Below are 55,757 nucleotides of genomic sequence, written 5' to 3'. Positions count from 1 at the left end.
TGCATAGGTTTGAGTCGCCTCGTTGCTTTGGCGATCGCTCGTGACTTGGGACAAGAAGCTTGCGAAAAGCTCTGCACTTGAATGAAGCGACGGGCCGAAATTCCCGGACGCAGGTGCGGACGCGGTCGTTAACGCTGTGGCGAGTGCGAAAAGGTTATCTGCATTGCTCACGGGGCCAGGGGTAGATGCGCCGAACCCGTCACGCAGCAGCGAGAGCGAGCCGCCTTGTTCAGGGTCCGCGAGCGGGTTGATGACGATCCGACCGGCGAGGCCTGTTTCGTTGAGCGGATCGAGCGGGCCTCCGCCATCCGTAAAGAGACCGGCTGCGCCGCCACTGAGTGTTGGGTCGACCGCCGGGTCGCTGACCCTCTCGATCAGGTTGCGGGAGAGTGCGTCGATCTGAACCTGCAGTTTTGGAGCGAGGGTATCACGGATGGCGAAGAGGGCGCCAAGCGTGCCGCCGCCGAAGAACCCGTCATCGTCACTTGAGACGGCGTTTCCGTTGAGCGTGAGGCCTGAGAGAACCCCTCCGTCATGGGTCATGTCTGGCGTTATGATTCCGCGCGCCGTGAACCCGATCTCCACTGGATTGCCTTCGAGAAGGACGGCACCGCCTGTGGTGAAGAGTGCGATCTGATCGTTTTCGCGCGGGACTTGGCGGGTGGGAACGATGCTGGAGATCCGGTCGACCAGCGTTTGACGTTGGTCCTTGAGGGCATTGGTGTCATGGCCCGCGGCCTTTCCGGCCAGGATCGTTGCGTTGAGTTCATCGACCTGCGCGAGTGCGCTGTTCAGGGCATCGACCTGCGTCGCGATTTTCCGGTCTGCGTCCATCCGGCTGTCCTGCAATTCTGCGGAGAGCGTATTCAGGTGTCCGGTAACCTCGCGGGCGGCGCTCAGCACTGTGGACAGGCGGGCTTCGCTTTCTGGGCGGCTGCCAGCTTCGACGAGCGAGGCTTCGAACTCTGCGAATTTGGAGGATAGGGAGCTCGCATCCTCCGGCGTGCCGATGCGAGCTTCAAAGGTTGAAAGAAAGTCGCCGCGCAGCGATGCGTTTTGGGCCGCAGCATCGGAGAGGCGGAGATCGCTGCGGAGGGTTTCGTTGACGATGCGGTCGATGCTGAGCACGCGAACACCGGCACCTTGCTGGCCGACGACCTGCGCGCCGAGTGAAATCTCGCGCCGGGCGTAGCCGTCGGTGAGCGCGTTGGCGGTATTGGAGGCCACGACCTCGGCCATGCGAGAGGCTGCGGTGAGGCCCGACAAGGCATTGGATAGCGTTTGCGAGATTCCCATTGCGACCTCCCGTCGCCGATCCGATCAGGATCAGCGTTTGATATTGGTGGTTTCCTGCAGCATCTCGTCGACCGTCTGGATCACCTTGGCGTTGGACGAGTAGGCGCGCTGCGTCTGGATGAGATTGGTCAGCTCCTCTGCAACATCGACCGTCGAGCCTTCGCGAGCGTAGCCTTCGATCGACCCGGTCGGACCGTCACCGGCATTCCACAGGAAGAAAGAGCCGGAGTTCGAGGAGACTTCGAAAATCTGCTTGTCGAGCGCGATCAGACCGTTCTGATTGGGTACATCGACGAGGGGGATCTGATAGACGGTGCGGATGAACCCGGTGTCGTAGGTGGCTTTGATATAGCCATCCTCATCGATCTCGACGGCCGTGAGGTTGCCGACGGGTGAGCCATCCTTCGTGATCGAGGTCGGAGAGAAACTGTCGGAGAGCTGCGTCAACCCGTTGGTATCGCCAATCTTGCCGATGGTGACGCTTAGCGGACCGCCTGCGACGGAGAGATCGAGCGTTCCGGTCGAGGAATCATAGGTGCCGCCGGAGATGACACTGACCGAGGCGAGTGTGCCGCCGCTGCTACGGCTGTCGTCGAAGGTCAGGACGTAGCGCCCGATGACGCTTTCATCGGTCGCGGGGGTGCCCGGGTCATCGACCGTGGCACTGTCGCGAATGACCATGGACCACTCGTTCGAGGCGCCGCTGGCCGGAATCGTCGGTTCGAAGGTGATGTCCAGGGTTTCGGATGTTCCGAGATTTCCGAAATACTCGACAGAAAGCGGCAGCGTATCACCAGCCGAGCCGGCTTCGGTATCGGTCGCGGGCAGGTTGACCCCGAGATTGAGAGTCGTCGTGGGGTCGCCGGCTGTTTGGTTGGCGTTGATCACCACCGGTTCCATCCCCGACATCGTGTCGCGCGCGAAGGTCGGGATGGTGCCATCGGCGCTGGCGGGCCAGCCGAGCAGAACAAGCCCGGATTCGGTCATCAGGGTCCCGTCGACATCGGTGCGAAACGCACCCGTCGTAGTCATCTTCAAGGGCTCGTCGCCCGTGGAGTTATCGAGCGCCACGGCCGTCATGACGGGCAGCATGCCACGCCCGGAAACCGCGATGTCGAGCGCGTTCGAGGTGGAGACCAGCGAGCCTCTCTCTTCGATGAGGCGACTCGTGGAGGCACGGACGCCGCCAGCCGAATAGGAGCCGGTCTTCGCCGCCTGATTGATCACCATGCTTTCGAATTCGGTGACGGCGCGCTTGTAGCCGTATGTACCCGAATTCGCGATATTGTCCGAGATCGTGGCAAGACGTGTGGCATTCGCGGCCAAGCCGGCCACGCCCGCATTGAGCGAGGAAGAAATGGACATGGATGCGCCTTTCTGCTGCTGCGTCCGAAGTTCATTCCTACCTTTGCGCCCGGGTGTTTAAGATCGCCCTAACAGGTCCAGCTTTTTCGACCCGTGGTTACCGCTTCGCTAAGACGCGCCTTACCGGCCATTGCGCAGCACGATCACTTCGAGACGGTTGTTGCGCAGGTCCATCGCACGCTCGACCTTCGGTTTGCGATCGGCGAAGCCGCTGACGCGTTGCATCCGATCGGGGGGGAAGCCAGCCTCGTCCAGCAATGTCCGCATCGCTTGGGCGCGTGCGGCGGAGAGCTCCCAAACCGGGTCATGGGCCAGCATTTTCGGGTAGGATCTCGTGTAGCCGTTGATCGCGACGTTGTTCGAAACGATCGAGAAGACCCGCGTCAGGATTTTCGCCAGATCGGGGAGAACCGGCTGCGGCTTCGCGGTGTCGCCCACGAAAAGCGGGGCGTCGGGAAGGTCGGAGACCTCGATGATCAGACCCTCGTCGGTCACGCGGGTCACGATATGACGCGCGAGCTGCTCGCTCACCATCGACTCGCCGCCGACGCCCATCAGCGCTTGCTCGATCGCGCGGGCCATCTCGTTCAAACGGGCGGTATCGTTGTCTTGCTTGTCCTCGGCGGAGTTTTCGCCGCGGGCCTGACGCTCTTCGGTCGGGCGTTGCGAGACGGCACCGGTGCCGCTCTGTGCGATCTGGTCCTCGGAGAAGACGGAATCCCCGCCGAAAGCGCCTTCGCCGCCACCGGAGATGCGGTTGATCGGGATCGTCGGATTGAAGTAATCCGCGATGCCCTTGCGCTGTTTCTCGGTTGTCGCGTTCAGCAACCACATCAGCATGAAGAAGGCCATCATCGCAGTGACGAAATCGGCATAGGCCACTTTCCACGCCCCACCGTGGTGCCCGTCGCCCGCGACGACCTTCTTACGCTTGATGATGATTGGCGCCGCGTTTTCGCGGTTGCTCATTCCACCACCTCTTTTCACCCAGCTCCGGTATAGTGGGCGCGTGTTAACAGGCGATTGACGGATAAAATGCGCGCTACCCGCGTCTTCCCTTGTCGTGGCGCGGCCAATCGCTAGATTTGGCAGATGAATGGGCACCCGAACACAATGATAGCTGACCCGGCCGACCTGATTGCCTGTCCGCAATGCGACGCGCTCTATCGTGCGACGCATCTGCCCGATGGCAAGCGGGCGACCTGTGTTCGCTGTGGAACGGTGCTGATCTCGCCGCGCGAGAGGTCCTTTCTGCATGTCATCGCCTTCTCCTTCACCGGGATGATCCTGATGATCGGAGCGATCTTCTTTCCGTTCCTCGAGATTTCGACCCGCGGGCTGAGCCATGAGAGCTCTATCTTCGGGGTCGCGATGGCGTTTTCCGACGGCTGGATCGCGCCTCTGGCCTTCTTCGTGCTGTCGATGATCGTGGCGCTGCCGATCTTCCGCTTCGCTGCGCTGATCTACACGCTCTGGCCGCTCGCCAATGGCAAACCCGCCTGGAAACATGCCGCGACGATGTTCCGCCTCGCCGAGGAAAGCCAGCCCTGGGCGATGGCGGAGATCTTCATCATCGGCACGGCGGTGGCGCTGGTGAAACTTGGCGGTCTCGCCAAGGTGTCGCTCGGACCCGCCTTCTGGGCTTTCTGCGTTCTCATCATCGTGATCGCGCTCAAGAACTCCTTTGTCAGCAAATGGACGATATGGGACGCGATCGAACGAAAATGAATGTGCTGACCGCCACCGATGCCGGGTTGATCGGCTGCACCCGCTGCGGTCGGGTCTGGACCCCGGATCATGCGCATTGCGAACGCTGCGGCGCGACGCTGCACAAGGTCGACAAGAGCGGGCTGCAGCGCGTCTGGGCGTGGTGGATCGCGGGGCTGATCTTCTACATTCCCGCCAATCTCTACCCGATGCTGGTCACGGCGACGCTGGGCCATGAGCAGAAAAACACCATCGTCGGCGGCGCGATCGAACTGTGGCGGCATCACAATTACGGCGTGGCGCTGATCATCTTCGGCGCCTCGGTGATGATCCCGATCGGGAAATTCATCGCTATCGCCTATCTCGCCCTCGCGGTCGGAAACGAGCGCCGCAAAGGCGGCCATCCGCACCTGCATCTCTACGAGGTGGTGGAATTCATCGGCCGCTGGTCGATGATCGACGTCTTTGTAGTCGCGATCCTCTCCGCACTGGTGCAGCTTGGCTTCGTGGCCTCGATCCATCCCGGCCCTGCCGCCGCGTCTTTCGCCCTCTCGGTTGCATTCACGATGCTATCCGCCCAAAGCTTCGACCCGCGCCTGATCTGGCGCGGCCCTGACAGAGTGAGTTCATGAACGACACCCCCGAGACCGGCCCGGCCGAGCTGGAAACCTCCAACGCTCCGCGCCCGATCTGGACGCGGCTTTCCGTCGTCTGGATCGTGCCGCTGATTGCCTTGCTGATCACGCTCGGCGTCGCATGGAAGACGGTCTCGGATCGCGGGATGCTCATCCACATCAACTTCAAGGATGCGACCGGGGTCGAGATCGGCACGCCGCTCAAGTTCCGCGATGTCGATGTCGGCAAGGTCGAGAGCGTCTCTTTTACCCCCGATCTGGAGCAGGTGCAGCTCGGCGTGCGCATCGACAACGAGGTTGCGCCGTTCGTCGATCAGGATGCGAAATTCTGGCTGGTCCGCCCCGAAGTGTCGGCGCGTGGTATTCAGAACCTCGGGACGGTGCTGTCGGGCACCTATATCGAGGGCTTCTGGAACAATAAGCCCAACGGCGAGCAGAGCATGTTTCAGGGTCTCGACAAGCCGCCGATCTCCCCCGATCCGAGCAAGGGCACCATTATCGAGCTGAGCGCGAAAGATGCGGGCGGGATCGTCGATGGGGCGCCGGTGCTCTATCGCGGGCTGACGGTGGGCCATCTGCAGAACCTGCGGCTCGACGATGACGGGTCCGGCGTGATCGTGGATGCCTTCGTCGAAGCCCCGTATAACAAACAGCTGACGACGCAGACCCGGTTCTGGGACACGTCGGGCTTCTCCGTGAAATTCGACACCTCCGGTCTCAGCCTCGACGTGCGCTCGCTCGCGACGCTGGTGCAGGGCGGGGTGGAATTCGACACGTTCACCAGCGGCGGCGGGATCGTCGAGAATGAACACGCCTTCCGCCTCTACGACGGCAAGGACACGGCGGAAAACTCGGTCTTCCAGTCCGATGTGGTCGACCCGCCGAAATACACGCTGCTGTTCGATGATCCCGTGCAGGGGCTCGAAGTCGGCTCGAAAGTGCAGTTCCGGGGCGTCGAGGCGGGTGAGGTTACCGCGCTTGCGATCAAAATCCGCAAGGACAGCACCGGTCAGAGCTACGCGCAGCAACAGCTGACCATCGCGCTGTCGCCGGATCGGCTCGGCCTGTCCCGCGATGCCGGGGAAGAGGCCGTGACCCAGTTCCTGCAGGGCGAGATTCAAAGTGGGCTGAGAGCGCGGATCGCCAATATCGGGCTTCTGGGCGGAACGACGGTGATCGAACTGACCGATGTGCCCGATCTGCCGGACGCCGAGATGAATCTCGACGCCAAACCCTATCCGACGATTCCGACCGCGCCTGCGGCGGAGAACGATCTCTCGAAATCGGCGCAGGGCGTCTTCAAGCGGATCGAAGGGCTGCCGATCGAGGAGGTGATGAACTCCGCGATCCGCACGCTGGACTCGATCTCCGCCGTGGCCGAGAGCGAGGAGACGCGAAAAGTGCCGGGCGAGTTGTCCGGTCTGCTGGAGCAGCTCAAGACCTTCACGACCGAGCTGAACAACAAGGATGCCGCCGACAAGACGGTGTCTGCGCTCGACCGGGTGACGGAAGCGGCGTCCTCCGTGCTCGAGGAAATCTCGGGTCTCGACGAGACGCTCTCTTCCGCAGATCGCGCCGCGACGGCCATCGCAGATATGCCGCTCAAGGATGTGGGCGATAAACTCGACACGATCCTCGCCAGTATCGACCAGCTTCTGAACAAGCCCGGCACGCAGGACCTGCCGCAATCGCTCAACGACACGCTCGAGCAGACCGCGGCGATCCTGACCCAGCTGAAGGAGGCGAATGCTGCCGACAAGCTGAACCAGACGCTCGATGCGGCGCAGAGCGCGGCGGATTCGGTGTCGAAAGCCTCCGACCAGCTGCCGGAACTGACGCAGAAGCTGCAATCGCTCGTCGATCAGGCGCAGGCACTGGTGGCGACCTATGGGCGCGGTTCCAACTTCTCGAACGAAACCCTCAATACGCTACGCGAACTGCGTCGGGCGATCTCGAATATCGGCTCGCTCGCGCGTATGATCGAACGCAATCCGCAGTCCTTTATTCTGGGCCGCTGACAGGAGATGACGATGAAAGCTCTGAGCCTGATCCCGCTATGCCTCCTGGGCCTCGCCGCCTGTTCCGATCCCGAGAGTATCGCGCGCTACCCGATCGACCCGCCCACCGCCGAGAAGGCGCTGCCGAACCGGCTGGGCCGGGCGGAACTGCGCGAGGTGTCGCTGCCGCAATATGCGGGCGGGCAGGAGATCGCGTTCCAGACAGAGGACGGGGCGCTGCGGTCGAACCCGGACAATCTCTGGGCGGATGATCCGGCGCGGTCGGTGACGCTGGCGCTGGCGCGGCAAATCTCGTCCCTTTCCGGCGCGACGGTGATCTCCGAGCCGTGGCCGCTCGCCGATCCGCCCACGCGCAAGATCGAGGTGCGGATCGAGCAGATGCTGCCCGGCGCCGATGGGCAGCTGCATGTCGCGGGGGTCTATTTCGTGACGGCGAGTGGCTTTGAGAGCAGCGGCGACACAGTGCGGCGGTTCGATTTCACGGTGCCGATGGGCTCTCAGGATCCTCAAGCGCAAGCGATCGCCAAGGCGAATAGCACTGCGGTGACGATGCTCGCGCGGCAGATCGCTCAGCTGCGCTGATACGTCGAGAGTTCGATCAGCTGCGCTGATCGGGAACGAAGCGCCCGAACTGGCCGCCCGCGAAAAGCAGCGGATCGGTCCCGGCGCCTTTCACGAAGCGGGTGACGCGACCAATGATGATCGTGTGATCACCGCCGTCATGGCGCGCCTCGGTCGTGCATTCGAACCGGGCGAGCGTGTCGTCGATCAGCGGAACGCCCGCCGCGTTCAGCCGGTAGGATAGGCCGTCGAACCCATCGCCGCGCTTCGTGAACCGCTTTGCCAGCGCCTCCTGATCGTAGCGCAGCACATGCACCGCGAAGGCGGGCGTTGCCGTGAAATGCGCATGTCGGAACGAGGAGCGCGCCGCCGACCACAGGATCAGGGCCGGATCGAGCGAGACCGAGGCGAAGCTGTTCACCGTCATCCCGACAGACTCTGCCGCGTCTTCATGCGCGCAGGCGGTCACCACGGTCACGCCGGTCGCGAATTGCGCGAGCGCATCGCGCAAAAGCCGCGTATTCGCCGGGTCGGGCTGGTGGCCGTGGCCGTCGCTCTCGGCGCGGCCCATTGCGGCTTCGATATCGTCGCTTTCGCGCATCGGCTCTCCTTTGCGCTCACACATAATCGTGCAGGCGGGGAGAGCAAGGCTCAGCGTTCCAATCCGATGAGCTTATCGAGAGAAAGCCGCCCGGGGCCCTTCATCAGAACCGTCAGAAGCGCGATTGCCCAAAGCCCATGCGTGACCCATGCGCCGGGATAGACGAAGATCTGGATCACCAGTGTCATCGCCAGAAGCGCCAGTGCAGCAAAGCGGCTGCCAAGGCCGAAGATCAGCAGCAATGGGAAGAAATGCTCCGCGAAGGTTGCGAGCACCGCCGCCCACTCATGCGGAATGACGGGCAGGTCGTATTCGTATTGAAAGAGGGTGAAGGTGGAATCCTTGATCATGAACCCCTCCACCTTGGTCCGCCCGGACATCCAGAACACCATCGCCGGAAAGAGCCGCGCTCCGATCAGAACAATCTCCTCCGGGAAGCGCTGGGCTATATCGGAAAACCGATGATACAGCCGGAATAGACCCTGTTTTGGCGTTTTCACCTCGATCGTATCGGTCATGACTCGTCTCCTGTTTCGATGCCCGCGCCGACGATCAGCGCGTTTTCCACCAGCAGCAGAAGCGCTGCGTTGAGGTCAAAATCCGCTCCCGCCCGATCCTGTGCGCGGGCGACGGTTTCGCCTGCACAGAGGGCCGAGACGAAGCGGCCGGTCGAACTGCGAACGACGGACGTGATCACATGAGAAATCCCGCGCCGTGCAATCAGCAGCGTCTCCGGTCTCCACTCCTTCGCCCGCGGTGGAGCGGGGCCACCCGGTTGTTGCGAGGCCCAGATCGAACCGGCGGGCGTCAGCAGCTGAAGAACCTGCACCGACGGATGAAGATCGAGGCACAGGTGAGTACCCGCGCGCGTGGCGGTCTCTTGCAGGCATTCCGGCGCAATAGGCTCTGAATCCGCTGCGTGATACGCCCGGCTGCGCGCCCATTCGATGCGGGCGACATCTGGCAAATAGCTCAGCGATTGCAGTGAAGGTTCATCCGCCAGATTGGCCGGGAACGCGCCGCCCCATTCGGTCAGGACGGGCGTGCGCGGCGGGTGCTCGGCGATATAGGCCCGGGCGAGCCCCCGGAAGCAATCCGCGCCAAGAAGCCGTTCGATTGCCGGAAAATGCCGCGCGAGGGCCTGTGTCAGCCCATGCGCCACGTTGTTGCGGTAAACGTCGAAGCGGCGCTCAATCTCGGTCGGATCTTGGGCGGTAGCGTTCTGCGGCGCGGGCCCTCCGGCCAGGCCCTCGCGGAAACCGCGGGCGAAGTCACGATGCGAGGGCATGGTGGTCACCCGACAGGATCATCGACGCACGCTCGGCCTCGGCCATCAAGGTGGCGAAGTCCGGCACGTCGTTATCCCATTCGATAAGGCTCGGTAGCGGGCCGGTTTTAGAGACTGTTTCAGCGTAAAGCGCCCAAACCGGCTCCGCGACTTCGCGCCCGTGGCTGTCGATCAGCAGGGGCCCGGAGGGCAGCTCTTCCTCTTCATGGCCCGCCAGATGAATCTCGCCGACACGGTTCAGCGGGAACGCCTCCAGATAGGTGCGCGGATCCTGTCGGTGGTTCACGCAGGACACGAAGACATTGTTCACATCGAGCAGCAATCCGCAGCCGGTCCGCTGGCTGATCTCCGTCAGAAATTCGGTCTCGGGGATATCGGAATTGTCGAAGAGCACATAGGTCGCCGGATTCTCCAGCAGCATCCGGCGGCCGAGATGCTCCTGCACCTCATCGACGTGATCGCAGATCAGCGACAGTGTTTCCGCCGTGTAGGGCAGGGGCAGCAGATCGTGCATCCAGACGCCGCCATGGCTTGCCCAGGCGAGGTGTTCCGAGAAGCTCTCGGGGTCGTATCGGTCGCACAAGAGCTTGAGCCGCGCGAGGTGGTCGCGATCCAGCGGATCGGGCCCGCCGATCGAGAGGCCCACGCCATGCACCGAAAGCGCATAATCCGCGCGCAACCGTTCCAGCATCGCATGCGGCATCCCGCCCGCACCCATATAGTTTTCCGCGTGGATTTCGAAGAAACCGAGATCCGGTTTCGTCTCTGTTATGGCGGGAAAATGCTCTGGCTTGAAGCCGAGGCCCGCTTTGCGTGGCAGTGTCATGGCAGCCTCCATCGGTGAGGAAACGGGGCGCGCGCAGTCCGCACGCCCCGCTTGGGATCACATCTCCTTGGGTTCGAGCGAGCCCATGCCGTGCGGCGTCTCGATCTCGGTGCAGGTGCCCGCCGGGACGAGTTTCCAGGCGTTGCCCTGATAATCCATCGTCGCGGTGCCGGCGCAGGTGGTGCCGGGCCCGGCGGCGCAATCGTTCTGCCCGGCCATCGCGACGCCGTAGCATTTCTCCATCGCCTGATCTTCGGCATGGGCGGCGCTGGCCAGCCCCATCGCGCAGGTCAGAGCGGTTGCAAAGCCAAGGGTGGTTTCGGTCTTCATGGTAGTCTCCCTGATTGGTTGGGACCGTTGCGGTCCTGATCACCCTTCGCGTCAGGTCACGGCCGCGTTACGCCGATCACGCCAGCGTGAACGAAAAAAGTTTTTCGCTCCGGCTGTAACGAAGGCATATTCGCGAACGAAAGGATGGCGATGATGCATGATCGGCGGGCAGATTGGTCGCAGCTCCTGCGGGCTGCGAATGCGGGCGACAAGCGCGCCTACGGTCTGTTCCTGCAGGCCGTTACCCCGGTGTTGCGGTCTGTCGTGCGGGCACGCGGTGCAGGGCTGTCCGAAGCCGATTGCGAGGATGTCGTGCAGGAGGTGTTGCTCGCCATCCATCTGAAGCGTCACACGTGGCGCGAGGATGAGCCGGCGGCGCCGTGGTGCTACGCGATCGCCCGGCACAAGGTGGTCGATGCGTTTCGCAAGCGCGGGCGACGTATCCATCTTCCGGTGGAGGATTTCGCCGAAATGCTGCCCGCCGCTCCAGAGGCCGATCCCACGGAAAAGGCCGATATAGAGACGTTTTTGACCCATCTCGAGCCCCGCGCCGCGCAGCTGGTGCGCGCTATCGGGCTCGAAGGGAAAAGCATCGCGGAAACCGGCGATGCGTTAGATATGAGTGAGGGAGCGGTGCGCGTGATGCTGCATCGTTCGTTGAAAAAACTGGCCGCGCTTCGCGAGAGGCTGATCGAGATATGAAAACCGAAGACCTGATATCCGTACTGCAACAAGACACGTTGCCCGATCCGCGCCCGAAGCAGGTGCTTGGCCGCTGGCTTGTGCCGGCGCTTCTGCTGTCGGCACTGTTCGTGATTTCGGTCTATGGCCTGCGTTTTCCGCTGCAACAGACCCTTATGACGCCGGAAATCGCCCCGAAATTCTACCTGCCGCTAGTTTTGGCCGTGCTTGTGACCCCGATGGCGGTGCGTTTGGGGCGGCCCACGGTGAAGGTATCGACCGGGTGGCTCTGGATTTTCCCCGCGATCGGGGCAGCGCTTTTGGCCTATGCCTTCCTGACCACGCCCGACGGTCAGCGCATGGCGGATTTCGAGGGCGAGACGATCCTGCCCTGCCTGATCTCCGTGCCGATGCTGTCCCTCCCGGCGCTGGGCGCGCTCCTTATCAGCTTGCGCAAAGGGGCGGTGACGCGCCCGGCCCGGGCCGGGGCGCTGGCGGGGCTTGCCGCCGGAGGCATGGGCACCGCGATCTATGCCCTGCACTGCACCGAGGACAGCCCGCTTTTCTACGTCACGTGGTACGGGGCCGGGATCGTCGTGGTGATGCTTGCGGGCGCTTTGATCGGGACGCGCGTGCTGCGCTGGTAGACCCTAATCCGGCCAAAACGCCAGATTTTCGATGAATTTCTCATGCAGGGTCGGGTTGGCGACGACCAGTCCGCTCGATTGCGGCGGCGACCGGTTGAACCGCAGCGCGCGGCCGTTGCGGTCGGTGGCGAGCAGCCCGGCGCGTTGCGCGATCAGGCTCGCCGCGGCGATATCCCACTCCCATGCCGGACGCAGCGAAATCGTCGCATCGAACCGCCCCTCCGCCACCAGACAGAGCCGCCACGCCAGCGACGAGCGGAAATGGCGTTGGTAATCCGGCGGACCGTGACGCCAGAAGCTTGGATTGTCGGAGAGTTTCGAGGTCAGCACCGTCGCACCGGACAGCGCCTCTTGCGCGCCGGGGCGCAGGGGCTCGCCGTTCAGGCAGGCCGGACCGTCGATCGTCGCGGAATAGGTGAGATCGTGCACCGGCAGATGCACCACGCCCGCAATGACCGCGCCATCGCGCACCACGGCGAGCGCATGGGCGAAACCGCCGTCATGGGCGAGGAAGGCGCGCGTGCCGTCGATCGGATCGACGATGAAGGTCGAGCGCGCCTCGAGACGCGCCGGATCGTCGGTGCTTTCCTCCGACAGCCAGCCGTAATCGGGCCGGGCGCCGCGCAGGCGCTCTTCCAGCAGCGCGTTCACCGCCAGATCGGCCTCCGAGACCGGACCGGCCCCGTCGCCTTTGTCCCAGGCTTCGGGCGCCTTCTTCCAGTAAGTCAGGGCGAGCGCACCGGCCTCTTTCGCGGTCTCGATGAGCAGGGGAAGATCAGTCTCCGGCAAGCGTCATTCCTTCGAGAAGGAGCGAGGGCACGATATGGCTCAGATGCATCCGCGCGTCATTCGCGGGCCGGATGCTGCGGAGCATATCGCGCAGGTTGCCCGCGATTGTGCATTCATTGACCGGATAGACCGGCTGGCCGTTTTCCACCCAATAGCCCGAGGCCCCGCGCGAATAATCGCCCGTATTGGGGTTGATCGTGGCCCCGATGAAGGAGGTCACGAGAAGCCCAGTGCCCATCTCGGCCATCAGCTCTTCGCGCGTCTGGTCGCCTTGGGTCAGGGTCACGTTGCCGATGCCGGGCGAGGGCGGCGAAGAGGTGCCGCGGCTGGCATTCGCGGTCGACTGCAGCCCCAGCTTGCGCGCGCAGGCGAGGTCCAGCGTCCAGCTTTTCAGCACACCATTCTCGACGATGGCGCGGCGCGCGGTGGCCAGACCCTCGGCGTCGAAGGGGCGCGAGCCGGAGACGCGCTTGCGATGCGGCTCCTCGATCAGCGACAGGCCTTCGGGCAGGACCTGTTCGTCCAACGCGTCGCGCAGCCACGAGGCGCCGCGGCAGATCGCCTGCCCGTTCACCGCCGACAGAAGATGCCCGATCAGGCTGCCCGAGACGCGCTCGTCGATCAGCACCGGATAGGCGCCGGTTTTCGGGCGGCGCGGATTGGCGCGGGCGGCGGCGCGTTCGCCTGCCAGACGCCCGATTTCCTGCGCGCTGGGCAGATCTGACTGGAAGATGCGGCTCTCGGCGGCCCAGTCCCGCTCCATCCCCAGCCCCTCGCCGGAAATTGCGACGGCGGAGACGACGCGCGAGCTGCGATCGTAACCGCCCGCGAAACCGTTGGAGGCCGCGACATGGACGCGCCGATAGGAATAGGCGGCGGAGGCGGATTGCACCTTGGTGACGCCGTCGACGCCAAGCGCTGCGGCCTCGGCCTCGAGCGCATCGGTTTGCAGCGCCTCGGCGGAGGGCTCGGCGCTCGGATCGGCCAACTCCATGCCGTCCGCATCGCGGCGGTCGGTCAGCTGCGACGGATCGGCGAGCCCGATGAACGGATCTTCCGGCGCTTCGCGGGCCATCGCGATCGCGCGCTGCGCCATTTCCTCGAAGGTGCGGGCGGAAATATCGGAGGCGGACACGCAGGCCTGTTTGCCGCCGAGAAGGACACGCAGCCCGATCTCGACGCCCTCCGACCGCTCGGCCTGTTCGAGACGGCCTTCGCGGACATCGATCGCAACCGAGCGCCCATCGACCGCAATGGCATCGGCGGCAGGCGCACCTGCGCGCTTCGCAGCCTCGAGCAGCGACTGGGTCAGATCGGAGAGAGAGGGCTTGGTCATTTCCACCTCGTGAGAAAAACGAAAGCCGCCCGGAGACCCGGACGGCTTCTCGCCGTGGGTTTCAGTCTTTACTGGACGCGTTGGCCGTTGACGAGGATTTCCCCGCCATCCTTGAACTCGACCTGCGACTCGTAGGCATCGTCGCCCGTGGGCTTGGCGTAGAGGCCGAGCATCATCCGCCCGAACATGATCTGATCCTGCGGCACGAGCCCCATCGCGACCAGCTTGTCCATCAGCGCATTCGCCCCGGTCAGCGTCAGGTCGATCTTGCCCGTGGGCATCGGCATCGGCCCGCCATTTTTCAGCTCGAGCGCGCCGTTGCCGTTCAGATCGGCGCCGACCATCGACAGCTTGATGTTGTTGATATCGACGGTGTCGACCTGCATCGGCGGCGAGTCCATCGCGGCGGCGGCCGGGCTGAACAGGTCCTCGGAGAGCTTCATCTTGCCCGAGAGATCGACCTGCAGCGTCGCCGGGTCATGCGGCAGATCGCCATTCGGGTCGAACATGGCCCAGATATTGTCCGAGACCGTGACGCCGTTGAAGCCAAGCTTCGCCTTGTAATCCTGCGCCTCATCCGATTTCGCGACCGGCATCGCGAAGGTCATGTCCGCCGACTGGATATCCGCGGTGATCGGGAAGGGAAGTTCGGGCGTCGTCATCTCGATATGGCCGGTATTGCTCTGGCCACCGAAGGACAGGCCGTCCTTCGACATCGCGATATCGAGCTTGCCGCCCTCATCGCTGGATTTCTGATCGACCTTGCCGTCGGGACTGTCAGCGGTCGTCGTCCAGTTCGAGCTGGCATAGGTCATGCTCAGATCGAGGTTCGCCCCGGCATTGAGCGCCTCGTCGAGTTTCTCGGAGTCGATGCCTTTGGGCATCGCGAAACTTCCTTCATAGGCGAGGTCGTTCATCTGGCCGTTCATGTTGAACGTGCCGCTGCCCTCGGGATCGGCGCCCGACGCGGTCAGGTCGAGCGTGCCGATGGACATCTTGGAGTCGACCGAATGCATGTCGCCATCGACGACGTGGTAATTGCCCTTGGTGTTCTCCAGCGAGACGTACATTTTGACCGGTACATCCTGCCCCTCGGCGGTGACGGTCTGGTCGAGATCCATCGTCAGTTTCGGCGCGTCGATATCGTAGGTCAGGTCGCCCGGCGACCCGGAGACGATGACCTTGCTGTCCGTCTGGGTCATCGTCATCTTCATGGCGATGTCCGAGGCGTCGGTGCCCGGCTTGCCGGTCATGTCGCCGGTCATCGTCTCGGGGAAGGTCGTCTCCACCGTGCCGTCGCCGCGATCGCGCAGCTTGAGTTCCGGCACGTCGAGGGTGAGGCTCATATTGTCGACATTGCGCACCATCTTCACGTCGGAGACGGTGAGCGTGTCGCCCTCTCGGTTCTGACCGCCGACCATCACCTCGTAGCCGTAGGTCTGGTATTCGGATTGCCACGCCTGCCAGACCTGCTCTGCGGTGACATCCGCGAAAGAGGCCGTGGTGGACAGCAGCGAAACCACAACGGCGCCGGAACCGACGGTTTTGAGCCATGCCATGAGAGGGGTACCTTTCCACTGAGAACCAAGTCGCGGCCATCCTCCTTTGGGTCAGGCCGATGGTCAAGCCTTCCCGGGGCTGCTAGACGGGTTTCACGGGAGTTGTGAGGAGGTTGGGAATGATCCGCCACGAGATCGAAAACGGGCTGTGGCGCGTGACCATAGACCGGCCTGAAAAAGCCAATTCGCTGACCGGCGCGATGCTGGGTGAGATCGCCGATCTGGCCGAGCGCGCGGGGCGCGAAGAGGCGCGGGCTTTCGTGCTGAGCGGGAATGGCAAGGTCTTCTCCGCCGGCGCCGATCTGGACGAGGCGAAATCCGGCACGCTGGCGACCGATCCGGTCTGGGAGCGGCTTTCGGGCGCGATCGCGGCGCTGCCCTGCCTGACGATCGCGGCGCTCAACGGCACGCTGGCCGGGGGCGCGATGGGCATGGCGCTGGCCTGCGATCTGCGCATCGCCGTGCCGGGCGCGAAGTTCTTCTATCCGGTGATGAAGCTCGGTTTCCTGCCGCAGCCTTCGGACCCGGCGCGCATGGTCGCGCTGGTGGGGCCTGCGCGGGCGAAGATGATCCTGATGGCGGGACAGAAGATCGAGGCCGAAGAGGCGCTGAGCTGGGGGCTGATCGACCGGATCGTGCCGCACGAGGCGCTGGAAGAGACGGTCGAGATGCTGGCCGCCGATGCGCTGGGCGCGCGGGCCGCGCATGTCGCCGGGATCAAGGCGCTGATCCGCTAAAGCGAACGGCCCGGACAGGCCGGGCCGTGGGTCGTCGTCAGATGCGCGAGGTGCTCGCGATCAGGCGTAGACGCTTTCTTTGCCGAAATGCTTGGTAAGCATGTAATAAATCACGGCGCGATATTTGTTGCGCTCGGAATGGCCGTAGGTCTCGATGACGCTGTCGATCGCATCCATCAGCGCCGGGCTGTCCGAGAGGCCGAGTTTCTTGATGAGGAAATTGTTTTTCACGGTTTCAAGTTCGGCCTTGTCCGTCGCCGCCACGGTCGAGGCATCCGCATCGTAAATCGAGGGGCCGCAGCCGATCGTTACCTTGGTCAGAAGATCCATGTCCGGGGTCATGCCGCATTTGGATTTCAGATCCTCGGCGTATTTCTCAATCAGCTCGTCTCTTTTACCCATGTGTCCCACCTATCAGGTTGCTCTGCCCAGAAATGAAGGCAGCCGCAGGGTAAGCCGAGATGGTGAAATTACAAAGCGCAAATCCCGGAGCCTCTCGCGCCTCAACCGCCGCCGCGACAGGAGACGCATTGCGTGAAGGTCGGGTCGAGTTCGAGACGCTTCTCGGGGATCGGCTCCCCGCAGCTGTCACAATAGCCGAATTCGTCCTCCGCTATGCGCTGGAGCGCGGCCTCGATCGCCGTGATCCGGTGCTGACGGCGGCCATCGACCGCATTGGCCATCGCCTGGTTCTGCAGCGCATCCATGCGCGACAGCCGCCCGACGCTTTGCTGGTCCAGCTCGACGGGTTTGCGGGTCTGCGCGGTGTCCTGCGACGCGCTGCGCAGCTCGGCCAGCTCCGCCTCCAATTGCGGTTTGAACCGCGCGGCAAGGTCTTCGGGTGTCATCGCTCTCCTCCTGTCCCGAGGAAAACCGATCATGGCCTGCGTTGCACGTAAAAAGGCCGCACCCGAAGGCGCGGCCTTTGAAATCGCGATGCGATCCGGTCAGTAGCGGTAATGCTCGGGCTTGAAGGGCCCTTCGACCGTGACACCGATATACTCCGCCTGATCGGGCTTGAGCTGGGTCAGCTTCACGCCAATCCGCTCCAGATGCAGACGGGCGACCTTTTCGTCGAGATGTTTGGGCAGGATGTAGACGCCCGGCGCATAGTCTTCGCCCTTGGTCCACAGCTCGATCTGCGCCAGTACCTGATTGGTGAACGACGCCGACATCACGAAGCTCGGGTGGCCGGTCGCGTTGCCGAGGTTCAGCAGGCGGCCTTCCGACAGCAGGATGATGCGCGAGCCCGAGGGCATCTCGATCATGTCCACCTGGTCCTTGATGTTGGTCCATTTGTGGTTCTTCAGGTTCGCGACCTGAATTTCATTGTCGAAATGGCCGATATTGCCGACGATCGCCATGTCCTTCATCTCGCGCATATGCTCGATCCGGATGACGTCCTTGTTGCCGGTGGTGGTGATGAAGATGTCGGCGCTGTCGACGACGTCTTCCAGCACGACGACTTCGAACCCGTCCATCGCGGCTTGCAGCGCGCAGATCGGATCGACTTCGGTGACCTTCACGCGAGCGCCCGCGCCACGCAGCGACGCGGCGGAGCCTTTGCCCACATCGCCATAACCGCAGACCACAGCGACCTTGCCGGCCATCATCGTGTCGGTGGCGCGGCGGATGCCGTCCACGAGGCTCTCTTTACAGCCGTATTTATTGTCGAATTTCGACTTGGTGACGGAGTCGTTCACGTTGATCGCCGGGAAGGGCAGCAGGCCCTTCTTGTGCAGATCGTAAAGGCGATGCACGCCGGTGGTGGTCTCTTCGGAGACGCCCTTGATCGCGTCGCGCTGCTTGGTGAACCAGCCGGGGCTTTCCTTCATGCGCTTCTTGATCTGGGCGAACAGCGCCTCTTCCTCTTCCGAGGTGGGCACTTCGATCAGGTCGGGCTCGCCATTTTCGACGCGCGCGCCGAGCAGGATGTAGAGCGTCGCATCCCCGCCATCGTCGAGGATCATGTTGCAGGTGCCTTCCTCGAACTGGAAGATCTGGTCGGTATAGGACCAGTATTCCGTGAGCGTCTCGCCCTTGATCGCGAAGACGGGCGTGCCGCCAGCGGCGATCGCCGCGGCCGCGTGATCCTGCGTCGAGAAGATGTTGCACGAGGCCCAACGCACATCGGCGCCAAGCGCCTTGAGCGTTTCAATCAACACGGCGGTCTGCACGGTCATGTGCAGCGACCCCGCGATGCGCGCGCCTTTCAGCGGCTTGCTTTCACCGAATTCCGTGCGGCAGGCCATCAGGCCCGGCATTTCGGTTTCGGCGATGTCGAGCTCTTTGCGGCCATAGTCGGCCAGAGCGATATCCTTGATGACGTAATCGGCCATGCGCGGCTCCCAATCTGAATTTGGAAGCTATGTAGCACCGGGACCGTAAAGCGGCAATGAACGCCGATCACGATCAGGTTGCGGGAAGAATCCCTTCACGATGCAGGAGCGCAACCGGGTTGTTGCCACGCTTCCAATCGGTACCCGAGGACACGATGCAGGAGACGTTGTCGGCACGGGTATAGACCGCGGTCCAGGTGCCCATGATGCTCGAGGCGTACAGCTCGACCTTCCGGTGATCGCCAAGCTGCTTCGTCATCGCGGGCTTCTCCGCGAAGTCGTGATTGAGCGAGTCCACGAGTTTCGCGCGGTTGTCGCAATAGGGCTGATCGGGGCTTTGCGCCTCGCCGATCGCGGTGACGTCGTCGAAGGCCGACAGATCGCCATAGGGAATCTCGGACGGAATATTCTCCATCGGGCGGCCATCGCCCTCGTAGCCATCCAGCATGACCTGCCGCGCCGATTCAGCTTGCGGGGCCGGCTGCACAGCCTCGTCGCTGCGTACGGCGGCGATGGCGATGGTAGCGGGGATCGAGATAATCGCGATCCCGGCGGCAAAGAACGTAGTTTTCGAGGTCTGCATTTCGGCGTCCCCTTTTTCTCTCCGTGTCAACCCAAGAACACACTCCGCGCGAAAATGTTCCTCAATCTGTGGCGTTTACAGCTGCAATGGCTTTGGCTAGTCACAGTTACGCGCTGCATGAGAGGGGCGAATGGAGATCAATCTGGCCTGTTCGAAACCTGCGCAGCACCGCTCTGCGATCGCGTTTTGCTGCGATGACGCTTACCTGCCTTATGCCGCGCATGCGGCGGGACAGATCGCGCAGCTCCACCCGGATCGGGAGTTCGATATCTGCATCGTCAGCGCCGAACCCGTGACGCTTCCGGCGTCGCTCGACGAGTTGAACCTGCGGCTGTGCAGTTTCGATCCCGACCTGATATTTTCGGGGTTCTCGACCGATCGGGGACGCAGTTCGGCCATGTATATGCGGCTGATGCTACCGCAGATTTTCGCGGATGATTATGATCGCATTCTTTATCTGGATGCCGATGTTCATGTCGAAAGCGGCGATCTCTCGCGGCTGCATGAGGCGATGGTCAGCGCGCATATCGTGCATTTCATCGGCCCGTCGAAACCGTGGAGAGCGCGACCGGAAACCCTGCCGCCGCGCTTTGGGCGGGGTTTGCGCCATTTCTGCGCCGCGCATTTCCCGGAGCGTCGCTTCGATATTCCCGACGGCCCCGGACCGGGCAGCAAGCTGATGACGAAAATGCTCGTCCGGCATCTCATCAACAGAAACAAAATGGCACGCTATCTCGCGCGCTTTCCCGACGACTATACGGTGATCACATGAAACGCGCTTGGCAAAGGATGCTTTCGGGACGCAGGCTCGACCTGCTGGACCCGACGCCCGTCGATATCGAGATCGAGGATATCGCGCATGGTCTGGCTTTCGTGGCGCGTTGGAACGGGCAGACTTTCGGCGACTGGCCCTATTCTGTGGCCGAGCATTCGCTGCTGGTGGAACAGATTTTCTGCCATCAGAATCCGAAAATCGCCGCGAAATGGAAATTGGCGGCGCTTTTGCACGATGCGCCGGAATATGTGCTGGGCGATATGATCAGCCCGGTGAAGGCGGCGATTGGCGAAGGCTATGGCACGCTTGATGATCGGCTGATCGCGGCGGTGCATATACGCTTCGGTCTACCCGCAGCGCTCCCGGTACGAATCAAGCGCGCGATCAAAAAGGCGGATATCGTCTCGGCGCGGTTGGAAGCCGAACAGATCGCCGGGTTTTCCAAGGTGGAGGCTGACAAGGTTTTCGGAAAGCTCGCGCCTGAATATGCCGAAACCTTTAAAATCCATCTGCGGCCGCCCTCGGAAGTGCGCGCGGATTATACCGCACGCCACGAAGCGCTTTTGGCAGAACTGTAATACGAGTGTCTGCCATTTCGGCAGGCACTCGTATTCAAAAATACTTATCTGTTTCTCAGATCTTCAGATCTTCAGATCGTCGAGCGATTTGCCATTATCAAGTGCGGCTTGAACCCAGCGCGGTTTGCGGCCACGACCGGTCCAGGTTTCGCTGGCATTGTCGGGATTGGCATATTTCGGCGGCACGGTGCGGCGCGGCTTGGCCGAGCCCGACCCGGTCAATTCCGCCAGCGAATAGCCCATATCACGGGCCGCGCGCTCAAGCTGATCGATCGCTTCTTTCTTCTTGCGATCCTCGTAGCCGGAAATCGCCTTGTCGACTTGCTTGCGAAGAGCCTTGAGCTCGTCGAGGGACATATCATCGAGATTCATTTTAATGCTCCGAATTGGATATCCGGAGCATTAAATAGAATGGTTAATTAATTAACAACCTAACCAAAGCGTCACCTTGGGCTTCTCTTAGCCAAAATCCGCTGAAGGGTCCGGCGATGCATATTTAGGCGGCGCGCGGTTTCCGAAACATTCCGGTCGCAAAGTTCGTACACCCGTTGAATATGTTCCCAACGCACGCGATCCGCGCTCATCGGGTTTTCCGGCGGCGGGGGGGCGACTTCGCCTTTCGCCAATAGCGCATTTGTGACGTCGGTGGCATCGGCGGGTTTCGCGATATAATCGGTCGCGCCCATTTTCACGGCGGCCACTGCGGTCGCGATGGCCCCATATCCGGTCAGCACCACGATCCGCGCATCGGCGCGCTTTTCGCGCAGCGCTTCGACCACGTCGAGCCCATTGCCATCCTCGAGCCGCAGGTCGATCACCGCATAGGCGGGCGGGTTCGATTGCACGATGGCGCGCCCTGCGGCGACGGTTTCGGCGGTCTGGGTCTCGAAGCCGCGTTTCTCCATCGCGCGGGCCAGCCGCGTGAGAAACGGCAGATCATCATCGACGATCAGAAGCGATTTGTCCGACCCGATATCGGCGCTGATGTCTTCAGCCATTATCGTAACTCCCTCTCGCCGAGTTTGACGCTTGGATTTGTTTTAAGCTGTTGCGCCTGCTCGGTCAATTTCCGGCTGCACCGTCGGGATTGGCCTTTTTCCACGCATCGACGAAACAGGAGACGCTGTCGGCCATCTGCTCGGGCGTCGTGTCGCGGTTGTAGTATTCCGCGAAGCCGGTGTCCGGGAAGACCAGATAGCTTTGGGTCGAGTGATCGATCAGCGTGTAGGGATCGCCCGGGTCCTGCACTTTGAAATAGGTGCGGTATTCCTGCGAGACCTTCTTGATCTGCTCCGGCGTGCCGGTCAGCCCGATCATCTTGGGATGCATGAGATCGGTGAATTCCTTCAGCAGCTCGGGGGTGTCGCGTGCGGAATCGACCGAAATGAAGACCGGCGTCACCGAATAGCCGCGCTTTTCGAGAAGGCTTACGGCTTCGGCATTGCGCGCACTGTCGAGCGGGCAGACATCCGGGCAATAGGTATAGCCGAAATAGAGAATGCTCGGCTCGGTGATGACATCCGTATTCGTCACTTCCTTGCCGTTCTCATCGGTCAGGGTGAAAGGACCGCCGATTTCGCCTGCGCCGCCTGCGACGACGCTTTGCCGGCACTGCGCGAAAATATCGTCGTCATTGCTGCGGGTCGCGGCGAACCAGGTGACGCCCAGGCCGATGACCACGATCGCCGTCGCGGCGGCGGCGGAAATTTTCGCAATACGGTTCATATTGTCACTCCTCTCACGGCTGCATTGATCGCGCGGCGGGCGCCGATTATCAATGCTTTCATGCCGCCAATTCCGGCGATGTGCGCTTTGGACGCGGGAGACGACATGGCTCAACGCCTCGAGGCCCAACCCGGCCCGGCCGAGATTCACCACGACTGGGTGCGCCTCCGGACGCTGATCTTCCTGCGCTGGACCGCGATTGTCGGTCAGCTCGGCGCGATCTTCGTTGCCTATTTCGTCTATGATATCGCGCTGGATCTGGCGCTGTGCCTTGCCACCGTCGCGGCGGCGATTGCTGCCAATCTCGTGGCGATTTTCCTGTTTCCCGACACCAAGCGCCTGACCCAGCCCGAGGCGGCGGCGACGCTGATGTTCGACATGGCGCAGCTTGCGCTACTGCTGTCGATCACGGGTGGGATGAACAATCCCTTCGCGCTGCTCATTCTCGTGCCGGTGACCATAGCGGCCACCGCGCTGGAGCGGTCTGCGACGATCCTGCTGGGCCTTGCGACGATGGTGATGATCTCGATCGTCGCCGTGGTCTATTTGCCGCTGGTCAGCAAGACCGGCGAGGTGATCGCCGTGCCCGACGTCTTCGAATTCGGCTATTGGCTGTCGATCATCATCGGCGTCGCTTTCTTGGGTGCCTATGCGCATAAGGTGGCGAGCGAAGTGCGCTCCATGGGCGATGCGTTGCGCGCGACCCAACTGGCCCTGACGCGCGAGCAGAAGCTGACCGATCTGGGCGGGGTCGTCGCCGCGGCGGCGCATGAGCTGGGCACTCCGCTTGCGACGATCAAGCTGGTGAGTTCGGAACTGGCCGACGAGCTCGAAGACAGTCCCGACCTGCGCGACGACGCGCTCTTGATCCGCGAGCAGGCCAATCGGTGCCGCGACATTCTCCATTCGATGGGCCGTGTCGGGAAAGACGATCTGCATATGCGGACCGCGCCCATCGTCGCCGTTCTGCGCGAAGCGGCGGACCCGCATCTGGAGCGCGGGATCGAAATTCACTTCGATGCCCATCCCATCGTCGAGGGGCTGGAGCGGCAGCCGACGATCTACCGCTATCCCGAACTGATCCACGCGCTGCGCAATTTCATCCAGAACGCCGTCGATTTCGCGCAATCCACGGTCTGGGTCGAGGCGGAATGGGACGACGAAGAGATCACCGTGCGGATCAGCGATGACGGCAAAGGCTATCCGACGAGCGTGCTCAACCGGATCGGCGATCCCTTCCTGCAGCCGCGTGCGAATGCGGCGGAGCGCAAAGGCTATGAGGGGATGGGGCTGGGCGTTTTCATCGCGAAGACCCTGATCGAGCGGACGGGCGGGCGGCTCACCTTCTCGAATGGCGACGCGCCCTATTTCCCCGGCGCGACCTCGCCCTCGCGCTCCGGTGCGGTGGTGGAAGTCGTCTGGCCCGCCGCGCGTCTCGTGGCGCGTGACGACGCAGGTCTCGGGCTGAACCAGCCGATCGCGGTCTGATCGCCGTCACCCCTCTTGCCGCTCCTCTCACCGCTCGCCGAGTGAAGTTAACGCTGAGTTAACGAATCTTTCGCACCCTCAACCTGGGGACAGGTTTGAGAGGCCGAAAGACATGACGACTGCATGGCTTGAGGCGACGATGATCGCGCTTACCTCGGTGGGCGCGGCCTTGGTCGCGTTGCTGCTGACATGGCTCGCCGTGGGCCGCGCGCCGGGGCGCAGGCTGACCCCCGCTGCGCAGGAAGACCTCGAAGAGGTGGCCTTCCTGTTCGACGATGAGGCCCTTGTGGATGCAACGCCCCCCGCGCGGCGCTTGCTGGAATCGATGCCCATCGGGGCGAGCGACTGGACGCGCTTCACAGCGTTCGCCGCGCCGCGCTTTCCCGAATTTCAGTCCCGCATCGGCCAGCTCGCCGATCTCGGGCGGCTCGAGATGACCGAGATTGCGAGCGCCACCGACAAGCCCCGGCTCCGCCTCACCGTCGAGAATTTCAACGGTCTGGCGCGGATCACCCTCGTCGACCCCGAAGGCGAGGGGCAGGGCCAGCGCGTCGACAGTCTCTCTTTCCGCGCGATGGAAGACGAATTGGAGATGATGCGCACGACGCTCGACCGGTCGCCGGTTCTGATCTGGCGGACCGAGAAGGGCGGTGAGCTGAGTTGGGCAAACAGAGCCTATCTCGCCCGCGCAGGGGCCTTCGATGCGGGGGAAGAAGGGTTTGGATGGCCGCTGCCGAGCCTGTTCACGCTGCCGCTCGACGCATTCGACGGCGGCGGGCCGCATCGTCTGGAAATCGGCCGAGCCTCACAAGGTGCCTCGGACACGGCGACATGGTTCGACTGTCACTCCGTCGTTCTCGAACGCGGCACGCTGCATTTCGCCCTCCCCGCCGACGCCGCCGTGCGGGCCGAGAAGGCGTTGCGCGATTTCGTCCAGACCCTGACCAAGACCTTCGCCGACCTGCCGATCGGGCTCGCGATTTTCGACCGGGACCGGCAGCTGCGGCTGTTCAATCCTGCGCTGAGCGACCTTCTGCAGCTCGGGCCGGAACTCCTCGCGACGCGCCCGACGCTCTACGCCTTTCTCGACAGGCTACGCGAAACCAAGATGATGCCCGAGCCGAAGGATTACCGAAGCTGGCGGCAGGAAATGACAGAGCTGGAGCAGGCCGCTGCCTCCGGGTTTCACGCCGAAACCTGGAACCTGCCCGGCGGGCAGACCTATCGCGTCACCGGACGCCCGCATCCCGATGGCGCGGTGGCGTTCCTGTTCGAGGATATTTCGTCGGAAACGTCTCTAACCCGGCAGTTTCGTGGTGAAATCGAGATGTCTCAGGAGGTGCTCGACCGGGTCGGCGACGCGATCGCGGTGTTCCGCCCCTCGGGCGAATTGGCGACGGCGAATGCCGCCTATGGCGCGCTCTGGGGGGTCGAGCCGGAGGCGACGCTGGGCCGGGTGACCCTGCTCGACGCGGTGAAGCAATGGCAGGCGCGCGCCGAACCCAGCGCCTTCTGGTCGTGGCTGCAAAATCTCGCCCGGGAAATCGGCGCGCGCGAGAACCTGACCGAAGAGATCATCCTGCTCGACGGGCGGCATGTGACCTGCCGGCTCGAGACGCTTTCGGGCGGGGCGTTCCTCCTGCGATTCAGCGTCGATACGGCGTCCGACACGTCGCCGCCACGTCAGACGGGCACCGCCGTCGCGCAGCAAGGCTAGCCGCTTGGCAAAGGGGCGATCGGCGCGCTAGAACCGAGCCATGCACGCGCCGACGCACGCCCCCGTTTCCAGCGAAATGCCCTGCCTCGATCTCCCCGATCCCGAGGCGACGGAGCGGCTTGGCGCGCTCTTTGCCGAATTCGCCGGACCGGGCGATGTGCTGCTGCTCGACGGTCAGATCGGCGCCGGGAAGACCCATTTCGCGCGCGCCCTGATCCAGGCGCGGCTCGGCGTGGCCGAGCATGTGCCCTCGCCGACCTTCACGCTTGTCCAGACCTACGAGGCCGATTGCGAAATCTGGCATGCCGATCTCTATCGGCTCACCGACCCCGATGAGGTTCTCGAGCTCGGGCTGGATGCGGCCTTCGACAACGCGATCTGCCTGATCGAATGGCCCGACCGGCTCGGGTCCGCCGCGCCGAAAGGGGCGCTTCGGCTGCGTTTCGAGCAAACCGAAGAAGGCGCGGCGCGAAGGGTCTGTTTCGAGACGAATACACCTCTTTCGCGGCAGGTTCTGGAGGCGTGGAATGGCTGACGAAGCCGAGATTCAAAGCTTCCTCACCGCCGCCGGGTGGCACGACGCCAGCCGCCGCCCGCTCGCCGGAGATGCCTCGGCCCGCAGTTACGAACGCCTGACCCGCGGCGCAGATCGCGCCGTGCTGATGAAAGCGCCCGACGGGGCCGAGATCGCCCGGTTCACCCGCATCGGCGATTGGCTCGCCGAAGCCGGTTTTTCCACCCCGAAGGTACTCGCGCGCGACGATGCGGCGGGGCTGCTGTTGCTCGAAGATTTCGGCGATGCCCTCGCGGCTCGCCACCTCGACGCGAGGCCCGAAAACGAGCCTGCGCTTTATGCTCTGATCACCGAATTCCTTGCCGATCTTCCCCGCCATGCGCCGCCCGAGGATCTGCCGCTGCTGGATGGTCCCGCGCTCGCCGATCTTCTGGATTTGGTGCCGGAGTTCTACCCCTGCACGGATCGCGCCGCCGCGGATGCGCTCCAACAGGCGATTTCCGATAAATTCGACACTCTTCCCGCGTGGAAGCCGGTCCTATGCCTGCGCGATTTCCATGCGGAGAACATCATTCTGCTGGATCGTCCGGGCCTGCGCCGCCTGGGGCTTCTCGACTATCAGGACGCGCTGCGCGCCCACCCCGCCTATGATTTGGTCTCCGCGCTGCAAGACGCGCGGCGCGACGTGAGCCCGCAGGTCGAGAAAGCCGAGATCGCCCATTACTGCGCGCTGACCAAGACCGATCCGGGCGCGTTCCAGCTCGCCTACCGGCTGCTCGGCCTGCAACGCGCGCTGCGGATTCTCGGGATCTTCGCGCGGCTGACCATTCGAGACGGGAAGCCCCAATATCTTGAGTATATGCCCCGCGTTTACGCCTATATCTCGCGCAACCTCGCCGATCCCGCGCTTGCCGATCTGGCGGAGCTGTTCCACTCTGCCTATCCTGCGCCCGACCCGAATTTGATTGCTGATTTGAGACAAAAATGCCCGACCAGCCCGACGCCTTGATGCTCTTCGCCGCCGGTTTCGGCACGCGCATGGGCGCGCTGACGCAAACGCGGCCCAAGCCGATGATCGAGGTCGCCGGGCGTCCTCTGATCGATCACGCGCTCGATCTTGCACGGGCGGGCGGGGCGCGGCGGCTGGTGGCCAATGTGCATTACCTCGCCGATCAGGTGGTCGCGCATCTGGCCGGGCAGGACGTCGCGATCTCTGATGAGCGCGACGAAATTCTGGAAACCGGCGGCGGGCTGCGCAAGGCGCTGCCGCTGCTGGGTGAGGGGCCGGTGATGACGCTCAACACCGATGCCGTCTGGCGCGGCGCGAACCCCGTGGCCCGGCTGCGTGAAGCGTGGCGGCCCGAGGATATGTCGGCGCTTCTGATGCTGGTGCGGCCCGAAAATGCGCGCGGACATACGGGCGCGGGCGATTTCACGATGGACGAGACCGGCCGCCTGACGCGCGGGCCGGGCTATATCTATACCGGTGCACAAATGCTGAATCCCGCTGGAATAGGGTCTATTTCTGAGCGGAGCTTCTCGCTGAACATCCTTTGGGACGAGATGATCGCGGCGGGGCGCGTCTTCGGTCTCGTGCATGACGGGGGGTGGTGCGATGTCGGGCGACCCGAGTCCATTCCTTTGGCCGAGGCGATGCTCGATGAGTGAGGCCATCGCCTCCGTCTATGGGCTCCCGCCGGGCGTCGATTTTCCCCGCGCCCTGGTTGCTGGCCTGCGCGCGCGCTTTGCCGATCAGCCGCCCGAGGCGCTGGCCCGGGTCACCCTCTATCTGAACTCCGGGCGGATGCGTCGCCGGGTGCGGGAGGTCTTCCTCGAAAGCGGCGCGCTCTATCTGCCGCGGCTCCTGCTGGTCAGCGATCTCGGGGCCGATCCGCTCGCGGGTCTGCCGCTGCCGGTGCCCCCGCTGCGCCGCAAGCTCGAACTGGCCCAGTTCGTCGAGCAACTCACCCGCGCCATGCCCGAATTCGAGGCGGGCGCGAGCCAATTCGCGCTGGCCGAGAGCCTGTATTCCCTTCTTGCCGAGATGCAGAGCGAGGGCGTCCATATCGACGATCTCGACCAGCTGGAGCTGACCGAGACCCACGCCCGCCACTGGCAGGAGAGCCTGCGCTTCATCCGCATCATCGCCCGCTATTTCGAAAGCGACGCCGAGTTGGACCGCGAGAGCCGACAGCGGATGGTCGTGGAGGCGGTGATCGAGCGTTGGCGCGAAAGCCCACCCGCGGATCCGGTGATCGTCGCAGGCTCGACCGGTTCGCATGGGGCGACCTCGCTCTTCATGCAGGCGGTTGCGCGGTTGGAAAACGGGTCGATCGTTCTTCCCGGCTTCGACCGCAACATGACGCAGGCGGCGTGGGATAGTCTCTATTCTGGCCCATTTCCGCTCGAAGACCACCCGCAGTTCCGCTATCGCAGCTTGCTCGACAAGCTCGGACTTTCGGCGGACAACGTCGTCGATTGGGACCAGATCACCGCGCCGGACCCGGGCCGCAACCGTCTCGTTTCGCTCGCGCTGCGGCCGGCGCCGGTTACCGATCAATGGCGGCGCGAAGGCGCTGGGCTGGGGCCGCTCGTTCCGGCCTGTCAGGGGCTGTCGCTGATCGAAGCGCGCGATCCGCGCCATGAGGCGCTGTCGATCGCGCTCGCGCTGCGCGACGCGGTCGAGCGGAGCGTCAGTTCGGCTCTGATCACGCCCGATCGCCTTCTGGCGCGCCGCGTGTCGGCGGCGCTCGACCGGTGGGGGATCGTGCCGGACGACAGTGCGGGGCAGCCGCTGCAGCAGACTGCGCCGGGCCGGTTCCTGCGGCAGATCGCGGCGATGCGGGCGCGTCCGGTCGGGATCGCCGATCTGATCGCGCTCCTGAAACATCCCCTCACCGCGACCGGCGAGGAAGAGCGCGGGCCGCATCTGCGCAATACGCGCGAGCTGGAGCTGCGCCTGCGCCGCTATGGTCCCGCCTTCCCGGATCGCGAGAGTCTCACGAAATGGGCAGAAAAAGACCCTGATTCACGGGAATCCTGGGCACAGTGGCTCTGCGATATTCTCGAGGATTTCGCGGCACCCCCCGCGGCCGCGCTGGCAGATCATGTGGAACAGCACTTCCGGCTCGCCGAACGGGTCGCCGCCGGACCGAGTGCCGCGACCGAGACCAGCGAGCTATGGCGCGAGGCGGCGGGTCGTGAAGCGCGTCGCCTGATGGAAGACCTGCGTAGCCAGTCCGGCTTCGGCGGGCATCTCGGCGCGCTCGATTACGCCGATCTGGTTAACCGGCACCTTCAGAGCGGGCTCGTGCGGCAGACGCTCGCCGCGCATCCGCTGATCGCGATCTGGGGGACGCTGGAAGCGCGGGCGCAGGGCGCCGAACTGGTGATCTGTGGCGGGTTGAACGAGGGAAGCTGGCCCGAAGCCCCCGCGCCCGATCCGTGGTTCAGCCGTCAAATGCGGCTGGAATCGGGTCTATTGCTGCCCGAACGGCAGGTCGGCCTCTCGGCGCATGACTTCCAGCAGGCGGTTGCCGGGCCGCAGGTGATCTTGTCGCGCTGTGTGCGGGATGCGGAGGCGCAGACGATTCCGTCGCGCTGGCTCAATCGTCTCTTGAACCTCGTCGACGGTCTGCCCGATCAAGGCGGCACCGAGGCGCTGGCCGAGATGCGCGGGCGCGGTAAACGCTGGCTCGATCTGGCGGATGCGCTCGAGACGCCGCGGATCACGCTGGAGCCCGCCAAACGCCCGTCACCGCGCCCGCCGGTCGATGTGCGCCCGCGCGAATTGCCGGTCACCGCGATCGAGACCCTGATCCGCGACCCCTATGATATCTACGCGAAGCGCATCCTGAAGCTGCGCGCTCTCGATCCGCTGCGCCCCGAACCCGACGCCTTGCTGCGCGGTCAGGTGCTGCACCAGATCGTCGAAACCTTCGTGAAGACCTATGACGAGACCGCCACGATCGAGGCGGCGCTGGCACGTCTGATGGAGATCGCCGAGGAGGTGATGCTCCGGGAAATTCCGTGGCCCAGTGCGCAGCGCATCTGGCTCGCGCGGGTTCGGGGGATCGCCGAGACTTTCTGCCGGGCCGAGGCCGAGCGTCGCGCGCAGGGCGCACCCATGGTGGTGGAGAAAAAAGGCTCTGTTTCACTGCAAAACCCGCTTTTCACGCTGACCGCGAAACCCGACCGGATCGATATTCTCGAAGACGGGCGCGCCTGGATCTACGACTACAAGACCGGCACGCCGCCTTCCGAGCGGGAAGTGATGGCGTTCAACAAGCAGATGCTTCTGGAGGCCGCGATGGTCGGGCGCGGGGCGTTCGAGGCGATCGGGCCGCGCGAGGTCGCGGGCATGTCCTATGTGCGGCTCGGCGGCGACGGCGCCACCACGCAGATCAAGGGCAAATCCGGGGATCGTAGCGAGACGCCCGAGGAAAGCTGGGAGAAATTCCGCAAGCTGATCGCGCGCTATTTCGAGCCGGCTCAGGGCTTCACCGCGCGGCGCGCTCCGCAGAAGGCACGCGCCCGGACGGATTACGATCAGGTCTCGCGCTTCGGGGAATGGGATGTCACCGATGAGGCCGAGGGGGAGGACGTGTCATGACCCATCCGGCCAGCCTCAGACAGCATCAGGCCTCGCAACCGGACAGCTCGGTCTGGCTCGCCGCGAATGCGGGGTCGGGCAAGACCAAAGTGCTGACCGACCGCGTCGCGCGCATGCTTTTGGCGGGAACAGAGCCTCAACGCATCCTGTGCCTGACCTACACCAAGGCCGCCGCGGCGGAGATGCAGAACCGTCTGCTCGGGCTGCTGGGCGGCTGGGCGATGATGGACGAGGCGAAGCTGCGCGAGAAGCTGCGGGCGCTTGGTGCCGATGAGTCGCTGTCGGCCGAGGATCTGGCGAAAGCGCGGCGGCTGTTCGCCAAGGCGATCGAGACGCCGGGCGGGCTGAAGATCCAGACCATCCACGCCTTCTGCGCGGGGTTGCTGCGCCGCTTCCCGCTCGAGGCGAAAGTCTCGCCGGGCTTTTCCGAGATGGACGACCGCGCCGGGGAATTGATGCGCGAGGATATCCTCGAGGAGATCGCGACCGGCCCGGATTGCGACCGGCTCGATGCGTTGCTCGGCGTCTATTCCGGTGAGGATCTGACGGCCCTCGCAGCCGATATAAGCCGGAATAGGGTCGGTTTTGTAGGCGATCTGGGCTTTCCCGATCTGCTGGAAGCCTACGATCTGCCGCGGGACATGACCGAAGAGGCGCTGCTGTCCGAGGTCTTCGACGACGGGGATCTGAAGTTGATCCGCGACGTCGCGCCTGCGTTTCTCGCGAGCTCCAAGAACGATCAGCGCGTCGGCGCAGGGTTGGCGGCGGCGCATGAACGCGATCTGGACGCTGTGCAGGCTCTGGAAGACGTGCTTTGCGTCAAGAAACCGAAGGACGGACCGCCCTATCAGCCCAAGCTCGACAAGGTCGCCACCAAGGCGCTCGCCAAATCGCTGGGCGACGGCACGATGGCGGCGCTGTCCGATCTGTCCGAGCGCGTCTCCGAGAACCGTCCCCGCCGCCTCGCTTTCGTCGCGGCCAAGCGCGCCCATGCGTTGCACCGCTTTGCGCAGGTCTTCCTGCCGCGGCTCGACGCCTATAAGGCCGCGCGCGGCTGGCTCGATTTCGACGATCTGATCGACCGCGCGGCGGCGCTGCTCGACGAGCCGTCGGTGGCGCAATGGGTGCTGTTCCGCCTCGATGGCGGGATCGACCACATCCTCGTCGATGAGGCGCAGGATACCAGCCCCCGGCAATGGCGGGTGATCGAGCGGATCGCCGAGGAATTCACCTCCGGTGAAGGCGCGCATAAGGGCGAGCGCACGCTCTTCGTGGTGGGCGACCGCAAGCAGTCGATTTATTCCTTCCAAGGGGCCGACCTTCAGCAATTCGAGGAAATGCGCGCCCATTTCGCCCGAAAATTCGCGGATATCGGTCGCGCGCTCTCTCCGCTGGAGCTGGAGCACTCCTTCCGATCGTCCGCCGCCGTGCTGCGTTCCGTGGACCTCGCTTTTGCGCGCGGGGCCGAGCAGGGCCTGGGCGGCGCGCCCTCGCATATCGCCTTCCACGAGGCGCTACCGGGCCGCGTCGATCTATGGCCTGCGATCGAGTCGGTGAAGACGGAGGACAAGGACGATTGGGAAAGCCCGGTCGATCTGACGAGCGCGGAATCTGCGATTTCCCAGCTGTCGCGCATGATCGCCGCCGAGATCTCCGCGATGATCGCGCAGGGGGTGCAGATCCCCGATCACGAGGCGCCCGGCGGCGCGCGCCCGGTGCATGAGGGCGATTTCCTGATCCTCGTGCGGCGTCGCTCGGAGCTGTTTTCCGAGATCATCCGCGCCTGCAAATCGATCGGGCTGGCGGTCGCGGGGGCGGATCGCCTGAAGCTCGGGGCGGAGCTTGCGGTGCGCGACATCCGCTCGCTTCTCAGCTTCCTCGCGACGCCCGAGGACGATCTGTCGCTGGCGGAGGCGCTGCGCTCGCCGCTTCTGAACTGGTCCGAGCAGGAGCTCTATCAGCTCGCGCAGCCCCGGAAGGGCTATCTCTGGGAGGCGCTCCGCCGTGGCGAGATGCGGCCCGATACGCAGGAGATGCTCAAAGATCTGCGCGACAATTCCGATTTCCTGCGGCCATTCGAGCTGATCGAACGCCTGCTGACCCGGCATGGCGGGCGCGAGCGGCTTCTGGCGCGGCTTGGGCCCGAGGCGGAAGACGGGATCGACGAGCTGATCTCGCAAGCGCTGGCGTTCGAGCGCAATGAAGTGCCGAGCCTGACCGGGTTCCTCGGCTGGCTCGATGCGGATGACGTGCAAGTGAAGCGGCAGCTGGACGGGGCAGGGCGCGCGATCCGGGTGATGACGGTCCACGGCTCGAAAGGGCTGGAAGCGCCGATCGTGATATTGCCCGATACGGCGAAGAAAAAAGAGCCTAATCCGCCGAAAATCCTGCGTCTGGACAATGGCGTCGCGGGCTTGCGGCAGCCCGCGCCGGACGCGCCGGAGGCGCAGCTTTCCGCCGCAGGAAAAGAGACGACTGCCCGGGCGGAGGAGGCGCAGCGGCTTCTCTACGTCGCGATGACGCGGGCGGAGAAATGGCTGATCGTGGCCGCAGCTGGCGAGGTCGGCGAGGGCGACGAGACTTGGTATAGCCGGATGAAATCGGGCCTCGAAGCTGCCGGGACCGAGGACGTCACGGGCCTTTCCAGGCCATTGCAGGAATTGGGCGAGTTTCCACGCCACGCGACCGGCGCATGGCCGGAAAACGCGCGCGCCCCGGCAGCCGCAGAGGAGGTCACGCGACTGGATCTGCCCGCATGGAGCCTCACGCCCGCAGCCGCCGTCGAGCCGCCGCCGCGCCCGCTTTCGCCCTCCGATCTGGGCGGGGCGAAGGCTCTGTTCGGCGATGGCGAGATGATGGATGAAGACGAGGCGCTGCGGCACGGGCGCAACCTGCACCGGCTTCTCGAACATCTGCCGGACCGGCCGCGCGACCAGTGGGAAGACCTTGCCGAACTGTTGCTGTCCGAGGGCGAGGATGCGCTGCTTCCGGGTGAAATAGAGCCTGTTTTGGCCGAGGCGATCCGCGTTCTCGAAGCGCCGGGCATGGCGGCCTGGCTGGGCCCGGACTGTCTGGCGGAGGTCGAGATCACCGCCGCGCTGGAGGAATTCGGCGGCCAGCGGATTCACGGCTTCATCGACCGTCTGCGGATCGATACCGAAGGGGTTCACATTCTCGATTACAAATCCAACCGCATCGTCCCGGCGTCGCCCGATCGGGTGCCCGAAGGGATCGTGCGACAGATGGCCGCCTATCGCGCGGCATTGCGCCAAATTCACCCCGGACGCAGCATTACCTGCGCGATCCTGTGGACACAGGACGGAACGATCATGCCGCTCGCAGATGCACAGCTAGACGGGAGCTTGCGCACGCCCACTGTATCTTGACGCCGACGGGGGCGGAACTTACCTTCCTTGCCGACCCAATATTCAGGAGGCTGACATGGCTACCGTTGCTGTTACCGACGCCACTTTCGACGAAGAAGTGCGCAAGTCCGACGTTCCCGTCGTGGTGGATTTCTGGGCTGAATGGTGCGGCCCCTGCCGCATGATCGGCCCGTCGCTCGAAGAGATTGCCCAGGAAATGTCGGGCAAGATCAAGGTCGTGAAAGTGAACGTCGACGAGAACCCCGACAGCCCGGCGACGCTGGGTGTGCGCGGCATTCCCGCCCTCTTCCTGTTCAAGGACGGCGAAGTCGTATCGAACAAGATCGGCGCAGCCCCGAAAGCGGCGCTGCAAAGCTGGATCAACGAATCGATCTGATCTACGGATCAGGTTTGACGGAAAAGGGCGCCCTCGGGCGCCTTTTTTCATATCGGCCAGCCGAAATGGCGCAGCCGCGCGCGCAGGCGCTCTTCGAATTCGGGTCGGCCTGCGTTGAGCGATTGCAGCTGCAGGAACCAGTAGAGGTAGCGAGCGACCGGCGGCGTCTCGTGCAGTTTGGCGAAGGCGGCCTCGATCCCGTCGCGCGGGACCGATCCGGCGATGTGGTGGAAATCCGACAGGCCGAACAGGATCGCCGGTTTGCGCAGGAAGAACCCTTCGAGGGCGAGCGCGCTGTTTTGCGTGGCGACGAAGCGGCAGCGGCGGAGCAGCTCGGGCGAGCCGCCGGACTGGAAGCGAAAGCGCGGGTGGCGGGCCGCGATCGCCTCCAGCGCCTCGATTTCGCGTGATGTGTAGTCCTCGTTCGGGTGCAGGGTCGCCACGACCGGGCCGGAATGCCGGGCCAGAACCTCTTCGATCATCTGCACCGGGCTCACCGACTGAAACGAGCGGTGATCCAGCAGCCGTCCTTGCAGCGGAATGAAGGCCAGATTCTCCTCATCGGACGGTTTTACGCCGGGATAGAGCCTGTTTCGTGTGGAAAAGAAGAACTCCGCCGCAGCCTCTCCATCCACCTCATCGGCGTCGAAGGCCGCCTGCGCGACGGGCCAATCCCAGCGCTCCGCCTCCGCCTCCACATGCCAGAACGCGCCGACATAGGTCCGTCGGCAGGTCAGCGCCCGCGCATGGGTCGGGGGCTCCATCCGGTAAAGCGCATAGCCCTCGCGCGCAGGGGCCGCCGCGCGCGCCTCGGGGCCTGTCCGATGCAGGCTGACGGTCCAATCCGCCGCCTCGACCGCCCCGATCAGCCGCTTGAAGAAATTGTGTTCACCGGCCCGGACCTGCTCCAGAATCCAGTCATCGAGATAGATCGAAAGGTGCTGCGCGCTCATGCGGTGACGCTAGCTGCAGGCTCCCGCACCGGCAAGCGGGGTTGCAGCCCTGGCCTGCGGGTTACATATCTTTGGCGCAAACGGAGGACTAACATGGCCGAAGAGAAATTCCCGGGCTGGCACGGCACGACGATCATCGGCATCCGCAAGGGTGGTAAAGTGGTGGTCGCGGGCGACGGGCAGGTCAGCCTTGGCCAGACCGTCATCAAGGGTTCGGCGCGCAAGGTGCGCCGCCTGAGCCCCGGCGGTCACGACATCGTGGCGGGCTTTGCGGGCTCTACCGCGGATGCGTTCACCCTGCTGGAGCGGCTCGAGAAGAAGCTGGAGGCTTCGCCCGGTCAGCTGATGCGCGGCTGCGTGGAACTGGCAAAGGATTGGCGCATGGACAAATACCTGCGCAATCTCGAAGCGATGCTGATCGTGACCGATGGCAAGGACCTCTATGTCCTGACCGGCGCGGGTGACGTGCTGGAGCCGGAACATGGCATCGCCGCGATCGGCTCGGGCGGCAATTTCGCCCTCGCTGCGGCCCGTGGGCTGATGGAAACCGATCTCGACGCCGAGGCGGTCGCGCGCAAGGCGATGGCGATCGCGTCGGACATCTGCGTCTACACCAATGGCAACCTGACGGTGGAGAGCATCGGTGGCTGAGCTGACGCGCGACGATCTGCGCGCGGCGGTCGCGGCTGGCCATATCAACGAGGCGCAGGCCGCGTCCGTGATGGCGCTGGCGAGCAACCGCCTCGCCGGTCGCGCAGCCCTTCCCGCCGAGGACGAGCCCTTCGAGCTGTTCAAAGGCTTCGCCGAGATCTTCGTGACCGTCGGCCTCGGCATCCTGATCTTCGGGTCGTTCGGCTTCCTCCTCTTCGCGGGTGGCAAGCTGGGTTACGCGATGCTGATCCCGCTGATCGCGCTGCTGGGCGAATATTTCACCCGCAAGCGCCGGATGGTGCTGCCGTCGATCCTGCTGACGCTCACGCTGGGCGGGGCGGTGCTGGCGAGCTTCCTCGGCATTCCGATCCTCGGGATGCGTTTCATCGCCGAAGCCCCGAACTTCGATCTCGCGCTGGTCGCGACCGCCGTGGCGCTGATCGCATGGTTCCTGCGCTACCGGGTGCCATTCTCGATGTTCCTCGTGGGGCTTTGCGGGCTGGGCCTGCTTCTGTCCTTCGCGAAGGGCTTCGACCCCGAAGCGCCGATTTCTCAGACGGTCGACCTGTTCGATCTGTCGAACGGCTCGGCGCTGTCGCTCGCGATGCTGGTCTTCGGGCTCTTGGCGCTTGCAGGCGGCATCTGGTTCGACATGCGCGACCCGCATCGGCTGGGCCGGCAATCGGCCTCGGGCTTCTGGCTGCACGTGCTCGCCGCCCCCGCGCTGGTCAACACGCTCGCGCTGACCTTCTACAAGATGGGGCCGGGGACGGGCTATGTGCTGCTGCTCGCCACGCTTGCCGTCTTTGCGGCGCTGGCGCTGATCATCGACCGGCGCTCCTTCTTCACGGCCGGGATCGGCTACATGATCTTTCTCAGCTTCTACGCTTTCGGCGACGCCGCCGATCCGCGCAGCTGGTGGATCACGCTGATCCTGATCGGCCTCTTTCTCACCGCGCTCGGCTCTTTCTGGACTGAGCTGCGCACGCGCCTGATGCGCGCGCTTCCCAATTTTCCCGGCAAGCACCGCCTGCCGCCCTATGCCACGGAGTAATCCATGACCGATCTGACCCCCCGCGAAATCGTCTCGGAACTCGACCGTTTCATCATCGGCCAGAAAGACGCCAAGCGCGCCGTCGCCGTTGCGCTGCGCAATCGCTGGCGCCGTCAGCAGCTGCCTGACGATCTGCGCGAAGAGGTTTATCCGAAGAACATCCTGATGATCGGCCCGACCGGCGTCGGCAAGACCGAGATCTCGCGCCGTCTGGCGAAACTGGCCCGCGCGCCGTTCCTGAAGGTCGAGGCTACGAAGTTCACCGAAGTCGGCTATGTCGGCCGTGACGTGGAGCAGATCATCCGCGATCTGGCCGATGTCGCGATGGTGCAGACCCGCGAGTATATGCGCGAAGAGGTGAAGGCGAAGGCGCATCAGGCCGCCGAGGATCGCGTGATCGCCGCGCTCGCCGGCACTGATGCGCGCGAAAGCACCCGCGAGATGTTCCGCAAGAAGCTGCGCGACGGCGAGCTCGACGACAAGATCATCGAGTTGGACGTGGCCGATCAGTCCGGCGGCATGCCGATCGGGATGATGGGCGGTCAGCCGGGCATGGAGCAGCAGATGCAGGGGCTTCAGGACCTGTTCAAAGCCTTCGGCGGCAACCGCACCACGCGGCGCAAGATGACCGTCTCGGAAAGCTACGAGACGCTGATCTCGGAAGAGGCTGACAAGCTTCTCGACGACGAGACGGTGAAAACCGCAGCCCTCGAGGCCGTGCAGCATTCCGGCATGGTCTTCATCGACGAGATCGACAAGGTCACGGCGCGCTCGGATGCGCGCGGGGCCGATGTCTCACGCGAAGGCGTGCAGCGCGACCTGCTGCCGCTGATCGAGGGCACGACCGTCTCAACCAAGCTCGGCCCGGTGAAGACCGATCATATCCTCTTCATCGCCTCGGGCGCGTTCCACATCGCGAAACCCTCGGATCTGCTGCCCGAACTGCAGGGCCGTCTGCCGATCCGCGTGGAGCTGCAGGCGCTGACCGAGCAGGACTTCACCCGCATCCTGTCGGAGACCGACAACGCGCTGACCCGCCAGTATCAGGCGCTGATGAAGACCGAAGAGGTCGAGGTCGCCTTCACCGAGGACGGCATCGCGGCGCTCGCCCGGATCGCGGCAGAGGTCAACCAATCGGTTGAGAATATCGGCGCACGACGGCTCTATACCGTCATGGAACGGGTGTTCGAGGAGCTGTCCTTCACCGCGCCCGACCGTGGCGGACAAAGCGTCACTGTCGATGCGGAATTCGTCGAGAAGGAGCTGGGCGATCTGACCCGCGACACCGATTTGAGCCGCTACGTCCTCTAGGGCACTGGCACCTCGCGCGCGCTCTGTTATCCTCCTGCGGGAGGGATGCGAGGCACGGGCGATGGCGCGGTTTCTGATCGTAATCTTGATGCTGAGCTTGGCCGCCTGCGCACCGCGTGGGCGGCTTGCCTATCTCGATCACCCGGTCGCCGATGCGCGCTCGATTTTCGTGGGCTCGACCCGGGCACCCGATCCGCAGACCGGCCAGCCCTTCGGCACCGCGCGCAGTCAGCAGCTGCGGCTCGCACGCTTCGATGTCGCCACGCCGCCGGATCGCGAGGTGGCCGAGATCGCCTATCCGATGACCGACACGTCGCCGGTCGACCCGGACAAGCAATTCCTCGTCTCGCAATCCGAGATCGACATGAAGCGCCCCGCGTTCCAGTCGGAGCTGCGCGCGGCGCTGCGCAAACATGACGGGCAGGCGGTGCTGTTCGTGCACGGTTTCAACAACTCCTTCGCCGAGGGGCTCTATCGAATGGCGCAGATGGGTGCGGATTTCGATCTGCCCGGCGTGCTGGTGCATTATTCCTGGCCGTCGCGGGCGAATGTGCTGGGCTATGCCTATGACCGGGATTCGGTGCTTTTCGCGCGCGACGGGCTGGAGAGATTGATCGACGATCTGAACGCGGCGGGGGCGAAACGCATTCTGATCGTGGGCCATTCGCTGGGTGCGGAACTGGTGATGGAGGTGCTGCGTCAGGAGGCGATTACGCAGAAACAGGGTCGATTTTCGACGATTTCCGGGGTGGTCCTGATCTCGCCGGACATTGCGGTGGATGTGTTCAAGACACAGGCCGCTGCGATCGGCACGCTGCCGCAGCCGTTCATCATCTTCACCTCCGCGAAGGACCGCGCGCTGCAACTCTCGGCGCGGCTGTCGGGCAAGCGTGACCGGCTGGGCAATCTGGAAGACGTCTCCAGCATCGCGCATTACAAGGTGACGCTGATCAACGTCTCGGCCTTCAATACCGGCGACGGGCATTTCAACGTCGTCACATCGCCTGCGCTGATCCGGCTGCTCGACAGCGCGCAGAAAGTGGCCGAGGTGCTCGAGGTCGAACAGTTCGGGCGCACGGGGCTGGGCGATGCGGTGGTGCTGACGGTCGAGAATACGACGCAGATCATCCTCGCGCCGATCTCGGGCGGTTAGCGGATCCGGCGCAGATAGACGTAATAGGCGCCCGCACCGCCATGTTTCAGATGCGCCTCGTTGATCTGCATGACGGCGGGTGCGAGCGGCATCATCCGCAGCCATTGCGGCACCTGATGGCGCAGCACGCCGACACGCCGCGGGATCGGACCGTCATCGTCGCCGCGCTTGCCCTTGCCTGTGATCACAAGCACCAGCCGTTTGCCGTGGCTTTGCGAATTCAGGATGAAGCGGATCAGTTCGGGATGCGCCTCGGCCAGCGTCAGCCCGTGCAGATCCAGCACGCCTTCGGGCTTCAGCTTGCCGCGCGTCATCGCCTTATGCGCCTTGCGGTCCATCGTGACGGGCTGGCGCGCGAGATGCTCGCCCGGCTCCGGGGCCAGATCGTGACGGCTGGACGATGGCTTGGCGTGCTGGCCGAGCTCAAAACTGCGCAGCCCCTCGGCCTTCGGTTTCGGCTTGGGTTTGGGCGCCAGAAAAGACTCTAATTCGGCGGCATCGGCCTTTTTCGGGCGGTAATTCTCCGTGGTCGACGCCACACGATCCCATAGCGCGCGTTCCTCGGGGCTGAGTTTGCGTTTGCGGCTCATGCGCGCCTCCGCAAGCCGATCATCCGGCCCTTGGCGTTGATTGCGCCCGCGATGCGCCCGGCATCCGCGCCGGTGCCGATGAAGAGATCACCGCGCCCCGCGCCCTTGATCGCAGAGCCCACATCCTGCGCCACCATCAGCCGCTGCCCAAAGCCGGGGCAGTCGATCCAGACCGGGCTGCCCAGCGGCACGACCTCGGGGTCCACGGCGAGGCTGCGTCCCGCGCTCACCGGACGGCCCATCGCGCCCAGAGGGCCCGTATCGCTTGGGATATCCAGCACCCGGAAGAACACGAAAGAGGGGTTGTGATCGAGCAGCCCCTGCAACTGATCGGGGTTCTCGGCGGCCCAGCGTCGGATGAACTCGGGCGTCATCTCCTCGGCCGGGGCTGCGCCGCGCGCGATCAGCTCTTTGCCGATCGAGCGGTAGGGATGCCCGTTCTTGCCGTCGAACCCCAGTCGCAGGCTGCCGCCATCGGCAAACCGCACCCGCAGCGAGCCCTGCACCTGCGCGAGATAGGCCTCGATCGGGCTCTCCAGCCAGACCAACTCGTGCCCCGCCAGCAGATCGCCCGCCGCGATCTCGGCGCGGGTGAACCACAGCGAATTAGACCCTAATTCACCCGGTTTCGCATAAAGCGGCCAGGCGAAGCGGTCGGATTTCTCCCGCGCGCCGGGCAGTTCGGGTTCGTAATATCCGGTGAAATGCGCGGCCCCCTCGGGGGCGATTTCATAGGGGGCGAAATAGGTCTCCAAGGCGGCTCGCGCGTCGTCCAGCCCGGCCGTGTCCATCCCATAGAGATCGGCCGTAACGCAAAACGCCGCCCAAGCGGCGGCGTGATCGTCCCGGGTCCATCCGGGAATATCGGCGAAGGACAGCGCCACAGGCTTCAGCCGCCCGTGGCGACGAGCTGCCAGTTCGGGTCATTCGCACCCATCGTGCGCGCGAAGGTCCAGATGTCACGCTGCTTGCGCGGCGATTTGGGATCGCCCTCGACCACCTCTCCGGCGGCGTCGCGCGCGACCGAGATGATCTCGGCCCCGAAGCGCACGGTCACTTCGGCCTCTTTCGTGGAGTGGTCGAAATCGGCATTGCTCAGAACCAGCTCGCGCAGGCCGAGGAATTCCGCCTGAACGTCGAGACCCTTCTCCTTGCGCGCCTCCACGGCGCCCTCGAAGGCCTCGTAGACCTCGGCGGACAGGAAGGGGCGGACCTTTTCCAGATCGCCGGTCTCGAAAGCCATCAGAATCATCTCATAGGCACCGCGCGCGCCTTGCAGGAATTCCGAGACCGAGAAGCTCGGTTCGACCCGTTTCATCGCGGCCAGCGCCACGGCGGCGGTCGAGCCTTCGGGCACATTGTCGATGATATCGTGATCGGGACCGCCTTCGATCACGTCGAAATCGCGCTTCGGCGTCGGCGTGTCCGGCGTTTCGGGCGCGATCGGCTTTTCATAGCCCTCACGGGTCCCGAGCACGCTTTTCAGCTTGAAAATCAGGAAGATCGCAATCGCCGCGAGGACGATAAGCTGAATGACGGCACCGGACATCGAGACCCCTGTGTTTGGCTTCATGTTTGTTTCTAGGTCAATGGCTACTTATGTAAGGCGTCAACTAGTTCAAGTCCACCGGCGCAGCTTGCCCGGAGACGCGATAAAAGAGGATGCCATGTGGATCTTTCTGGCCTTTCTGGCCGTGCCGCTGATCGAGATCGGTCTGTTCATTCAAGTGGGCGGGCTCATCGGCCTGTGGCCGACGCTGGGGATCGTGTTGCTGACCGCGATCGTAGGCACGTCGCTGGTCCGCCGGGAAGGGGCGCGGGCGCTCAACGATCTGCGCAGCTCTCTCAATGAATTGAGCGACCCGTCGCGGCCGCTGGCGCATGGCGCGATGATCCTCGTGGCCGGGGTGCTGCTGCTGACGCCGGGCTTCTTCACCGACACGGTCGGGATCCTGCTGCTGATCCCCGGGATTCGTGACTGGGTGATGAAAGCCGCGGCGAGCCGGGTGAAGGTGCAGCGATTCGAGATGGGCGGCGCGTATCGGACGACGACCCAATACGATCCGCGCCGCGAACCTCCGCACCGCCCGCGCGATCCGGAGATCCTCGACGCCGAAGAGGTCGAGGAGATGACCCATCGCGACGATCCCAATGGCAAGCCTCCCGGCGGGCCGTCCGGCTGGACGCGTCATTGAGAATTGAGGCTTCTCCCAGCCAGTGCTAAACCTCGCACAATTAATTTTGGGAGAGGTCGATGACTGACGAAGCAAATGGCGAGACCAACGGCGCCGCGGATCCGCAGCAAGAGCAACAAGGGCTGCGCATGAACATCCTCGCGCAATTCACGCGCGACATGTCCTTCGAGAACAATGTCGCCACGAAAGGCGTGCAGACCAGCGACATCCAGCCCGAGATGCAGGTGCAGGTGTCGCTCGATGCCAAGAAGCGCAACGCCGAGCACCAGTACGAGGTGATCACCAAGTTCAAGATCACCGCGAACAACAAGTCGGACGGCGCGACGCTCTATCTGCTCGAGCTCGATTACGGCGGCATCTTCCACGTCGAAGGCGTGCCGGAAGATCAGCTGCATCCGTTCCTGCTGATCGAATGTCCGCGCCAGCTGTTCCCCTTCGTGCGCCGCATCGTTTCGGATGTGACCCGCGACGGTGGCTTCCCGCCCTTCAACCTCGAGATCGTCGATTTCGTCGCGCTGTATCGCAACGAACTGGCGCGTCGCCAGCAGACCGAAGCGCCCGCGACGGTCTGATTCGTCAAGCTGGCCTGAGGCGCGGCATCGTGCCTCAGGGACAAGCTGACACCGTGACTCTGGCCTGTCACGGACCCATTTTGTAACGGTGATCCCGTCCGCGACCCGGGCAGGATCACCGGATTCAGAAGAGGTATCATGGGCCAGATACAGGCATGGATCGAGGGCACGCTCGCCCCTGTCGACGTGATGGATGCGCATCGCGAAGGGATCCGCCACCGGGCGGTCTCGATTTTCGTCATGGATGGCGAAAAGCTTCTTTTGCAGAAGCGCTCGGAAAACTGCCTGCAATCTCCCGGTCTCTGGTCGAATACCTGCTGTAGCCACCCCGATTGGGGGGAGCGTCCCGAGACCTGCGCGCTTCGGCGGCTGCGCGAGGAGCTGGGGATCGAAGGGCTCTATCCCGCCCATGCCGACCGCATCGAATACAGGATGGATATCGGCGACGGGCTGATCGAGCATGAGGTGGCGGACATCTACATCGCCTATGCGCAGCGCGGCCTTTCCTTGAACCCCGATCCCGAGCTGGTCTCGGAGACCCGCTGGATCGGTCTTTACGACCTCGGGGCCGAGGTGCGGCGCTATCCCGATCGGTTCTCGCGCTGGCTCCGGTTTTACATGCACGAGCATATCTCCCGCATCCTGCCCGCGCTGATCTGCTGAGCGGTGGGGATTTCTGCCGATCGCCTTAAATCGCTACGCGGAATTCCGCGCTTGCCCTAGCTTTCGTACCGCTTACCTGTAACTCTGCTCTCGATTGGGCGGGGGCATGAGTAATGGGACCGAAGACCATCCGAGTTTTTCATTTGAGCGTGGCGGCGCTTGCGATCCTCGCGACCCCGGCACTCGCATATTCGTTGAAGTTCAATACCCCCGGCGCGTCGGACGATTTGCGCAATACGATCAAGGGCGCGTCGCTTCTGGTGCAATCCGCAGACGACGACAGCAAGGACGCGCAGGACGTGCTTTCCGAGGCGCGCGCCGACTATAACCGGATCGTTTCGGCGCTGTTCGCCGAGGGGCGGTATTCCGGCACCGTGTCGATCAAGCTCGACGGGCGCGAGGCCGCCTCGATTCCGCCGCTCGATGCGCCTTCCAAGGTGAACAACGTCACCGTGACCGTGACGCCGGGCCCCGAGTTTACCTTCTCGCGCGCCGATATCGCGCCGGTCGCGCCGAAAACCGATCTGCCCGAGGGCTACAAGGTCGGTGCGGTCGCGAAATCGGGCGTGATCGTCGATGCGGCGAGCGCGGCGACGACCGGCTGGCGGGATGCGGGCCATGCCAAGGCCAAGGTCTCCTATCAGAACATCGTCGCGGATCACCGCGCCAATCAGCTGGCCTCCGACGTGCGTCTGGCACCGGGGCCGCTGGTGACCTTCGGGCAGCTCGAGACCTCCGGCAACAAGCGTCTCCGCACGAAGCGCCTGCGCGAGATCGCGGGTTTCCCCACTGGCGAGGTCTATGATCCGAAGAAGCTCGATAAGGTTCAGTCGCGGCTGCAGCGCACCGGGATTTTCTCGTCGGTCGCGATCACCGAGGCGAAGACGCTCAACCCCGATGACAGTCTCGATGTGAACCTCGCCGTGGTCGAGCAGAAGAAGCGCAAGCTCGGCCTCGGCGCGGAACTCAGCTCCAGCGACGGGCTCGGCCTGAACGGCTACTGGCTGCACCGCAACCTCTTCGGCGGCGGCGAACGCTTCCGCGTCGATGCGGGCATCTCGGGCATCGGCGGCGCGACGGGCGGCACGGATTACTCGATCGGTGCGCGGATCGACCGCCCGGCGACCTTCAACCCGGAAACCAGCGCCTATATCACGACCGAGATCAGCCAGAAGAACGAAGAGGATTACACCGAGAACGCCTTCGATATCGGCTTCGGTCTGACGCGGATCTTCAACGACAAGCTGACCGGCGACGTCTCGATCAATTACGGCTGGTCCAAGGTGACCGACGATTCCGGCGAGACCTATTTCCGGCAAGTTTACCTGCCGACGAAACTCACCTGGGACGATCGCGACAACAAGCTCGATCCGACCAAGGGCTATTACATTCAGGCCGGCGTGACGCCCTTCGTGGGGATCGGCGGCGATACCGGCACCGGGGCGCAGGTCACCGGCGATCTGCGCGCTTATCGGGGCTTCGGACAGGACAATCGCTTCGTGCTCGCGGGCCGCGTGCAACTTGGCGGGGTCTATGGCTCCGATCTCGAGGAAACCCCGCGCGACTATCTGTTCTATTCGGGCGGCGGCGGCACCGTGCGCGGCCAGCCCTACCAGTCGCTTGGCGTCGAGGTGCTCGACGGCGGCACGCTGAAGACCGGCGGCACCGAATTCGTGGGCTTCCAGGGCGAGGCGCGCATCGGCATCACCGACAAGATCGGCGCGGTCGCCTTCTACGACTACGGCTATATCGCGGGCGGCGGCGAGTCGGGCTCGCAGGCGGGCGCGGGTCTCGGCCTGCGCTACAAGACGGGCATCGGCCCGATCCGCCTCGATGTCGGCTTCCCGGTCTCGGGCGGCACCGGATCGGGGGCACAACTCTATATCGGTATCGGGCAGGCTTTCTGATGAAACGTTTCGCTATCCTTCTCGCCTTCTGCCTCACGCCGCTAGTCGCCACCGCGCAGGACAGCGCGCCGCAGACCGCGGACGGGGCAGGGGCCGCGACCGAGGAACAGACGCAGCGCGACCGCTCCTATCTGACCGGTCTGATCGAGGATAACCTCTCAGGCGCCGGGCGCACCGTGCGGCTCGACGGGTTCTCGGGCGCGCTGAGTTCGCGGGCGACCTTCGATCAGCTGACGATCTCCGACAAGGACGGCGCGTGGATCACGATCAAGGATGGCGCGCTGCAGTGGAACCGCTCGGCGCTGCTGACCGGCAAGATCGAGATCGACGAGCTCTCCGCCGCCGAGATCGACCTGCCGCGCCTGCCGACCTCCGAGGGCGGCTCGACCGCCCCCAGCCCCGAGGCCAAGCCGTTCCAGCTTCCCGATCTCCCGGTCTCGGTGAAGATCGGCAAGATCGACGCGAAGAAGGTGATCCTCGGCGAGCCGATCCTCGGGCAGGAGGCGACGGTCAAGGTGACCGGGTCGATGTCGCTCGCCGGCGGCGAGGGCAATGCCAAGCTCGACATCACCCGGACCGACACCAAGAAGGGCAAGTTCTCCCTCACCGCGTCCTACGACAATGGCACGCGCGATCTGGGCCTCGATCTGCTGGTGGATGAGGGCAAGAACGGGATCATCGTCCAGAAGATCGGCCTGCCCGGAAATCCGGCGATGACGCTGGCGGTGTCCGGCAGCGGGCCGCTCGACGATTTCACCTCCGATATCGTGCTGAGCACCGATGGCCAGCAGCGTCTGGCGGGTCAGGTCTCCATCGGCAGCAAAACGCCCGACGGCGCACCCGAGGGCAGCCCGCCGCTGACGACATTTTCCGTCGCGCTGGGCGGCGATATCCGTCCGCTTCTGCCGCCCGATTACCACGAATTCTTCGGCAACGAGGTCGCGCTGGTCGCGGATGGCACGCGCACGGCCTCGGGTCAGACCACGCTGAACACGCTCGATCTGAAATCGCGTGCGCTGCAGCTGAACGGTTCGGCGCAGATGGGCACCAACAACATGCCGGTGAAATTCGACCTCACCGCCAATCTCGGTCTCGGCAATGGCCAAGAGGTGCTGCTGCCGATCTCGGGGCCGAAAACCTATGTGCAGTCGGGCAAGCTCGACCTCGCCTATGACAAGGCCGAAGGCGATGGCTGGAAACTGACGGGCCGTCTGAACCAGCTGCGTCGCGAGGATGGCACCAAGATGCTGACCGCGAACCTCTCGGGCTCGGGCCGCATCCAGCAGGCCTCGCCGCCCTCTGCGGGTGGCACCGTGCTCTTGGGCATCAACGGGCTGGAGCTGTCCGATCCGAAGCTGAGCGCGGCGGCAGGCAGCGCCGTCACCTTGCGCACCGTCTTCTCGTGGCAGCAGGACAAGCCGCTGCGCCTGTCGCAACTGGCGCTGAAAGGCTCCGGCTACAGCCTGAATTCCAACCTCACGATCGACAATATCAGCGAGGGCGTCACCATCGAGGGCGCGGCGCAGATCGACCATTCCAACCTCGCGATGTTGTCGGATCTGGCAGGGCGCAAGCTCGGCGGATCGGCGCGGATGACGGTCGCGGGGAAATACACCGTCCTCAGCGGTGCCTTCGACGCCAATCTCAACCTCGTCGGTCAGGACGTCTCGATCGACCAGCCGCAGGCGGATCGTGCGCTGGCGGGCCGGTCGGAAATCGCGATCTCGGCCAAGCGCGACGAGACCGGGGTGACGCTGGATTCGCTCAACGTGCAGACGCGGGCGGGCACGCTTCAGGCGCAGGGCACCTTGGCCAGTCAGGATGGCAAGCTGACCGCCACGCTCGACACCAATGACCTCTCGGTTCTGGGCGGCGGCTATCGCGGCGCGCTGGCGGCCGATGCGACGGTGACGCTGAACGGCGATCGCTACGGCGTGACGTTGAAGGGCACCGGAAAATCCCTCGCGATAGGCCAGCCCGAGGCCGACAAGCTTCTGGCCGGGACGACCAACCTCGATCTGCGAGCGAGCTACGCCAATGGCGCGGTCGAGGTGCAAAGTCTCGACCTGAGCAATCCGCAGCTCGACGTCTCGGCGAAAGGCACTGCGGGGGAGACCTCGCGCCAGATCGATCTCAACGCGCGTCTGGCCAATGCGGCCCTGCTCGCGCCGGGCTTCCCGGGGCCGGTGACGGTGTCGGGCACGGTGGTCGACGACGGCAGCGGCTATCAGCTGGACCTCTCGGGGACCGGGCCGGGCGGTACCGATGCGAAAGTGTCGGGCCGCGTGGCGTCGAATTTCGCCGATGCCGATCTCGCAATCACCGGGCAGGCGCAGACCGCGCTCGCTAACAGCTTCATCGAGCCGCGCTCGGTTCAGGGCCCGCTCAGCTTCGATCTGCGGATGAACGGAAAGCCGGGGCTGGCGGCGCTGTCGGGTACGGTGACGGCGAATGGCGCGAAACTCGTCGCGCCCAATCTCGGCATGGTGCTGGAAGACGTGAACACCCAGGTGGACCTGTCGAACGGGTCTGCGCAGCTTGGCCTGACCGGGCGGCTCGGCACGGGCGGGCAGATCACCGTCAACGGCCCGATCAACCTCTCCGCGCCTTACGACGGCAATCTGACGATCCGCTTCGACCGCGCGCGGCTGAAGGACCCCGAGCTTTATGACACCCGCGCTTCGGGCACGATCACGATGGACGGGCCGCTTGCGGGCGGCGCGAAGATCGCCGGGCGCATCACGCTGAGCGATACCGAATTGCGGGTGCCCTCCTCGGGTGTCGGCGGCGGAGCGTCGGTGCCCGACGGGATCGAGCATGTCGGCGAAAGCGCGGCGGTGCGCGAGACGCTGAAGCGCGCCAACCTGCTCAATACCGGGCAGACGGATGCGAATGGCGCCGCCACGGCGTCGGGCCCGTCCTATCCGCTCGATGTCACCATCGCCTCCGAGCGCGGCATCTTCGTGCGCGGCCGCGGTCTGGACGCGGAACTTGGCGGCTCGCTGCGGATCACCGGCACCACCGCGAACGTGATCCCGATCGGGCAGTTCCAGCTGGTGCGCGGGCGGCTCGACATTCTGGGCCAGCGTTTCACGCTCGATCAGGGCCGGATCGCGCTGCAAGGCGCGCTGGTGCCCTATATCGACTTCACCGCGACCACGACGCAGGACGATTACACGATCTCGATCAACATTCAGGGGCAGGCGGACGAACCGCAGGTGACCTTCACTTCCTCGCCCGAGCTACCGCAGGACGAGGTTCTCGCGCGGCTGATCTTCGGGCGGTCGATCGACAATCTCTCGGCCTTGCAGGCGGCGCAGTTGGCCTCGGCGGTCGCGACGCTCGCGGGCAAGGGCGGCGAAGGGATCATCGGCAAGCTGCGGAAGAATTTCGGGCTGGATGATTTCGACGTCTCGACCGATGCGCAGGGCAACACCCAGCTCAAGGTCGGGAAATACCTGTCGGACAATATCTATACCGATGTCACCGTGGGCGGCGACGGCACCTCGCAGATCAATCTCAATCTGGATGTGACCAAGAGCCTCACCGCGCGCGGCACCGTCGGCTCCGACGGCAAGAGCGGCATCGGCCTCTATTTCGAGAAGAACTACTGATCCATAAGTTTCACTTCATTTCCGCGTCTGGAAATAAGTGAAACTTATGAGGATGAGACTTTCTCGCCCTCGGCCTCTTCGTCTCCGTCTATCGCGTTGCGCAAATTCTCCTGCGCGCGGCGCTTTCGGAAGGCGGTGAGCTCGGCGTTCAGCGCGGCTCCCATCAGCACCGAAAAGGCGCTGAGATAGAGCCAGACGAGAAGCGCGATCACCGCCCCGATCGAGCCGTAGATCTTGTTGTAATTGCCGAAATTCGACAGGTAGTAGGTCAGCCCGATCGAGCTGAGCCCCCAGAGCGCCGTCGCCAGCACCGCGCCGAGCGTCAGGATTGGGTCGCGCTTGCCCTCGGTATTGGGCCCGTAGCGATAGAGGATGCCGAGCGCGGTCAGCATCAGCAAAAGCATCGCGCCCCAGGGCAGCCCCGAGAGCAGGATCTTGGAATATTCGTGGAAGGGCAGGAAGTTGATGACGACGGGCACGACGACCACCGTCGCCATCGCGGCCAGCATCACGCCGACCAGCGCGATGGTCATCAGGTAGCCCATGATGAAGCTCCAGATCGTCGCGCGGGGCCGGGTGCCGTGGATCACGTTGAGGCTGAGCACCAGCGCCGCGACGCCCGCGCGGGCCGAGAACAGGGTCACGGCGGCGGAGATCACGACGCCCAGCCCGATGGTCGCGCGTGGCCCGATCAGCCAATTCTGGATCTGGTCGTTGATCAGCGCATAGGCTTCGGGCGGGATGAAATCATCGGCCACGTTGAGATAGGTGCGGATCACGGTCGGGTCGGCAAACGCGCTCCAGAGCGCGATGGTCGCGGAGATGCCGGGGAAGATCGCGAGCATGGAATAAAAGGCGACCCCCGCCGACACGAGGGTGATATTCGATTGGAACAGCCGCCCGAACAGGCTGACCGCGAATTTCGCCGTTTCTCTCACGCGCTACTCCTCGTTTCATTCACCATTGCTCAAGCCCCGCGTGATCGCAACGCGGGGTCCGCGCTTTGCTGAAAGCTGTTGCGTCTCAGGCGCTTGGCGTCGCACCGGCAGGATCGTGCCAGTGCCGGACAGGGCCGAAAACACGAAATCATGCTGGAATAGGGTCTACTTTCGCCCGAGGCGCAGGTCAGTGCGGGCCGAGCCACGCGCGCCCTCCGCCGCCGGTCGAGGCCAAGATCACGAAAGCGCCAGATTGTCACAAAAGGGAATCACTTCGCCGTTAGGAGCATCGTGAACGCAACTAGCCAAGGGATTAGCCATGTCGCTTCGTACGACCCTCCTCCAAGCCACCGCTATCGCTGTGCTGCCGCTTGCGGCGCATGCCGGTGACATCTCTTTCTCGCCCGTTCCTTTCGCCAAGGACGACGCCGCCAAACGTCAGGCCATCGCTTCCGACACCGTCACCATCGACGGCAAGGATTACAAGATCGGCTATCACGTGATGGCGCGCTCGGGCGACAAGATCGGTGACAACACCTTCGCCCTGCTGACCGACAAGGACGGCAACCCGGTCAAGTCGGCCGACGGCTCCGAGCATATCTCGGACTCCGCCGATTTCACCTCGCTCCTCCGTCAGGGCGACAAGCTCTATTCGGTGACGCATTTCGAGTCGCGCCCCGGTGCGATGTATCTCAGCGAAGTCAGCCAGGATGCGGATGGCAACCTGAAGCTGGTCTCGACCAAGCCGATCGACTTCTCCGAATATCACGGTCTCTGGGTGCCCTGCGCGGGTTCGGTGACGCCGTGGGAGACCCATCTGGGCTCGGAAGAATATCCGGCCGATGCGCGCGCGATCGAAGCGGCGACCTCGCTCGACGAGATCGACGATTACGATTTCCCGATGGTGCGCTATGCGGGCGTGAACCCCGAGGGCATGACCCTCGAGCAGTTCCGCGACGCCTACAAGCCCTATCGCTATGGCTACCCGACCGAGATCACCGTCTCGGAAGACGGCTCGGCCAAGGCTGACAAGCATTTCGCGATGGGCCGCGTGGCGGTCGAGCTGGCCTATGTCATGCCCGACCAGAAAACCGCCTATATCTCGGATGACGGCACCAATGTCGGCCTGTTCCGCTTTGAAGCCGACACCGCAGGCGACCTGAGCGCCGGGACGCTGTATGCGGCCAAGTGGAACCAGACCTCGGCAGAAAATGGCGGCGCGGCCGATCTGGAATGGGTCGATCTGGGCCATGCCGACGATGCGACGATCCAGAAGGCGATCGAAGCCGGCACCCAGTTCTCGGATCTCTTCGAGACCGCCGAGATGGGCGAGGACGGTTCCTGCGCCGACGGGTTCTCGGCTTCGAACGCCGAAGGCAATCCCGAGTGTCTGAAGGTCAAGGACGGCATGGATGCGATCGCCTCGCGTCTGGAAACCCGTCGCTACGCTTCGATGAAGGGCGCCACGACCGAGTTCCGCAAGATGGAAGGCATCACCTACGATGCCGACAAGCATCAGATGTATCTGTCGATGTCGGCTGTCGAGAAGGGCATGGAAGACGGTGCCAAGCAGGATCTGGGCGGGATGAACGCGATCAAGCTGCCCAAGAACAAGTGCGGCACGGTCTACTCGCTCTCGCTGGACGACAAGTTCACCGCGACGAAGATGATGGGTCTGATCTCGGGCAAGCCGCTCACCGAAGAGCACAAGGTCAAGGCGCAGGACGCAAGCTGCGACCCGGCGCATGACATGTGCGGCGACACGGCCGAGCTGAACAGCTGCGATATCAACGGCATCGCGAACCCGGACAACATCACCTACATCCCGGGCTACAACACGCTGATCATCGGTGAAGACACCGGTTCGGGCCACCAGAACGACGCGATCTGGGCGATGAACACCGACACCAAGGAGCTGACCCGCATCCTGTCGACGCCCTACGGTTCGGAAACCACCTCGACCTACTGGTATCCGAACGTTAACGGCCACGGCTACCTGATGGCGGTCATCCAGCACCCCTATGGCGAGAGCGACGAAGACAAGCTGACCGACCCGGCGCAGGCGCGTGCCTATGTGGGTTACGTCGGTCCGTTCCCGCAGATGGATGCCACCGCGAAGACCCAGTAACGGGCGCTCGCGAGACAATTCTGGCGAGGTCCGGCGGAGACCCGGGCCTCGCCTTTTCTTTCAAGGCTGAGGGCAGACGGATGCTGCGTATTTCGATTTTGGCGCTGCTGAGCACGACCACGATGGCGGGGGCGGTCGATCTGAAGACCACGGTGCTGGACAATCCGACGGCCTATATTCCTCCGCAATGCTATACCAAGACGGAAGACACGGCGGGCGAGGTGCATAACCCCTGCCAGACCTGTCACACCTATCCGCGCCATCCGAATTACGTGCGCGATGCCGATCTGCAGACCGAATATGCGTTTCCGGGACCTGCGCTCGAGAACCCGTGGCGCAACCTCTTCGTGGATCGCCGTGCCGAGGTGGCTGCGACCGACAGTGCCGAGATCCGCGCCTATGTGCGGCAGGACAATTACCACGATGCCGAGGGCGGGATCGCCCTGGCTAAGAGGCTGGCCGATCCGCCTGCAGCCTGGGACGTGAACGGCAATGGCGAATGGGACGGCTATATCCCCGACGTGCAATTCGCCTTCGACGAGGAGGGGTTCGACCGCACCCCCGATGGACGCCTGACCGGCTGGCGCGCCTTTGCCTATCAGCCGCTGCCCGGTACGTTCTGGCCGACGAATGGCTCGACCGATGACGTGATGATCCGTCTGCCGGAGGCGTTTCGTCAGACGGCCGAGGGGGTCGAGGACATTGCCACCTACAAGACCAACCTCGCGATCGTGCAGGCGCTGATCACCCGCGCGGATGTCGCGATCGAGCCCACCGATGAGGTCGCGATGGGCGTCGATCTGGACCGCGACGGGGTGATGGCGCAGGCGGAGGTGGTGAAATTCGCCTTCGCGCCGCTCGACGGGATCACGATGCATTGGGCCGGGCGCGCGGGTGTCGAAGGCGCTCGGCTTGCCGCCGGGCTTTATCCCAAGGGCACGGAATTCGTGCATTCGGTGCGCTATATCGATCCGACGCCCGAGGGGATTGAGATGGCCGCGCGGCTGAAAGAGCTGCGCTACATGGTCAAGACGGATTGGGAGAGCTATGCCGATCTGGAGGAGACCGCGCTGGCCGAGCTGAAGGAAGACAGCGCCTTTCCCGACCGCACCAAGCAGTTCTTCGGCAGTTCCGAGACCGGCGTGCCCAACACGTTCGGCTGGCGGCTGCAGGGCTTCATCGAGGATGCGACGGGCGATCTGCGCCCGCAGAGCTTCGAGGAAACCGTGTTCTGCGTCGGCTGCCACGGCACGCTGGGCGTGAACGACGATTCCACCTTCGCCTTTGCGCGCAAGCTGGGCAAGGAGGCCTATCGCGGCGGCTGGTATCACTGGACGCAGAAGGGTCTTGCGGGCACGCCCGACCGGGTCCGCGCCGATGGGAGCGGCGATTACGCCCATTACCTGCGCACCAACGGGGCCGGGGACGAGTTTCGCGCCAATGCCGAGCTCATCGAGGATTGGTTGGAGGCGGGCAAGCTGCCGCCCGGGAAAGAGGCCGCTCTGGCCGAGGATATCGGCCCGCTGATCCTGCCCTCGCCGGAGCGTGCCGATGCGCTCAATGCGGCCTATCGGATGATCGTGCGCGACCAGAGTTTCACCCAAGGGCGCGATGGGACGGTGGCGCCGGTCGATGGCACGGTCTGGCGTGAGGTGGAGCAGGATCAGCCCACCGGGATCGAGGAAATCGCCCAGCCGTGGTATAAGCGCCGCTAATCCGCAGCAAACTGCGCCAGCCGATTGCGTTTTTCGCGGTAAATTGGCAGTGTTTACGCAAATCGGTACATGTTTTCGGGAGCGCCATCATGGCAAAAGTCATCCGCCACCTTTCCGCAAGCGCCGCCATCGCGGTCGCTGCTGTCTGCACCGCGGCAAGCGCGCAGGCAGAAAGTGGCGTGACGTTCACCATCGGTGGGGGCGCGCGCTATGCGCCGTCCTATTTCGGCGCGGATCATTACGACACCAACCCGACCGCGAAGGTGAAGCTCAACAGCTTCACGCTTCAGGGGATGCGCTTCGGCTCGGACGATCCGAATTACGAAAAGCTCGGCCCGAACGTGCATGGCTCCTTCCGCCTCGTCCGGGGGCGCAATTCCAGCGATTATTCGGAGATCGCGGGTCTCGACGATGTCACCACCTCGCTCGAACTGGGTCTCGGGCTTGGCTATCAGGCGCCGCAATGGGGCGCTTTTGCCGATATGCGCTACGGCGTGGTCGGGCATAACGCCGTGGTCGCCGAAATCGGCGCCGATTGGAAACCGATCAAGACCGACAATTTCAAGCTGAGCATCGGGCCGCGCGTCTTCTATGGCTCGAGCCTCTACAACCGCACCTATTTCGGCATCAGCCCGTCGGAATCCACGGCAAGCGGTCTGGCGGCCTATTCGCCCGACGGCGGCCTCGTCTCGACCGGTCTGGAACTGTCGGCGACCTATCAGCTCGGCAATGACTGGGCGGTCGAGGGCAAGCTGAACTACGATCGCCTGCAGGGCGATGCGGCGGACAGCCCGATCGTGCAGCAAGGCTCGCGCGAGCAAAGCTCGGTCTCGCTGATGCTGACCCGCCGGGTGAGCTTCCCGTTCTGATCGGGCCAAAGCTTTCTACGAGACACGTGAAGCCAAGCCGCATGGGTCGCCTATGCGGCTTGCTTTTTTCGGGTCGCGCCGCGCATGTTGGCGGCAGATTCCCTCTCCAACCGTGATGCGCCGATGACCCAGACACAGACGCCCGCCCGCGATGGCACCGCGCGCGCCCTGATCGAAGCCGGGATGCGCCTGTTCGGGACGAAAGGGTTCGTGGCCACCTCGACGCGGGAACTGGCCGAGGCTGCAGGCGCGAATGTCGCCGCGATATCCTACCATTTCCAAGGCAAGGAAGGGCTGCGCCGCGCCTGTGCGCTGGAATTCGTGCACCGCATGGAAGAGGTGATGCGGCCGCTCGGCCCCCCGGAGGCGCTGTCGCCCGAGGCGGCGGAGGCGGAGCTCAAGGCGCTGATGGAGGCGATGATCTCGCGGATCCTTACGCAGCCGGATGCGGCCTCGATGATCGGCTTCGTGATGCGCGAAGTGACCGAAGGCGGCGAGACGCTCGATATTCTCTATGACCGGCTGATCGCGGTGGCGCATGGGCGGCTGCTGGGGCTTTGGGCGCGGGCGAGCGGGACCTCGGAGGACGATCCGGAGAGCGCGCTGCGGGTTTTCGCGATGATCGGGCAGGTGCTTTATTTCCGGCTCGGTGCGGAGGTCGTGCGCCGGAAGATGGGCTGGTCTGAAATCGGCGCGGCGGAGGCTGCGCAGATTTCCCGGGTCGTCGCGGGCAATCTCGATGCGATGCTGGCGCAGGCGCGCGCGGGGACGGCTCCCGGCGCATGAAAAAGGCCGCCCCGGACAGGAGCGGCCTGAAATAGACCTAGCGTCTTCGCGTTTACACCGGCGGTTTGCCTTTTACCGCCCGGGCGACCATGGCCACCACGAACAGGATCAGGAAGACCACGAAGAGGATCTGTGCGATCCCGGCAGATGCGCCTGCGATGCCGCCAAAACCGAGCGCCGCGGCAATCA

The 55,757-nt window shown here is 64.1% G+C and carries 54 protein-coding genes (2 of these 54 only partly in view); 30 read left to right on the top strand and 24 right to left on the bottom strand.

Annotation, left to right across the window (positions count from 1 at the left end; genetic code table 11):
• The 3 genes from flgK to AXZ77_RS19050 all read right to left on the bottom strand — a co-directional run.
• Positions 1 to 1,296 carry the 5' portion of a flagellar hook-associated protein FlgK gene (gene flgK / locus AXZ77_RS19060; RefSeq protein ID WP_098412360.1) on the bottom strand. It extends 159 nt beyond the left edge of the window, so the window shows 1,296 of its 1,455 coding nt (coding positions 1-1,296); the start codon lies at positions 1,294 to 1,296; its stop codon lies off the left edge, out of view.
• 30 nt (positions 1,297 to 1,326) lie between these two features.
• A complete protein-coding gene (locus AXZ77_RS19055; protein ID WP_098412359.1) occupies positions 1,327 to 2,661 on the bottom strand; it encodes a flagellar hook protein FlgE in 1,335 nt (444 codons plus the stop codon).
• 120 nt (positions 2,662 to 2,781) lie between these two features.
• Entirely contained in the window at positions 2,782 to 3,630 is an 849-nt protein-coding gene (locus tag AXZ77_RS19050; protein ID WP_098412358.1) for a flagellar motor protein MotB, read from the bottom strand.
• A 144-nt stretch (positions 3,631 to 3,774) separates the two neighbouring features.
• On the opposite strand from AXZ77_RS19050, the gene AXZ77_RS19045 reads away from it, so the two are divergent.
• Genes AXZ77_RS19045 through AXZ77_RS19030 form a run of 4 tightly spaced genes read left to right on the top strand, consistent with a single transcriptional unit; the run spans position 3,775 to position 7,603 of the window.
• Positions 3,775 to 4,389, top strand: a complete 615-nt coding sequence (locus AXZ77_RS19045; protein ID WP_246831995.1) for a paraquat-inducible protein A — start codon at positions 3,775 to 3,777, stop codon at positions 4,387 to 4,389.
• A complete protein-coding gene (locus AXZ77_RS19040) occupies positions 4,386 to 5,000 on the top strand; it encodes a paraquat-inducible protein A (protein WP_255266549.1) in 615 nt (204 codons plus the stop codon). Before AXZ77_RS19045 ends, AXZ77_RS19040 begins: the two co-directional genes overlap by 4 nt.
• The gene (locus AXZ77_RS19035) at positions 4,997 to 7,021 is read left to right on the top strand and encodes an MlaD family protein (protein ID WP_098412356.1); all 2,025 of its coding nucleotides are present in this window, start codon (positions 4,997 to 4,999) and stop codon (positions 7,019 to 7,021) included. Before AXZ77_RS19040 ends, AXZ77_RS19035 begins: the two co-directional genes overlap by 4 nt.
• 12 nt (positions 7,022 to 7,033) lie before the next feature.
• Entirely contained in the window at positions 7,034 to 7,603 is a 570-nt protein-coding gene (locus AXZ77_RS19030; protein WP_176536083.1) for a membrane integrity-associated transporter subunit PqiC, read from the top strand.
• 16 nt (positions 7,604 to 7,619) lie between these two features.
• Here the strand turns inward: AXZ77_RS19030 and AXZ77_RS19025 are convergent, their stop codons facing one another.
• The 5 genes from AXZ77_RS19025 to AXZ77_RS19005 all read right to left on the bottom strand — a co-directional run bounded on the left by AXZ77_RS19025 (position 7,620) and on the right by AXZ77_RS19005 (position 10,627).
• A complete protein-coding gene (locus tag AXZ77_RS19025; protein ID WP_255266566.1) occupies positions 7,620 to 8,153 on the bottom strand; it encodes a flavin reductase family protein in 534 nt (177 codons plus the stop codon).
• Between the two features lie 80 nt (positions 8,154 to 8,233).
• A complete protein-coding gene (locus AXZ77_RS19020; RefSeq protein ID WP_098412353.1) occupies positions 8,234 to 8,701 on the bottom strand; it encodes a DoxX family protein in 468 nt (155 codons plus the stop codon).
• Positions 8,698 to 9,471, bottom strand: coding sequence for a DNA-binding domain-containing protein (locus AXZ77_RS19015; RefSeq protein WP_098412352.1), 774 nt, complete (start codon positions 9,469 to 9,471; stop codon positions 8,698 to 8,700). Before AXZ77_RS19015 ends, AXZ77_RS19020 begins: the two co-directional genes overlap by 4 nt.
• Positions 9,455 to 10,297 carry a DUF692 family multinuclear iron-containing protein gene (locus tag AXZ77_RS19010; protein WP_098412351.1) on the bottom strand — a complete coding sequence of 281 codons (843 nt, stop codon included), beginning with the start codon at positions 10,295 to 10,297 and terminating at the stop codon, positions 9,455 to 9,457. The genes AXZ77_RS19015 and AXZ77_RS19010 overlap by 17 nt, the downstream gene beginning before the upstream one ends.
• A 57-nt stretch (positions 10,298 to 10,354) precedes the next feature.
• The gene (locus tag AXZ77_RS19005; RefSeq protein ID WP_078522705.1) at positions 10,355 to 10,627 is read right to left on the bottom strand and encodes a DUF2282 domain-containing protein; all 273 of its coding nucleotides are present in this window, start codon (positions 10,625 to 10,627) and stop codon (positions 10,355 to 10,357) included.
• 153 nt (positions 10,628 to 10,780) lie between these two features.
• On the opposite strand from AXZ77_RS19005, the gene AXZ77_RS19000 reads away from it, so the two are divergent.
• Complete coding sequence (locus AXZ77_RS19000) at positions 10,781 to 11,329, top strand: sigma-70 family RNA polymerase sigma factor (protein ID WP_078522786.1); 549 nt, start codon at positions 10,781 to 10,783, stop codon at positions 11,327 to 11,329.
• A complete protein-coding gene (locus AXZ77_RS18995) occupies positions 11,326 to 11,955 on the top strand; it encodes an NrsF family protein (protein WP_098412350.1) in 630 nt (209 codons plus the stop codon). Before AXZ77_RS19000 ends, AXZ77_RS18995 begins: the two co-directional genes overlap by 4 nt.
• A 3-nt stretch (positions 11,956 to 11,958) precedes the next feature.
• On the opposite strand, the gene AXZ77_RS18990 is transcribed toward AXZ77_RS18995, so the two are convergent.
• The 3 genes from AXZ77_RS18990 to AXZ77_RS18980 form a co-directional block, all read right to left on the bottom strand.
• Positions 11,959 to 12,744, bottom strand: coding sequence for a 3'(2'),5'-bisphosphate nucleotidase CysQ (locus tag AXZ77_RS18990; protein WP_098412349.1), 786 nt, complete (start codon positions 12,742 to 12,744; stop codon positions 11,959 to 11,961).
• Positions 12,731 to 14,080, bottom strand: a complete 1,350-nt coding sequence (locus AXZ77_RS18985; protein WP_098412348.1) for a TldD/PmbA family protein — start codon at positions 14,078 to 14,080, stop codon at positions 12,731 to 12,733. The genes AXZ77_RS18990 and AXZ77_RS18985 overlap by 14 nt, the downstream gene beginning before the upstream one ends.
• Before the next feature lie 68 nt (positions 14,081 to 14,148).
• Positions 14,149 to 15,639: a DUF2125 domain-containing protein gene (locus AXZ77_RS18980; protein ID WP_098412347.1), complete on the bottom strand. Its 1,491-nt coding sequence runs from the start codon at positions 15,637 to 15,639 to the stop codon at positions 14,149 to 14,151.
• 119 nt (positions 15,640 to 15,758) lie between these two features.
• On the opposite strand from AXZ77_RS18980, the gene AXZ77_RS18975 reads away from it, so the two are divergent.
• Positions 15,759 to 16,376 (top strand): enoyl-CoA hydratase/isomerase family protein, encoded by a 618-nt coding sequence (locus AXZ77_RS18975; protein ID WP_098412346.1) that lies wholly within the window; start codon positions 15,759 to 15,761, stop codon positions 16,374 to 16,376.
• Positions 16,377 to 16,436: 60 nt separating this feature from the next.
• Here AXZ77_RS18975 and AXZ77_RS18970 read toward each other — a convergent pair whose 3' ends face one another.
• The 4 genes from AXZ77_RS18970 to AXZ77_RS18955 all read right to left on the bottom strand — a co-directional run bounded on the left by AXZ77_RS18970 (position 16,437) and on the right by AXZ77_RS18955 (position 19,298).
• On the bottom strand, positions 16,437 to 16,778 hold the full coding sequence (locus tag AXZ77_RS18970; protein ID WP_098412345.1) for a DUF2853 family protein: 342 nt from the start codon (positions 16,776 to 16,778) through the stop codon (positions 16,437 to 16,439).
• Positions 16,779 to 16,879: 101 nt separating this feature from the next.
• On the bottom strand, positions 16,880 to 17,224 hold the full coding sequence (locus AXZ77_RS18965; protein ID WP_078541458.1) for a TraR/DksA family transcriptional regulator: 345 nt from the start codon (positions 17,222 to 17,224) through the stop codon (positions 16,880 to 16,882).
• 99 nt (positions 17,225 to 17,323) lie between these two features.
• Positions 17,324 to 18,715: an adenosylhomocysteinase gene (gene ahcY / locus AXZ77_RS18960; protein ID WP_098412344.1), complete on the bottom strand. Its 1,392-nt coding sequence runs from the start codon at positions 18,713 to 18,715 to the stop codon at positions 17,324 to 17,326.
• Positions 18,716 to 18,788: 73 nt separating this feature from the next.
• Complete coding sequence (locus AXZ77_RS18955; protein ID WP_098412343.1) at positions 18,789 to 19,298, bottom strand: hypothetical protein; 510 nt, start codon at positions 19,296 to 19,298, stop codon at positions 18,789 to 18,791.
• Positions 19,299 to 19,428: 130 nt separating this feature from the next.
• On the opposite strand from AXZ77_RS18955, the gene AXZ77_RS18950 reads away from it, so the two are divergent.
• Positions 19,429 to 20,070, top strand: a complete 642-nt coding sequence (locus tag AXZ77_RS18950; protein WP_255266548.1) for a glycosyltransferase — start codon at positions 19,429 to 19,431, stop codon at positions 20,068 to 20,070.
• Positions 20,067 to 20,651, top strand: a complete 585-nt coding sequence (locus AXZ77_RS18945) for an HD family hydrolase (RefSeq protein WP_098412342.1) — start codon at positions 20,067 to 20,069, stop codon at positions 20,649 to 20,651. The genes AXZ77_RS18950 and AXZ77_RS18945 overlap by 4 nt, the downstream gene beginning before the upstream one ends.
• A gap of 63 nt (positions 20,652 to 20,714) precedes the next feature.
• Here AXZ77_RS18945 and AXZ77_RS18940 read toward each other — a convergent pair whose 3' ends face one another.
• From AXZ77_RS18940 to AXZ77_RS18930, 3 genes are all read right to left on the bottom strand, one after another.
• Positions 20,715 to 21,029: an H-NS family nucleoid-associated regulatory protein gene (locus AXZ77_RS18940; protein ID WP_176536108.1), complete on the bottom strand. Its 315-nt coding sequence runs from the start codon at positions 21,027 to 21,029 to the stop codon at positions 20,715 to 20,717.
• A gap of 65 nt (positions 21,030 to 21,094) precedes the next feature.
• A complete protein-coding gene (locus tag AXZ77_RS18935) occupies positions 21,095 to 21,649 on the bottom strand; it encodes an ActR/PrrA/RegA family redox response regulator transcription factor (protein WP_078522717.1) in 555 nt (184 codons plus the stop codon).
• Positions 21,650 to 21,713: 64 nt separating this feature from the next.
• Positions 21,714 to 22,376: an SCO family protein gene (locus AXZ77_RS18930; RefSeq protein WP_078522718.1), complete on the bottom strand. Its 663-nt coding sequence runs from the start codon at positions 22,374 to 22,376 to the stop codon at positions 21,714 to 21,716.
• Between the two features lie 105 nt (positions 22,377 to 22,481).
• Between AXZ77_RS18930 and regB the strand changes: the two genes are divergently transcribed.
• The 8 genes from regB (at position 22,482) to trxA (ending at position 34,469) form a co-directional block, all read left to right on the top strand.
• Positions 22,482 to 23,864 (top strand): sensor histidine kinase RegB, encoded by a 1,383-nt coding sequence (regB, locus tag AXZ77_RS18925; protein ID WP_098412341.1) that lies wholly within the window; start codon positions 22,482 to 22,484, stop codon positions 23,862 to 23,864.
• Between the two features lie 112 nt (positions 23,865 to 23,976).
• On the top strand, positions 23,977 to 25,581 hold the full coding sequence (locus AXZ77_RS18920) for a PAS-domain containing protein (protein WP_098412340.1): 1,605 nt from the start codon (positions 23,977 to 23,979) through the stop codon (positions 25,579 to 25,581).
• Between the two features lie 40 nt (positions 25,582 to 25,621).
• On the top strand, positions 25,622 to 26,116 hold the full coding sequence (gene tsaE, locus AXZ77_RS18915) for a tRNA (adenosine(37)-N6)-threonylcarbamoyltransferase complex ATPase subunit type 1 TsaE (RefSeq protein ID WP_098412339.1): 495 nt from the start codon (positions 25,622 to 25,624) through the stop codon (positions 26,114 to 26,116).
• Positions 26,109 to 27,104 (top strand): aminoglycoside phosphotransferase family protein, encoded by a 996-nt coding sequence (locus AXZ77_RS18910; protein WP_098412338.1) that lies wholly within the window; start codon positions 26,109 to 26,111, stop codon positions 27,102 to 27,104. The genes tsaE and AXZ77_RS18910 overlap by 8 nt, the downstream gene beginning before the upstream one ends.
• On the top strand, positions 27,080 to 27,763 hold the full coding sequence (locus tag AXZ77_RS18905) for a nucleotidyltransferase family protein (RefSeq protein WP_098412337.1): 684 nt from the start codon (positions 27,080 to 27,082) through the stop codon (positions 27,761 to 27,763). Before AXZ77_RS18910 ends, AXZ77_RS18905 begins: the two co-directional genes overlap by 25 nt.
• Positions 27,756 to 30,707, top strand: a complete 2,952-nt coding sequence (gene addB, locus AXZ77_RS18900; protein WP_098412336.1) for a double-strand break repair protein AddB — start codon at positions 27,756 to 27,758, stop codon at positions 30,705 to 30,707. Before AXZ77_RS18905 ends, addB begins: the two co-directional genes overlap by 8 nt.
• On the top strand, positions 30,704 to 34,093 hold the full coding sequence (addA, locus tag AXZ77_RS18895) for a double-strand break repair helicase AddA (RefSeq protein ID WP_098412335.1): 3,390 nt from the start codon (positions 30,704 to 30,706) through the stop codon (positions 34,091 to 34,093). Before addB ends, addA begins: the two co-directional genes overlap by 4 nt.
• Before the next feature lie 55 nt (positions 34,094 to 34,148).
• On the top strand, positions 34,149 to 34,469 hold the full coding sequence (trxA, locus tag AXZ77_RS18890; RefSeq protein WP_078522726.1) for a thioredoxin: 321 nt from the start codon (positions 34,149 to 34,151) through the stop codon (positions 34,467 to 34,469).
• 47 nt (positions 34,470 to 34,516) lie between these two features.
• On the opposite strand, the gene AXZ77_RS18885 is transcribed toward trxA, so the two are convergent.
• Positions 34,517 to 35,422: a hypothetical protein gene (locus tag AXZ77_RS18885; protein WP_098412334.1), complete on the bottom strand. Its 906-nt coding sequence runs from the start codon at positions 35,420 to 35,422 to the stop codon at positions 34,517 to 34,519.
• Positions 35,423 to 35,515: 93 nt separating this feature from the next.
• Between AXZ77_RS18885 and hslV the strand changes: the two genes are divergently transcribed.
• The 4 genes from hslV to AXZ77_RS18865 all read left to right on the top strand — a co-directional run bounded on the left by hslV (position 35,516) and on the right by AXZ77_RS18865 (position 39,591).
• A complete protein-coding gene (gene hslV / locus AXZ77_RS18880) occupies positions 35,516 to 36,073 on the top strand; it encodes an ATP-dependent protease subunit HslV (protein ID WP_078522728.1) in 558 nt (185 codons plus the stop codon).
• On the top strand, positions 36,066 to 37,127 hold the full coding sequence (locus tag AXZ77_RS18875) for a hypothetical protein (protein WP_098412333.1): 1,062 nt from the start codon (positions 36,066 to 36,068) through the stop codon (positions 37,125 to 37,127). The genes hslV and AXZ77_RS18875 overlap by 8 nt, the downstream gene beginning before the upstream one ends.
• Before the next feature lie 3 nt (positions 37,128 to 37,130).
• A complete protein-coding gene (gene hslU, locus AXZ77_RS18870) occupies positions 37,131 to 38,438 on the top strand; it encodes an ATP-dependent protease ATPase subunit HslU (protein ID WP_098412332.1) in 1,308 nt (435 codons plus the stop codon).
• A 61-nt stretch (positions 38,439 to 38,499) separates the two neighbouring features.
• Complete coding sequence (locus AXZ77_RS18865; protein WP_098412331.1) at positions 38,500 to 39,591, top strand: alpha/beta hydrolase; 1,092 nt, start codon at positions 38,500 to 38,502, stop codon at positions 39,589 to 39,591.
• Here the strand turns inward: AXZ77_RS18865 and AXZ77_RS18860 are convergent.
• Genes AXZ77_RS18860 through AXZ77_RS18850 form a run of 3 tightly spaced genes read right to left on the bottom strand, consistent with a single transcriptional unit; the run spans position 39,588 to position 41,730 of the window.
• Positions 39,588 to 40,181: a Smr/MutS family protein gene (locus AXZ77_RS18860; protein WP_098412330.1), complete on the bottom strand. Its 594-nt coding sequence runs from the start codon at positions 40,179 to 40,181 to the stop codon at positions 39,588 to 39,590. The genes AXZ77_RS18865 and AXZ77_RS18860 overlap by 4 nt on opposite strands.
• Complete coding sequence (locus tag AXZ77_RS18855) at positions 40,178 to 41,065, bottom strand: murein transglycosylase A (protein ID WP_255266547.1); 888 nt, start codon at positions 41,063 to 41,065, stop codon at positions 40,178 to 40,180. The genes AXZ77_RS18860 and AXZ77_RS18855 overlap by 4 nt, the downstream gene beginning before the upstream one ends.
• A gap of 5 nt (positions 41,066 to 41,070) precedes the next feature.
• Positions 41,071 to 41,730: a Tim44/TimA family putative adaptor protein gene (locus AXZ77_RS18850; protein WP_078522789.1), complete on the bottom strand. Its 660-nt coding sequence runs from the start codon at positions 41,728 to 41,730 to the stop codon at positions 41,071 to 41,073.
• Positions 41,731 to 41,848: 118 nt separating this feature from the next.
• On the opposite strand from AXZ77_RS18850, the gene AXZ77_RS18845 reads away from it, so the two are divergent.
• From AXZ77_RS18845 to AXZ77_RS18825, 5 genes are all read left to right on the top strand, one after another.
• On the top strand, positions 41,849 to 42,376 hold the full coding sequence (locus tag AXZ77_RS18845; RefSeq protein WP_078522733.1) for an FxsA family protein: 528 nt from the start codon (positions 41,849 to 41,851) through the stop codon (positions 42,374 to 42,376).
• A 59-nt stretch (positions 42,377 to 42,435) separates the two neighbouring features.
• A complete protein-coding gene (gene secB / locus AXZ77_RS18840; protein ID WP_098412329.1) occupies positions 42,436 to 42,948 on the top strand; it encodes a protein-export chaperone SecB in 513 nt (170 codons plus the stop codon).
• A 135-nt stretch (positions 42,949 to 43,083) separates the two neighbouring features.
• Complete coding sequence (locus AXZ77_RS18835; RefSeq protein ID WP_098412328.1) at positions 43,084 to 43,611, top strand: isopentenyl-diphosphate delta-isomerase; 528 nt, start codon at positions 43,084 to 43,086, stop codon at positions 43,609 to 43,611.
• Positions 43,612 to 43,724: 113 nt separating this feature from the next.
• Positions 43,725 to 45,518, top strand: coding sequence for an autotransporter assembly complex family protein (locus AXZ77_RS18830; RefSeq protein WP_098412327.1), 1,794 nt, complete (start codon positions 43,725 to 43,727; stop codon positions 45,516 to 45,518).
• On the top strand, positions 45,518 to 49,132 hold the full coding sequence (locus AXZ77_RS18825; protein ID WP_098412326.1) for a translocation/assembly module TamB domain-containing protein: 3,615 nt from the start codon (positions 45,518 to 45,520) through the stop codon (positions 49,130 to 49,132). Before AXZ77_RS18830 ends, AXZ77_RS18825 begins: the two co-directional genes overlap by 1 nt.
• 44 nt (positions 49,133 to 49,176) lie before the next feature.
• Here AXZ77_RS18825 and AXZ77_RS18820 read toward each other — a convergent pair whose 3' ends face one another.
• On the bottom strand, positions 49,177 to 50,070 hold the full coding sequence (locus AXZ77_RS18820; RefSeq protein WP_098412325.1) for a YihY/virulence factor BrkB family protein: 894 nt from the start codon (positions 50,068 to 50,070) through the stop codon (positions 49,177 to 49,179).
• A gap of 319 nt (positions 50,071 to 50,389) precedes the next feature.
• Between AXZ77_RS18820 and AXZ77_RS18815 the strand changes: the two genes are divergently transcribed.
• The 4 genes from AXZ77_RS18815 (at position 50,390) to AXZ77_RS18800 (ending at position 55,568) form a co-directional block, all read left to right on the top strand.
• Positions 50,390 to 52,198: a PhoX family phosphatase gene (locus tag AXZ77_RS18815; protein WP_098412324.1), complete on the top strand. Its 1,809-nt coding sequence runs from the start codon at positions 50,390 to 50,392 to the stop codon at positions 52,196 to 52,198.
• A gap of 80 nt (positions 52,199 to 52,278) precedes the next feature.
• Positions 52,279 to 53,913, top strand: a complete 1,635-nt coding sequence (locus AXZ77_RS18810) for a hypothetical protein (protein ID WP_098412323.1) — start codon at positions 52,279 to 52,281, stop codon at positions 53,911 to 53,913.
• Positions 53,914 to 54,002: 89 nt separating this feature from the next.
• Entirely contained in the window at positions 54,003 to 54,782 is a 780-nt protein-coding gene (locus AXZ77_RS18805) for a MipA/OmpV family protein (RefSeq protein WP_098412322.1), read from the top strand.
• Between the two features lie 123 nt (positions 54,783 to 54,905).
• Positions 54,906 to 55,568: a CerR family C-terminal domain-containing protein gene (locus tag AXZ77_RS18800; protein WP_176536082.1), complete on the top strand. Its 663-nt coding sequence runs from the start codon at positions 54,906 to 54,908 to the stop codon at positions 55,566 to 55,568.
• Between the two features lie 52 nt (positions 55,569 to 55,620).
• Here the strand turns inward: AXZ77_RS18800 and AXZ77_RS18795 are convergent, their stop codons facing one another.
• Positions 55,621 to 55,757: the 3' portion of a DUF1328 domain-containing protein gene (locus AXZ77_RS18795; protein ID WP_075776656.1), read on the bottom strand. It continues 37 nt past the right edge of the window; only the last 137 of its 174 coding nucleotides appear in the window; the start codon falls outside the window, past its right edge; it ends in the stop codon at positions 55,621 to 55,623.

The organism is Thioclava sp. ES.031 (assembly GCF_002563775.1).
Lineage (GTDB): Bacteria > Pseudomonadota > Alphaproteobacteria > Rhodobacterales > Rhodobacteraceae > Thioclava.
Note: the sequence above shows the minus strand (reverse complement) of the source record. Positions and strands in the feature narration are given on the sequence as shown.

Bases quoted from the DNA above. Each gene is read 5' to 3' on its own strand.
- AXZ77_RS19055 (WP_098412359.1), bottom strand. From the start codon at position 2,661: ATGTCCATTTCTTCCTCGCTCAATGCGGGCGTGGCCGGCTTGGCCGCG.
- AXZ77_RS19050 (WP_098412358.1), bottom strand. From the start codon at position 3,630: ATGAGCAACCGCGAAAACGCGGCGCCAATCATCATCAAGCGTAAGAAG.
- AXZ77_RS19045 (WP_246831995.1), top strand. From the start codon at position 3,775: ATGATAGCTGACCCGGCCGACCTGATTGCCTGTCCGCAATGCGACGCG.
- AXZ77_RS19040 (WP_255266549.1), top strand. From the start codon at position 4,386: ATGAATGTGCTGACCGCCACCGATGCCGGGTTGATCGGCTGCACCCGC.
- AXZ77_RS19035 (WP_098412356.1), top strand. From the start codon at position 4,997: ATGAACGACACCCCCGAGACCGGCCCGGCCGAGCTGGAAACCTCCAAC.
- AXZ77_RS19030 (WP_176536083.1), top strand. From the start codon at position 7,034: ATGAAAGCTCTGAGCCTGATCCCGCTATGCCTCCTGGGCCTCGCCGCC.
- AXZ77_RS19025 (WP_255266566.1), bottom strand. From the start codon at position 8,153: ATGGGCCGCGCCGAGAGCGACGGCCACGGCCACCAGCCCGACCCGGCG.
- AXZ77_RS19020 (WP_098412353.1), bottom strand. From the start codon at position 8,701: ATGACCGATACGATCGAGGTGAAAACGCCAAAACAGGGTCTATTCCGG.
- AXZ77_RS19015 (WP_098412352.1), bottom strand. From the start codon at position 9,471: ATGCCCTCGCATCGTGACTTCGCCCGCGGTTTCCGCGAGGGCCTGGCC.
- AXZ77_RS19010 (WP_098412351.1), bottom strand. From the start codon at position 10,297: ATGACACTGCCACGCAAAGCGGGCCTCGGCTTCAAGCCAGAGCATTTT.
- AXZ77_RS19005 (WP_078522705.1), bottom strand. From the start codon at position 10,627: ATGAAGACCGAAACCACCCTTGGCTTTGCAACCGCTCTGACCTGCGCG.
- AXZ77_RS19000 (WP_078522786.1), top strand. From the start codon at position 10,781: ATGCATGATCGGCGGGCAGATTGGTCGCAGCTCCTGCGGGCTGCGAAT.
- AXZ77_RS18995 (WP_098412350.1), top strand. From the start codon at position 11,326: ATGAAAACCGAAGACCTGATATCCGTACTGCAACAAGACACGTTGCCC.
- AXZ77_RS18985 (WP_098412348.1), bottom strand. From the start codon at position 14,080: ATGACCAAGCCCTCTCTCTCCGATCTGACCCAGTCGCTGCTCGAGGCT.
- AXZ77_RS18980 (WP_098412347.1), bottom strand. From the start codon at position 15,639: ATGGCATGGCTCAAAACCGTCGGTTCCGGCGCCGTTGTGGTTTCGCTG.
- AXZ77_RS18975 (WP_098412346.1), top strand. From the start codon at position 15,759: ATGATCCGCCACGAGATCGAAAACGGGCTGTGGCGCGTGACCATAGAC.
- AXZ77_RS18970 (WP_098412345.1), bottom strand. From the start codon at position 16,778: ATGGGTAAAAGAGACGAGCTGATTGAGAAATACGCCGAGGATCTGAAA.
- AXZ77_RS18965 (WP_078541458.1), bottom strand. From the start codon at position 17,224: ATGACACCCGAAGACCTTGCCGCGCGGTTCAAACCGCAATTGGAGGCG.
- ahcY (WP_098412344.1), bottom strand. From the start codon at position 18,715: ATGGCCGATTACGTCATCAAGGATATCGCTCTGGCCGACTATGGCCGC.
- AXZ77_RS18955 (WP_098412343.1), bottom strand. From the start codon at position 19,298: ATGCAGACCTCGAAAACTACGTTCTTTGCCGCCGGGATCGCGATTATC.
- AXZ77_RS18950 (WP_255266548.1), top strand. From the start codon at position 19,429: ATGGAGATCAATCTGGCCTGTTCGAAACCTGCGCAGCACCGCTCTGCG.
- AXZ77_RS18945 (WP_098412342.1), top strand. From the start codon at position 20,067: ATGAAACGCGCTTGGCAAAGGATGCTTTCGGGACGCAGGCTCGACCTG.
- AXZ77_RS18935 (WP_078522717.1), bottom strand. From the start codon at position 21,649: ATGGCTGAAGACATCAGCGCCGATATCGGGTCGGACAAATCGCTTCTG.
- AXZ77_RS18930 (WP_078522718.1), bottom strand. From the start codon at position 22,376: ATGAACCGTATTGCGAAAATTTCCGCCGCCGCCGCGACGGCGATCGTG.
- regB (WP_098412341.1), top strand. From the start codon at position 22,482: ATGGCTCAACGCCTCGAGGCCCAACCCGGCCCGGCCGAGATTCACCAC.
- AXZ77_RS18920 (WP_098412340.1), top strand. From the start codon at position 23,977: ATGACGACTGCATGGCTTGAGGCGACGATGATCGCGCTTACCTCGGTG.
- tsaE (WP_098412339.1), top strand. From the start codon at position 25,622: ATGCACGCGCCGACGCACGCCCCCGTTTCCAGCGAAATGCCCTGCCTC.
- AXZ77_RS18910 (WP_098412338.1), top strand. From the start codon at position 26,109: ATGGCTGACGAAGCCGAGATTCAAAGCTTCCTCACCGCCGCCGGGTGG.
- AXZ77_RS18905 (WP_098412337.1), top strand. From the start codon at position 27,080: ATGCCCGACCAGCCCGACGCCTTGATGCTCTTCGCCGCCGGTTTCGGC.
- addB (WP_098412336.1), top strand. From the start codon at position 27,756: ATGAGTGAGGCCATCGCCTCCGTCTATGGGCTCCCGCCGGGCGTCGAT.
- addA (WP_098412335.1), top strand. From the start codon at position 30,704: ATGACCCATCCGGCCAGCCTCAGACAGCATCAGGCCTCGCAACCGGAC.
- trxA (WP_078522726.1), top strand. From the start codon at position 34,149: ATGGCTACCGTTGCTGTTACCGACGCCACTTTCGACGAAGAAGTGCGC.
- AXZ77_RS18885 (WP_098412334.1), bottom strand. From the start codon at position 35,422: ATGAGCGCGCAGCACCTTTCGATCTATCTCGATGACTGGATTCTGGAG.
- hslV (WP_078522728.1), top strand. From the start codon at position 35,516: ATGGCCGAAGAGAAATTCCCGGGCTGGCACGGCACGACGATCATCGGC.
- hslU (WP_098412332.1), top strand. From the start codon at position 37,131: ATGACCGATCTGACCCCCCGCGAAATCGTCTCGGAACTCGACCGTTTC.
- AXZ77_RS18865 (WP_098412331.1), top strand. From the start codon at position 38,500: ATGGCGCGGTTTCTGATCGTAATCTTGATGCTGAGCTTGGCCGCCTGC.
- AXZ77_RS18860 (WP_098412330.1), bottom strand. From the start codon at position 40,181: ATGAGCCGCAAACGCAAACTCAGCCCCGAGGAACGCGCGCTATGGGAT.
- AXZ77_RS18850 (WP_078522789.1), bottom strand. From the start codon at position 41,730: ATGTCCGGTGCCGTCATTCAGCTTATCGTCCTCGCGGCGATTGCGATC.
- AXZ77_RS18845 (WP_078522733.1), top strand. From the start codon at position 41,849: ATGTGGATCTTTCTGGCCTTTCTGGCCGTGCCGCTGATCGAGATCGGT.
- secB (WP_098412329.1), top strand. From the start codon at position 42,436: ATGACTGACGAAGCAAATGGCGAGACCAACGGCGCCGCGGATCCGCAG.
- AXZ77_RS18830 (WP_098412327.1), top strand. From the start codon at position 43,725: ATGGGACCGAAGACCATCCGAGTTTTTCATTTGAGCGTGGCGGCGCTT.
- AXZ77_RS18825 (WP_098412326.1), top strand. From the start codon at position 45,518: ATGAAACGTTTCGCTATCCTTCTCGCCTTCTGCCTCACGCCGCTAGTC.
- AXZ77_RS18815 (WP_098412324.1), top strand. From the start codon at position 50,390: ATGTCGCTTCGTACGACCCTCCTCCAAGCCACCGCTATCGCTGTGCTG.
- AXZ77_RS18810 (WP_098412323.1), top strand. From the start codon at position 52,279: ATGCTGCGTATTTCGATTTTGGCGCTGCTGAGCACGACCACGATGGCG.
- AXZ77_RS18805 (WP_098412322.1), top strand. From the start codon at position 54,003: ATGGCAAAAGTCATCCGCCACCTTTCCGCAAGCGCCGCCATCGCGGTC.
- AXZ77_RS18800 (WP_176536082.1), top strand. From the start codon at position 54,906: ATGACCCAGACACAGACGCCCGCCCGCGATGGCACCGCGCGCGCCCTG.